The organism is Paenibacillus pasadenensis (genome assembly GCF_023715725.1).
In the GTDB taxonomy this organism is placed as follows: Bacteria; Bacillota; Bacilli; order Paenibacillales; family Paenibacillaceae; genus Paenibacillus_O; species Paenibacillus_O pasadenensis_A.
This window is the reverse complement of the sequence record NZ_JAMBOT010000005.1, coordinates 287,830-345,500: the sequence shown is the minus strand read 5'-3', so window position 1 is coordinate 345,500 and position 57,671 is coordinate 287,830. Positions and strand designations below refer to the sequence as shown.

45 protein-coding genes and 1 pseudogene (2 of these 46 only partly in view) are annotated in these 57,671 nt (G+C 51.9%); 9 read left to right on the top strand and 37 right to left on the bottom strand.

Features of this window, described 5'->3' with window-relative positions; all coding sequences use genetic code 11:
• On the top strand, nucleotides 1-335 hold the final stretch of the coding sequence (locus tag M3223_RS15205) for a WYL domain-containing protein (RefSeq protein WP_251562917.1). Its footprint begins 481 nt before the window's first position; only the last 335 of its 816 coding nucleotides appear in the window; its start codon lies beyond the left edge, outside the window; its stop codon occupies nucleotides 333-335.
• A 63-nt stretch (nucleotides 336-398) separates the two neighbouring features.
• On the opposite strand, the gene M3223_RS15200 is transcribed toward M3223_RS15205, so the two are convergent.
• The 6 genes from M3223_RS15200 to M3223_RS15175 form a co-directional block, all read right to left on the bottom strand.
• Nucleotides 399-884 (bottom strand): LA_3659 family protein, encoded by a 486-nt coding sequence (locus M3223_RS15200; protein ID WP_251562915.1) that lies wholly within the window; start codon nucleotides 882-884, stop codon nucleotides 399-401.
• A 566-nt stretch (nucleotides 885-1,450) separates the two neighbouring features.
• Nucleotides 1,451-2,464, bottom strand: coding sequence for a zinc-binding alcohol dehydrogenase family protein (locus M3223_RS15195; protein WP_251562913.1), 1,014 nt, complete (start codon nucleotides 2,462-2,464; stop codon nucleotides 1,451-1,453).
• 4 nt (nucleotides 2,465-2,468) lie between these two features.
• Nucleotides 2,469-3,428: an aldo/keto reductase gene (locus tag M3223_RS15190; RefSeq protein WP_251562911.1), complete on the bottom strand. Its 960-nt coding sequence runs from the start codon at nucleotides 3,426-3,428 to the stop codon at nucleotides 2,469-2,471.
• Nucleotide 3,429: 1 nt separating this feature from the next.
• Nucleotides 3,430-4,926 carry a UxaA family hydrolase gene (locus M3223_RS15185; protein ID WP_251562909.1) on the bottom strand — a complete coding sequence of 499 codons (1,497 nt, stop codon included), beginning with the start codon at nucleotides 4,924-4,926 and terminating at the stop codon, nucleotides 3,430-3,432.
• A complete protein-coding gene (locus M3223_RS15180) occupies nucleotides 4,919-6,415 on the bottom strand; it encodes a tagaturonate reductase (protein ID WP_251562907.1) in 1,497 nt (498 codons plus the stop codon). Before M3223_RS15180 ends, M3223_RS15185 begins: the two co-directional genes overlap by 8 nt.
• Complete coding sequence (locus tag M3223_RS15175) at nucleotides 6,412-7,245, bottom strand: amidohydrolase family protein (RefSeq protein WP_251562905.1); 834 nt, start codon at nucleotides 7,243-7,245, stop codon at nucleotides 6,412-6,414. The genes M3223_RS15180 and M3223_RS15175 overlap by 4 nt, the downstream gene beginning before the upstream one ends.
• Before the next feature lie 129 nt (nucleotides 7,246-7,374).
• On the opposite strand from M3223_RS15175, the gene M3223_RS15170 reads away from it, so the two are divergent.
• Entirely contained in the window at nucleotides 7,375-8,244 is an 870-nt protein-coding gene (locus M3223_RS15170; protein WP_251562903.1) for a helix-turn-helix transcriptional regulator, read from the top strand.
• An 8-nt stretch (nucleotides 8,245-8,252) separates the two neighbouring features.
• Here M3223_RS15170 and M3223_RS15165 read toward each other — a convergent pair whose 3' ends face one another.
• The 4 genes from M3223_RS15165 to M3223_RS15150 form a co-directional block, all read right to left on the bottom strand.
• Nucleotides 8,253-9,467 (bottom strand): MFS transporter, encoded by a 1,215-nt coding sequence (locus tag M3223_RS15165; RefSeq protein WP_251562901.1) that lies wholly within the window; start codon nucleotides 9,465-9,467, stop codon nucleotides 8,253-8,255.
• Between the two features lie 71 nt (nucleotides 9,468-9,538).
• The gene (locus M3223_RS15160; protein ID WP_251562899.1) at nucleotides 9,539-10,138 is read right to left on the bottom strand and encodes a TetR/AcrR family transcriptional regulator; all 600 of its coding nucleotides are present in this window, start codon (nucleotides 10,136-10,138) and stop codon (nucleotides 9,539-9,541) included.
• 171 nt (nucleotides 10,139-10,309) lie between these two features.
• On the bottom strand, nucleotides 10,310-11,224 hold the full coding sequence (locus M3223_RS15155) for a hypothetical protein (RefSeq protein ID WP_251562897.1): 915 nt from the start codon (nucleotides 11,222-11,224) through the stop codon (nucleotides 10,310-10,312).
• A gap of 215 nt (nucleotides 11,225-11,439) precedes the next feature.
• Nucleotides 11,440-12,237, bottom strand: a complete 798-nt coding sequence (locus M3223_RS15150) for a phytanoyl-CoA dioxygenase family protein (protein WP_251562895.1) — start codon at nucleotides 12,235-12,237, stop codon at nucleotides 11,440-11,442.
• A gap of 179 nt (nucleotides 12,238-12,416) precedes the next feature.
• Here M3223_RS15150 and M3223_RS15145 point away from each other — a divergent pair, with 179 nt between their 5' ends.
• Nucleotides 12,417-13,334 carry a helix-turn-helix domain-containing protein gene (locus M3223_RS15145; protein ID WP_251562893.1) on the top strand — a complete coding sequence of 306 codons (918 nt, stop codon included), beginning with the start codon at nucleotides 12,417-12,419 and terminating at the stop codon, nucleotides 13,332-13,334.
• An 87-nt stretch (nucleotides 13,335-13,421) separates the two neighbouring features.
• On the opposite strand, the gene M3223_RS15140 is transcribed toward M3223_RS15145, so the two are convergent.
• The 7 genes from M3223_RS15140 to M3223_RS15110 all read right to left on the bottom strand — a co-directional run bounded on the left by M3223_RS15140 (nucleotide 13,422) and on the right by M3223_RS15110 (nucleotide 24,499).
• Entirely contained in the window at nucleotides 13,422-15,425 is a 2,004-nt protein-coding gene (locus M3223_RS15140) for an RICIN domain-containing protein (RefSeq protein ID WP_251562891.1), read from the bottom strand.
• Nucleotides 15,426-15,629: 204 nt separating this feature from the next.
• Nucleotides 15,630-17,744 (bottom strand): hypothetical protein, encoded by a 2,115-nt coding sequence (locus tag M3223_RS15135; protein ID WP_251562889.1) that lies wholly within the window; start codon nucleotides 17,742-17,744, stop codon nucleotides 15,630-15,632.
• A 15-nt stretch (nucleotides 17,745-17,759) separates the two neighbouring features.
• Nucleotides 17,760-19,280 (bottom strand): extracellular solute-binding protein, encoded by a 1,521-nt coding sequence (locus tag M3223_RS15130; protein ID WP_251562887.1) that lies wholly within the window; start codon nucleotides 19,278-19,280, stop codon nucleotides 17,760-17,762.
• A gap of 58 nt (nucleotides 19,281-19,338) precedes the next feature.
• Entirely contained in the window at nucleotides 19,339-20,199 is an 861-nt protein-coding gene (locus tag M3223_RS15125) for a carbohydrate ABC transporter permease (RefSeq protein WP_251562885.1), read from the bottom strand.
• Nucleotides 20,193-21,122 carry an ABC transporter permease gene (locus M3223_RS15120; protein WP_251562884.1) on the bottom strand — a complete coding sequence of 310 codons (930 nt, stop codon included), beginning with the start codon at nucleotides 21,120-21,122 and terminating at the stop codon, nucleotides 20,193-20,195. Before M3223_RS15120 ends, M3223_RS15125 begins: the two co-directional genes overlap by 7 nt.
• Before the next feature lie 157 nt (nucleotides 21,123-21,279).
• Nucleotides 21,280-22,728, bottom strand: a complete 1,449-nt coding sequence (locus M3223_RS15115; protein WP_251562882.1) for a response regulator transcription factor — start codon at nucleotides 22,726-22,728, stop codon at nucleotides 21,280-21,282.
• A complete protein-coding gene (locus tag M3223_RS15110; protein ID WP_251562880.1) occupies nucleotides 22,706-24,499 on the bottom strand; it encodes a sensor histidine kinase in 1,794 nt (597 codons plus the stop codon). The genes M3223_RS15115 and M3223_RS15110 overlap by 23 nt, the downstream gene beginning before the upstream one ends.
• Nucleotides 24,500-24,918: 419 nt before the next feature.
• Here M3223_RS15110 and M3223_RS15105 point away from each other — a divergent pair, with 419 nt between their 5' ends.
• Nucleotides 24,919-27,699, top strand: coding sequence for an immunoglobulin-like domain-containing protein (locus M3223_RS15105; RefSeq protein ID WP_251562878.1), 2,781 nt, complete (start codon nucleotides 24,919-24,921; stop codon nucleotides 27,697-27,699).
• Nucleotides 27,700-27,816: 117 nt separating this feature from the next.
• Here the strand turns inward: M3223_RS15105 and M3223_RS15100 are convergent, their stop codons facing one another.
• The 7 genes from M3223_RS15100 to M3223_RS15070 form a co-directional block, all read right to left on the bottom strand.
• Nucleotides 27,817-29,313 (bottom strand): MDR family MFS transporter, encoded by a 1,497-nt coding sequence (locus M3223_RS15100; protein ID WP_251562876.1) that lies wholly within the window; start codon nucleotides 29,311-29,313, stop codon nucleotides 27,817-27,819.
• Nucleotides 29,314-29,750: 437 nt separating this feature from the next.
• Nucleotides 29,751-31,556 (bottom strand): glycerol-3-phosphate dehydrogenase/oxidase, encoded by a 1,806-nt coding sequence (locus tag M3223_RS15095; RefSeq protein ID WP_251562874.1) that lies wholly within the window; start codon nucleotides 31,554-31,556, stop codon nucleotides 29,751-29,753.
• Nucleotides 31,557-31,724: 168 nt separating this feature from the next.
• Nucleotides 31,725-33,233 carry a glycerol kinase GlpK gene (gene glpK / locus M3223_RS15090; protein WP_251562872.1) on the bottom strand — a complete coding sequence of 503 codons (1,509 nt, stop codon included), beginning with the start codon at nucleotides 33,231-33,233 and terminating at the stop codon, nucleotides 31,725-31,727.
• Between the two features lie 24 nt (nucleotides 33,234-33,257).
• The gene (locus M3223_RS15085) at nucleotides 33,258-33,812 is read right to left on the bottom strand and encodes a glycerol-3-phosphate responsive antiterminator (protein ID WP_285891287.1); all 555 of its coding nucleotides are present in this window, start codon (nucleotides 33,810-33,812) and stop codon (nucleotides 33,258-33,260) included.
• A gap of 161 nt (nucleotides 33,813-33,973) precedes the next feature.
• Complete coding sequence (locus M3223_RS15080; RefSeq protein ID WP_251562871.1) at nucleotides 33,974-34,615, bottom strand: bifunctional 4-hydroxy-2-oxoglutarate aldolase/2-dehydro-3-deoxy-phosphogluconate aldolase; 642 nt, start codon at nucleotides 34,613-34,615, stop codon at nucleotides 33,974-33,976.
• Nucleotides 34,616-34,618: 3 nt separating this feature from the next.
• Nucleotides 34,619-35,920 (bottom strand): A/G-specific adenine glycosylase, encoded by a 1,302-nt coding sequence (gene mutY, locus M3223_RS15075; RefSeq protein WP_251562868.1) that lies wholly within the window; start codon nucleotides 35,918-35,920, stop codon nucleotides 34,619-34,621.
• Nucleotides 35,921-36,040: 120 nt separating this feature from the next.
• On the bottom strand, nucleotides 36,041-37,027 hold the full coding sequence (locus tag M3223_RS15070) for an AraC family transcriptional regulator (RefSeq protein WP_251562866.1): 987 nt from the start codon (nucleotides 37,025-37,027) through the stop codon (nucleotides 36,041-36,043).
• A gap of 126 nt (nucleotides 37,028-37,153) precedes the next feature.
• On the opposite strand from M3223_RS15070, the gene M3223_RS15065 reads away from it, so the two are divergent.
• A complete protein-coding gene (locus tag M3223_RS15065; protein WP_251562864.1) occupies nucleotides 37,154-37,510 on the top strand; it encodes a c-type cytochrome in 357 nt (118 codons plus the stop codon).
• 106 nt (nucleotides 37,511-37,616) lie between these two features.
• Here the strand turns inward: M3223_RS15065 and acpS are convergent, their stop codons facing one another.
• The 7 genes from acpS to M3223_RS15030 form a co-directional block, all read right to left on the bottom strand.
• The gene (acpS, locus tag M3223_RS15060; RefSeq protein ID WP_251562862.1) at nucleotides 37,617-38,012 is read right to left on the bottom strand and encodes a holo-ACP synthase; all 396 of its coding nucleotides are present in this window, start codon (nucleotides 38,010-38,012) and stop codon (nucleotides 37,617-37,619) included.
• Nucleotides 38,012-38,821, bottom strand: coding sequence for an ammonia-dependent NAD(+) synthetase (nadE, locus tag M3223_RS15055; protein WP_251562859.1), 810 nt, complete (start codon nucleotides 38,819-38,821; stop codon nucleotides 38,012-38,014). Before nadE ends, acpS begins: the two co-directional genes overlap by 1 nt.
• A gap of 219 nt (nucleotides 38,822-39,040) precedes the next feature.
• Nucleotides 39,041-39,475, bottom strand: coding sequence for a BrxA/BrxB family bacilliredoxin (locus tag M3223_RS15050; protein ID WP_251562857.1), 435 nt, complete (start codon nucleotides 39,473-39,475; stop codon nucleotides 39,041-39,043).
• A gap of 174 nt (nucleotides 39,476-39,649) precedes the next feature.
• Nucleotides 39,650-39,988, bottom strand: coding sequence for a DUF3905 domain-containing protein (locus M3223_RS15045; RefSeq protein ID WP_251562855.1), 339 nt, complete (start codon nucleotides 39,986-39,988; stop codon nucleotides 39,650-39,652).
• A gap of 3 nt (nucleotides 39,989-39,991) precedes the next feature.
• Entirely contained in the window at nucleotides 39,992-40,114 is a 123-nt protein-coding gene (locus M3223_RS15040) for a spore protein (RefSeq protein WP_251562853.1), read from the bottom strand.
• 76 nt (nucleotides 40,115-40,190) lie between these two features.
• Nucleotides 40,191-41,876 (bottom strand): two-component system sensor histidine kinase NtrB, encoded by a 1,686-nt coding sequence (locus M3223_RS15035; protein ID WP_251562851.1) that lies wholly within the window; start codon nucleotides 41,874-41,876, stop codon nucleotides 40,191-40,193.
• 47 nt (nucleotides 41,877-41,923) lie between these two features.
• Nucleotides 41,924-42,790: an alpha/beta hydrolase gene (locus M3223_RS15030; protein WP_251562850.1), complete on the bottom strand. Its 867-nt coding sequence runs from the start codon at nucleotides 42,788-42,790 to the stop codon at nucleotides 41,924-41,926.
• A gap of 110 nt (nucleotides 42,791-42,900) precedes the next feature.
• Here M3223_RS15030 and M3223_RS15025 point away from each other — a divergent pair, with 110 nt between their 5' ends.
• Nucleotides 42,901-44,199, top strand: coding sequence for an NAD(P)/FAD-dependent oxidoreductase (locus M3223_RS15025; protein ID WP_251562848.1), 1,299 nt, complete (start codon nucleotides 42,901-42,903; stop codon nucleotides 44,197-44,199).
• A 420-nt stretch (nucleotides 44,200-44,619) separates the two neighbouring features.
• On the opposite strand, the gene M3223_RS15020 is transcribed toward M3223_RS15025, so the two are convergent.
• Nucleotides 44,620-45,003, bottom strand: a complete 384-nt coding sequence (locus M3223_RS15020) for a hypothetical protein (protein ID WP_251562846.1) — start codon at nucleotides 45,001-45,003, stop codon at nucleotides 44,620-44,622.
• A gap of 175 nt (nucleotides 45,004-45,178) precedes the next feature.
• The gene (locus M3223_RS15015) at nucleotides 45,179-46,534 is read right to left on the bottom strand and encodes a sodium-dependent transporter (RefSeq protein ID WP_251562844.1); all 1,356 of its coding nucleotides are present in this window, start codon (nucleotides 46,532-46,534) and stop codon (nucleotides 45,179-45,181) included.
• 199 nt (nucleotides 46,535-46,733) lie between these two features.
• Here M3223_RS15015 and M3223_RS15010 point away from each other — a divergent pair.
• Nucleotides 46,734-48,281 (top strand): annotated as a pseudogene (locus tag M3223_RS15010) (catalase); the annotation flags it as partial.
• A 59-nt stretch (nucleotides 48,282-48,340) separates the two neighbouring features.
• Here the strand turns inward: M3223_RS15010 and M3223_RS15005 are convergent.
• Nucleotides 48,341-49,912 carry a methyl-accepting chemotaxis protein gene (locus tag M3223_RS15005; RefSeq protein ID WP_251562842.1) on the bottom strand — a complete coding sequence of 524 codons (1,572 nt, stop codon included), beginning with the start codon at nucleotides 49,910-49,912 and terminating at the stop codon, nucleotides 48,341-48,343.
• Between the two features lie 132 nt (nucleotides 49,913-50,044).
• Nucleotides 50,045-50,806, bottom strand: a complete 762-nt coding sequence (locus M3223_RS15000) for a ThuA domain-containing protein (protein ID WP_251562840.1) — start codon at nucleotides 50,804-50,806, stop codon at nucleotides 50,045-50,047.
• Nucleotides 50,807-51,230: 424 nt separating this feature from the next.
• Here M3223_RS15000 and M3223_RS14995 point away from each other — a divergent pair, with 424 nt between their 5' ends.
• A complete protein-coding gene (locus tag M3223_RS14995; protein WP_251562838.1) occupies nucleotides 51,231-51,851 on the top strand; it encodes an NUDIX hydrolase in 621 nt (206 codons plus the stop codon).
• A 464-nt stretch (nucleotides 51,852-52,315) separates the two neighbouring features.
• Nucleotides 52,316-53,557 carry an MFS transporter gene (locus M3223_RS14990; protein ID WP_251562836.1) on the top strand — a complete coding sequence of 414 codons (1,242 nt, stop codon included), beginning with the start codon at nucleotides 52,316-52,318 and terminating at the stop codon, nucleotides 53,555-53,557.
• 201 nt (nucleotides 53,558-53,758) lie between these two features.
• Here the strand turns inward: M3223_RS14990 and M3223_RS14985 are convergent, their stop codons facing one another.
• Entirely contained in the window at nucleotides 53,759-54,631 is an 873-nt protein-coding gene (locus M3223_RS14985) for a copper amine oxidase N-terminal domain-containing protein (RefSeq protein WP_251562834.1), read from the bottom strand.
• Nucleotides 54,632-54,764: 133 nt separating this feature from the next.
• Nucleotides 54,765-57,671 carry the 3' portion of a glycoside hydrolase family 2 TIM barrel-domain containing protein gene (locus M3223_RS14980; RefSeq protein ID WP_251563018.1) on the bottom strand. The gene runs 216 nt beyond the window's last position, so the window shows 2,907 of its 3,123 coding nt (coding positions 217-3,123); its start codon lies off the right edge, out of view — the gene reads right to left on this strand; the stop codon is at nucleotides 54,765-54,767.

Genomic DNA, 57,671 nt, shown 5'->3' with positions numbered 1-57,671 from the left:
CGGACAGGCTTGATGCCCGCATTGCTTCTTTAACGGCCAAGCGCCGGACGACCGCGCTTCTTGAATTGCTGCCTCGTTATAACCGGGAGCTTTCCCGTATTTTATACGCGCTTTCTTGTTTTGGGCAGGAGGTGCAGTACGATTCCGAGAGCGGGATGTACCGCATTGAGATTACTTATTCCAAGGACGAATCCGGATATTTGCTGCAAAAGCTTCGTTTTCTCGGCAAGCGGGTGCGGATTATTGCAGGAGCCGGGCTGCAAAATGAACTACGAGCCAGCGCCATGAAGGCGCTGGCCCGGTATGGGATCGCGATAGAAGAGAAAGCTGAATGAAATGGATGAGTTAACCTACAACATTATCTCGACGGATTCCTCTGGTCTGATTACAGGTCTTGACTAGCGTCCAGCCGCACGTAGATGGATTTTCAAATCGGTTACATCCTCCGTTGTGGCTGTAACCTGGTCGAATGTCAGATCAAGGCGCTTTTCAATCCGATCCAATCTTTCATTCGTCTGGCGGAAGCCTTCCTCTTGATTCGTTTCCAGAGTTGCAAGGCGGCCTTCCACAACTTCAAACCGCTTGTCCATATTGTCCAAGCGTCTGTCTACATTGTCCAGGCGCTTGTCTACATCCTCCAGACGTTTGTCTACATTGTCCAGTCGTTTGTCTACATCCTCCAGGCGCTTGTCTACATCCTCCAGGCGTTTGTCTACATTGTCCAGTCGTTTGTCTACATCCTCCAGGCGCTTGTCTACATCCTCCAGGCGTTTGTCTACATTGTCCAGGCGTTTGTCTACGGTGTCAAACCGACGGTCCATTTCATCAAAACGGCCATTCATGCCTTTGACAACACCAATGAGCTCTCTTAACATCTCTTCCATCGACGCAGCCCCCCCTTGTGTCTCCTTCCAATAGTATAATAAATAAACTCATAAGTTTCAATGAACTTATGAGTTTATTTATGTGCATGGCCGCAGCACTAATAGCTCGTTCCTAAAGCGGAACCCGCCTCTCCCTATAACTGCCGCCAAAGCCCTTTGCTATCGTTCACGAACTTCCCACGGGCGGGGAATCCATAAACGATACTATTACCAAAACCTAACACAACTGAGAAGCGGTATTCGTCTCTTTTGGCCACTTTTGAAAACCTAACGCAACTTAGAAGCGTTATAGCGCGACTTTTGAGGCAATAAGGCACTTAAATGCCCCAATAAGACGGCTCAGTTGCGTTACATTCCAAAAAGGGCTTAAATCTCTCGAATAAGCCTTTCCAGTTGCGTTAGAAGCAAGCCAGCAGCTGCGGGCTGCAAAAAAAGCCAAAAGCCGCGCCCCATAAACGTCCGCATTTAACCATCGGATTCTACCGTTATCAAACGGTACGAATCAATTAATCAATAGCGAGCGACCGGAGGGCCGACCTTTGGCGAGCAAATCTTTCACTAGCTCATTAGAGCTCTACAACGGCCTTAATTACCTTTGAAGCCGGGTTAAGCCAGGTGTCGAACTGGCCGGCCATCTGTTCAAACGAAGAGCGATGCGTCACATAACGCCCGATATCGATGCTTCCGCTTTTCAGCACCTCAAGCACATGGTCAAAATCAGCCTTGGTTGCGTTCCGGCTGCCCATCAGCGTCATTTCCCGCTTATGAAACTCGGTGTCGCTGAACGAAAGATCGTTTTTCACGAGGCCGACGTATACGAGCGTTCCGCCGTGAGCGACGTAACGGAAAGCCGCTTCCATCGACTTGGCGTTGCCTGTCGCGTCAAACACAATCGTCGGATAGTCGCCGCTCGTCAGCTGCTCCAGCTGCTCGACAGCCCCTTCCAGCGCATTGACCGTGCCGTCAACGGCAGCCCAAGAGCGGCAAAACGCCAGCCGCTCCTCATTAACGTCCATTGCGATAACCCGTGCCCCCGCATATTTAGCAAAAGCCATAACGCCAAGTCCGATCGGACCTGCGCCAATGACAAGCACGGTCTCGCCTTTTGTCACACGGGAGCGGCGCACGGCATGAGCGCCGATCGCCAGCGGCTCCAGCATGGCCGATTCGTCAAGCGATAGGCCCGCCGTACGGATCAGATGCGTAGCCGGAACGGCAATCCGCTCCCGCATTCCGCCATCCACATGAACGCCGAGCACCTTCATCGACGTGCAGCAGTTCGTTTTGCCGCTCCGGCAAGCAATACATTCGCCGCAGTGCAAGTATGGAATGACCGCTACCTGGTCTCCAGCCTGCAGGCCGGTTCCGTCCGCTGCCTGCACAACAGTGCCCGACAGCTCATGCCCCAGAACGCGAGGATAAGAAAAGAAAGGCTGATTGCCTTTAAACGCATGCAAGTCCGTACCGCAAATACCAACTCTGCGAATTTGCACGATCGCTTCTCCTGCTCCAAGCTCCGGCTCCGGCAAATCATCGCGGTACTTGAACGATTCAACCGCTTCGCATACAATGCCCTTCATTGATTTAACGCCCGCTTTCGTTCGGATTAATTTTAGTGTTGTACTCCGGTCTGCCGCTTGTCCAGGTCTCGTTCATAACCGGCGCAAGCTTTTCCTGAACGGCTGCGAGCAGCCTTTTGTCCATCGGCTCGTCGACCCACAGCGCGTTTTTCACGATGTTGGACGGGTTAGCCGTGCTGACGAGCGTTGTCGGAATGCGCTCATTCGACGTCGAGAACTGAACAGCAAGCTTGGCAATGTCCTCGCCGGCAGCTTCGCAGAGCTTGGCTGCCTCCAGGCAAGCCGCCTTCAGCCGGCCGCTGGCCGGATGCCAGTCGGGCGCCCCTCTTGTACCCAACAGTCCCATAGACAACGGGGATGCATTAACCAGACCCGTGCCTTTGGACTCCAGCAGCGGAAGCAGATTCAGCAGCGAAGTATCGTTCAAGGAATAATGGCAGTACGAAATAATCGCGTCGACATCAACCTTAGGCAGCATAAATTCAAACAGCTCCAGCGGCAGTCCGCAAATCCCCGTAAAGCGGATTTTGCCTTCCTGCTGCAGCTTGTGCAGCGTTGGAACAGCTTCCTCAATGATGATCTGCGCCGGAACAAACTCAATATCATGCAGGAAAAGAATGTCCAAATAATCCGTATGCAGACGCGCCAGGCTTTCCTCAACGCTGCTGCGGATTTTTTGCGCCGAGAAGTCGAAGTCATCCGCCCCGTAACGTCCTGCCTTGGTCGAAAGCAGGAACTTGTCGCGCGGAATTTCCTGAAGCGCTTTGCCTAGCACCGTCTCCGCCTTCGTTAAACCGTAATAAGGGGAAACGTCGATCAGATTGATACCGGAATCCACTGCCGCATGTACGGTCATAATGGCTTCCTTGTCATCCGTCTGGCGAAATACAGAGCCGAGCGACGACGCGCCGAAGCTAAGCACAGATACGTCGAGGCCGGTGCGGCCTAATTTGCGATACTTCATATTAAAGGATCACTCCGTCCTTAAAGATTGCAATTTCCCTGAAACCGTTCCGTTCGTTGTTCGTTTCCAGCTCGCCCGAAGCCAGCCGGATCAGGTAAGCCATCAGATCCCGGCTCATCTCCGGCATTGACATGCCCTCCAGCAGCTGTCCGGCGTTGTAATCGATCCAGTTTTTCTTATGGCGGGCCAAATCGGAGTTGGTCGAAATTTTGACCGTTGGCACCGGTCCTCCAAACGGCGTTCCCCGGCCGGTCGTAAACAGCACGATATGTGCGCCCGCAGCCGACAAAGCCGTAACGGAAACAAGATCGTTTCCTGGCGCTTCCAGCAGGTTGAGGCCGGTTTTGCTGACGCGCTCGCCGTATTTGACGACGTCGGTCACAAGCGATTTGCCGCCCTTTTGCGTGCAGCCGAGCGACTTCTCCTCCAGCGTGCTGATGCCGCCGTCTTTGTTGCCGGGAGACGGGTTTTCGTAGATTTCCTGTCCATGGCGGATAAAATATTGCTTAAAATCGTTGACGAGCGAAACGATGTCTCCAAACACGGCTTCGTTAACGGCGCGCTCCATCAAAATCGTTTCCGCCCCGAACATTTCCGGCACCTCGGTCAAAATAGCCGTTCCTCCGGCAGCAACAAGCGTATCGGAAATCGTGCCGACGAGCGGATTGGCCGTGATACCGGAAAAGCCGTCGGAGCCGCCGCATTTCAGGCCGATTTTCAGCTTGGACAGCGGAACCGGCTCGCGCTTGAAGCTTTCCGCGTACTCGGTCAGCTCCTCGATCAGCTGAAGGCCTTTTTCCAGCTCATCCTCCTCGGACTGGGCGCTCATGAACTTCACGCGGCGCTCGTCGTAGGGGCCGATCGCTCCTTTAAAGGGCTCGATGCCGTTGTTTTCACAGCCGAGACCGACAACAAGCACGCCGGCGGCGTTTGGATGATTAACAAGCGAGCCGAGCAGCTTTTGCGTAAATTGCAGATCGTCGCCGAGCTGGGAGCAGCCAAACGGATGAGCGAAATGAACGACGCTGTCCACTCGTCCGCCCGCCTGAGAGCTGCCGCGTTTGGCCAAAATCTCGCAGGTTTTGTTAATGCAGCCGACCGTGTTAATAATCCAAATTTCATTGCGGATGCCAACCTCGCCGTTTGGCCGAACGAAGCCTTGAAATGTCGGAACATCGTCGCCGGATGTCTCCTGGCGGCGCTCTGCGGAAGAATCGTAGCTGTAGTCCAAAATAGCGCCGAGGCCCGTCCGCAAATTATGAGTATGCACCCAAACGCCGGGCTCAAGATCGGTTTTGGCTTTACCGATGGAGTAGCCGAACTTTAAAACGTCCTCTCCCGCCGCGACAGGTTCAGTCAATATTTTATGGCCTTTTGGAACGTCATCCCGGACCGTCAGCTCCCGCCCGTCCTCAAGCGAGATTTTTTCACCCAAGGAGACAGCGCGCAAAGCGATGACGACTCCGTCCTCAGCAGACAGCCGAATCCAATCATTCATTTACCGCACCTCTTTCCAACGCTTCCATCTGTAATGCAACGGTTGCGGCTAACCGGCCCCAGCGGGTCAAATCCGCGCTCCATAGCTCCGTATCGGATAAAATTCGCTCCACGGTATCGGCCAAGCTTTCCTTCGCCGATTCGGCTTTTGCCCAGTGCGCCCTCATCCGCTCCAGCGCGGCAGGATCATCCCGAACCTCATAACGCGCTCCTGCCAGCGTTACACCTGCGAATTGCCCATCGTTGACAACCTTGTAATAACGAAGCAGAGCGGCCAAGCCCAACGTTAAGCTTGACGGTACTTCCCGGTCCGATTCGGCGTAAAAAGCAAGCGAAGGCAGCAAGCGTACTTTGAACTTGCTAATGGAGTTCATCGCGATATCCGCGAGACGATGGTTAATGTAAGGATTGCCGAAGCGGTCAAACACGCTTTCCGCATAGACCTGCAGCTCCCGCTCCTCATAAGGCAGCGTCGGCAAAATATCGTTCATCACGGTCTTGCGTACCATTACGCCAAGCCCGGGATGCTGGAGCAATCCTCTTACATGCTCAACGCCATGCAGAATTCCAAGCGGTGCCATCCACGTATGCGCTCCGTTTAAAATCCGTACCTTCCGCTGCTGAAACGGCTTTAAATCATCCGTCCAAAACACGTTCAGCCCCGCGCTGCGCAGCGGCAAAAGCTGCTCCAGCTCCGGCTCGGCCTCAATCGCCCACAGATGATAAGGCTCTGCAGTCACGAGCATAGCGTCACGGTAGCCCCATTCGTCGAACCAGGCCTCCGCCTGCGACTCCGCCGGGTATCCGGTCACAATGCGGTCGACGAGGGAGTTGAGAAACCGGTTATGCTGCTTGACCCATTCCATAAAAGCAGCCGGAAAAGACCAGTCCTTGGCGTATTGCAGCACGGCGCTGCGCAGCGTGTCGCCGTTCCGTTCCAGCAGCTCGCATGGCAGCAAAATCAGCCCTTTTTCGGAGTCGCCTTGGAACGTTTTATAACGCTCGTACAATAAATAAGCGACTTTTCCGGGATAGGACTGGACCGGTTCTGCTGCAGTCAGTTTTTCCGGACGGTAAACGAGCCCCGCCTCGGTTGTATTGGAGATAATAAAGCGCAGCTCCGGGCTTACCGCAAGATCAATGAGGCGCTGCCACTCGGAGTAAGGATCAAACGCCTCGGCAAACACCGCGATCGTCTCCCTCCGGCTGACCGGAGTCCCATTTTCCAGTCCTTGCGTGACCAGCGTATACAGACCGTCCTGAGCTGCAAGACGTTCGATTTTACTCCTGCCGGACGGCCGCGGCTGCGTCACTGCGATGCTTCCCGCAAACAGTCCCTGATCGCGGCAGGTCTGAATCATCCAGTCCGCGAAGCCGCGCAGAAAATTGCCTTCGCCGATCTGCAGCATCGTCACCGGCGCCGCTTTTGCCGCATCCAGTCTGCTTCTGCCCTGCTCATCCAGCGCCGAGCGGTTAAGCGAAGTACTCATAACTTATAGAACTCCTTTGCATTTAAGCCAAAAAGCTTGGCCCGCTCGGCTTCGCCCCAACCGTCCGGCAGCGATTCCAGCAGCACCGACATCACTTCATCGTATTCTGCCGCCAGCAGACATACGGGCCAATCGCTGCCGAACATGACGCGGTCCGGACCGAACAGCTCCAGCACATGGCGGATATAAGGCGCAAAATCTTCCCTATTCCAACTGGCGTGATCGCCTTCCGTCACCATGCCGGACAGCTTGCAGTAGATGTTCGGATGTTTGGCAATTTGCGTCATAGATTGAAGCCAAGCGTCCATTTCACCGTTTTTGACATCCGGCTTGGCAATATGATCAATAACGCCGCGCAGACCCGGCGTCTGCTCCAGCAGTTGAACGGTATGCGTCAGCTGGCGGGAGACGAGCAGCAGGTCAACGGGAACGTCCTCTTCCGCGTAACCTTTCAGCGCTTCCACAAAATCAGGAGCCAGTATCCGCGAGGAATCCGGCATTTCCTGAATCATAATCCGGAAGCCTTTAAACTTGGGATGCCGTTTAAAGCGCTCAAAATGCGTTTTATGTTCGGGATCGGCCAGATCGAGCCAGCCGACAACACCAAGAATGCGGGAATCAGGCTGATCCGCGAGCGTAAACAAATATTCCGTTTCTTCTAATGTAGGGGCAGCCTGTACGGCGATTGTGCCGTCCAGCTCATGTTTTATTAAATAAGGCGCCAGATCCTCCGGCAGGAAGTCCCGGTACAGGACGGGGATCTCCGGCGTAATCCAGCCGTAGTCGCCTCGTTCGATTCGCCAGTAATGCTGATGAGAGTCGATGCGCATGTCGATTCCTCCTTTGCTTTCCTTTATTATAAATAATCAAAATCGACAATGATATGATCCATATCTTCATTTATGTACTGTATTTTGATATCATGAAACTAAAGCACTTAACTATTGGAGGCCAATCGAATGAAGCCTTTCCGCAAACCTTTTCTGGGAGACCCGCTGTTCCCATTCCATATTCATCATCAGCATGTCAAACATCCCGAGGACGAGCTGCCCGACCATCTTCACGAGCATTATGAGCTGGTCTACATCCATCAAGGGGCAGGCCGTTTTTTTATCGACAACTCCGTGTATGAGAAAAAAAGCGGCGATCTGTTTATCATTCCCGGAAATACGGTTCATCGCTCCCTGCCTGACGAGCTGAATCCGATTATTTCCACGGCGGTGTTTTTTGCTCCGGCCTTTGCTTCAGCGGATCTTTACGATGATTCTTACTCTCCCCTGCAATGTTTTGACAGCGCTCGCAGACAGAAGCATTACAAATTTGAGCTGCCGCCAATTGAACATTCCGTCATAGAAGCTGCTCTTGCTCTTATGAATGAGGAACAGAACAAACGGCCCGACGGCTACCGGACCTCCATCCGGCTTGAGCTGGGCAAGCTGCTGTTATATTTGAACCGTTATCTTGCCCTGCATTTTGCAAGCGGTAAGGCGGATAAACGAATAGGGCCCTCCTGGATCAAGAGAGCCCTGCACGATATTGACGCCCAGCCTTGGCTGCCTCACAGCCTGGCCGATTTTGCCGGAGACGCATCGGTTTCGCCTTCGCATTTTTCGCGTGTGTTTAAGCAATTTACCGGAATGAATGTAACAGATTACGTAAATGCTAAACGGATTATTCAAGCCAAATCCATGCTGCTGGAATCCGACGAGAGCATTGCCGGAATCGCCGAGGCTTGCGGGTTTTCGAGCATTCCGCATTTTCACCGGATTTTCAAAAGCTTGACGGGCTCAACCCCTGCTGCTTACCGGAGGGAAGAATCCGATAGTTAGACAATAGTTTATGAAGCTGTCCGCGCTCCCTGATGGCTGCGCTTGTTCTCCCGCAGAGTTAACACAAAGCTCAGCAGCAATACAACAGCCGCCAGCGCGTACGGGTAATTGATATTATAATCAAACAGGAATCCCGCAATAATTGGTCCTGCAATATTGCCAAGACTGGTGAAGGCTGAATTCAATCCCGCAACGTACCCTTGCTGATCCTTCGCCACCATCGACATTTGCGTACCGATTGCCGGACGCAAAATATCGATCGCAAGGAACACAATAAATGTGACGGCAAACACCATCCAGAACTGATGGACAAACAGCGTCAGGAAAATGAACACTCCGGCAACAAGCAGGCAGGCCGAGATGACGCGCCGCTCTCCAAACTGCTGCAAAATCCAGCTAAACACCGTTACTTGGACAACCGCGCCGGCAATCGAGCCGAACGTAATAATAAAAGCAATATCCTTAGGCTCGTAACCGAACTTATGATCCACGAACAGCCCGAATACCGTTTCAAAATTAGCAAGTCCAAAGGATAGCACAAATACAATGATCAGGCTTAGGAAATAAGGCTCGCGATAAGAATGCTTCAGTTGGCTGAGAATGCCGCTTTGCCCCTTCTTTGAAACCGGAGCAGCCACAAACTCCTCCTCTTCCTCTACCGGTTTAGACTCCTTCAGACTGACTAGATTAATGAGAGCTGCAACAAGTCCCGCTACGGCCGCAGCGTAAAACGGCACCCGAATCCCGAATTCGGCAATATAGCCGCCAATGCCTGGACCGATAATAAAACCGGTTGTAATTGCCGCGTTTATAAAACCCATCCCTTTTGCGCGCTCTGCTTTTGTCGTGACGTCCGCCGCATAAGCCATTACCGCCGGCATAATCATGGCAGCGCTAATACCTCCCAGCAACCTCGCCACAAACAGCAGAGTGGACGATGTAGCGACCCCAAACAGCGCTTCGGATCCGGCAAATACGACCATGCCTATAACGATCATCTTTTTTCTGCCGAATTTATCCGACAGACGTCCGGCAAGGGGCGAGAACAGAAGCTGCGTCAGAGAGAAAGCAGCGACAAGCAGACCGACAATCCCGCCTGTAATTCCAAGCGTTTCCATAAACCTCGGCATGATGGGGATAATAAGCCCTATCCCCGTAAAAACTAGCAATAAATTAAACATCAGGATAAGCAAAGCTCCCCGATTTTTTAGCAGTAACGCCATTTTTGTGTTCCTCCGATTCCCATGCTGTCTAATACTGAATATTCGTTCTAGATTATTGCGAAAAAAAAGGCCTAGCGGCCCGTCTTTGCAATACCGTGCAGAAACACATCCATTGCCAGCCGGTAAGCGGCCAGCGCTTCATCCCGTTCCATTCTGCGAGTATGCTGATTAAGTCCATACATCAGGCTATCCAAAATAATCGCGAGTCCGGTAACATTCGTGGTTTCGAATTCGCCGTTATCAATCCCCCGCTGCAGAAGGTCCCGGTTAAAATCAATATAACCTTTGACCATTTCATTAATGCGCCCTTCGACCTCCGGATTTTTCTCCGCATTATGGAAGAATTCATCAACAGCCTTGGTAAACGGATGATTAAGCTGCTCGTAAGCCAGATGCTCAGCCATGCCATACAGCTTGTCGATTGTGGTCGGGTACAGCGGTTCCTTGACCAGCCAGGTCTCTTCCCACTCCTTATTCCAGACCTCGATTAAATGCAGGAACAATCCTTCCTTGCTCTTGAAGTGATAATAGATGTTGCCGGCACTGCAGCCGGTCGCTTTCACCATATCTTCAATCGAAGTCGCCTTGTAGCCCTTCTGCACAAATAATGCCCGGACGGCATCGGCGATTTTTTTCCTCGTCTGCTCGGTTTGCTGCTGTTTTTTATTCAATAAGTCTTCACCTCTATTCGATTTCAAACCGGTGCACGCAATAACACTGAACATTTATTCAGTATTGTAATTGATCGAGTGACTCAAGGCAACTCGGACATGCTAAGCGATACAAAAAAAGGCTGTCCTGATGCCGCTTGGCATACGGGACAGCCCTTGCTTTCCTATCCGTTATTTCCCGCTTACTTCCCACTTCGTAATGCGGCCCTGCTGAACCCATTCCGCGACAAATACCTGATTGCCGTGCACGCACAAGCCGTGCGGGGAGTTAAACTTCCCGTCCACCAGCTCTTGCGGCGGCAGATTCGGCCATCTCGAATCCTCCCAAATATTCGGATTGTCTCCGATATGCGCAATGCTTTGGAAGTTTGAGTCCGTAATCGTAATCCGTCCGTTCAGATCCGGGAAAATAAAACCGTTCTCGCCAAACGGAACGACGTCGCAAGGCAGACGATAATCCCCTTCATAAGTCGCGATAAATTCGCCGTCCAGACGATAGGCGACAAAACGCTGATGGCGGCGGTCCGCCACATACAGTACAGGCTCCCCGGACCGGCTATCGATGCCGATGCCATGCGGCTCGTGGAATTTCAGCCCTGCTTCATTTTTGCCGCCCCAGCATTGAAGCCATTTTCCCGTCCGGTCAAACCGGTGTACGGCGTACTGTCCGTAACCGTCCGCAACATAGATATCGCCGTTTGGCGCAACGTCTACATCCGTCGGCATATAGCTTTCCGGGTTTGGATACAGCTCGGGAACTGGCGGCACTCCGATCGTTAATACTTCTTGACCGTCCAGCGTATATTTTGCAACCAGATGGCGGGCGTAGTCCGTCAGATACAGAAACTCCTGCCCATCCTCCTCTTGACGGAGATGCAGACCGTGAGCCCCCGCCGCGAACTCGCTACCCCAAGAATGGAGGAACTGTCCCGATGGATCAAAAAAGGCTACGGCGTGACGGCTCATGTTGAACACAATAAGGCGATTCTGGGAGTCTACGGCGACTCCATGCGTATATCCAAGCTCAACGTTCTCGGGCAGCTTAGCCCAGCCGGGCACGAGCTGCAAATCAATTGTATTAGGCATAGTGCTTCACCAGCAGCGGGAACATATAATCGTTCTCCGGCTGCCCCTTCTCTAAATTTTGATCAGCAGTCGCCGGGCGGGGCTTGGCGCTGCATGGGCATGAGCTGCAATTTCTTAGGCAATGAGCAGCAGGAACATCAGCTGTTCCAGTTATTAAATATTCGTCACCTTTCGGCTCTTTCCTTTCTGCAGGCACGAGCTGCAGGTTATCGGAATTAGGCATGACGCTTCGCCAGCAGCGGGAACAAAGGCCCTTTCACCGGCTGTCCCTTCTCCAGCTTTTGTCCCTCCGTAACCGTGTGGGGTTTTCCGCTAAACGTAATTCCGTCCGGCATGTAGATAATGGCCAGCGCCCGTCTTGGCCGGTCCGTTGAATTCGCATGGGCATAATGGAAGGTCAGGCCGTTATGAAACGTGCAGCTGCCCGCTTTGAGCGGCACAATAACCGGTTTGCTGTCTTCCAGCTTTCCATCCTCTAAAGCGTCGAAAATATTTTGCGGATTCACCAGGTCAATCGGGTTTAATTTGCCGATTCGGTGCGACTTGGGAACAAAGGCCATACAGCCGTTCTTTTCATCTACATCATCCAATGCAATCCAGATCGACAGCATGCCCTTCTCCGGCTCATTAACCGGCCAATACGGCGTATCCTGATGCCAAGGAGTCGGCTTGGAATCCCCCGGCATTTTCCATAATCCATGATCGTGGAAAAAGCGGATTTCATTCGAACCGGTCAGCTCCAATGCTGCTTTAGCAAACTTTTCATGAAAGCTGAACTTGGCCATACCGCCGTGATCCCGCCATGTGTTCACTTTCTGGTTCAGCACCCGGTAATAGGTTCCATCCTTTTGGTCCGTTTTGACCGAACGGCTGCCCTCCTCCTGCATGGCCTCCTCCAGGTATTCACGCAGCTGCTCCAGCTCTTCCCCGGTAAGCATATTTTCCAATTTAACGAATCCATTTTCACGGTAAAAGTTGATTTGCTCTTCCGTCACCTGATTGGCTGCAGTCATTGTTCAGCATCCTCCTTGGCTTTGATGTCCCCATCATACATGGATAGCCGAAGGTGAGGGATGGATAGAAATCGGAAGTTATTGTAATTTGGTCGAATTGAAAAGATCGCGGTTGAATCCAAAAGAAAACGGTGTTTTAATTTTAATAGAGAAAAGTCGAAGTCTCGGGAGGTTGTCGAATGGCGAGCACCTATCGGGTTGATTTTAAAAGGCTTTCCCCGTATGTCCGGTACATTCATGAGGTTCTCGTACCTCCGGGAAGCCATCTGGGCGAGCGGTATATTTACGATCATGAATTTATTTATATCGTTTCCGGCACCGGCTGGTTAAGGATTGAAAGCGTTACCTACACGATGGAGCCAGGAGTGCTGCTGTACATTCGCCCGCATCATCTAAATGAGATGTTCGTTTCCGAGGACGGGCCGATGCACTGTTTTGCCGTTCACTTTGACTATATGTTTATGGGCGAGGCGACGGACTTTTCCCCTTCAGTTTATTTGGGCAGAAAACAAGGAGAAACACTTCCGGACGTGAACTGGCTGCGTGCCAGACCTACCGCCGAAGTGCAGGACTGGGATATCCCCGAGTTCATGCGGCCGAGCCGCACAACCGCTTTTCACGAAACGTTTAAAGAGCTGACCGAACACTATCAGGAATCTCGGGCCGACTCGCATCTATGGCTTAAATCGTCCATGCTGCGGCTGCTCGGCCTCGTATATATTGAACTGACTACTAAAGAAGGGATTCGCATCGAGAGCCCTCATGCAGGTTTAATGACGGAAGCCGTGCAGTTTATGAGGCAAAATTACAAGGATAAACTTGACGTTCCGCTGCTCGCCGCGCGTGCGAATCTGTCTCCTAAATATTTCGGCACCTTGTTCAAACAGGCGACCGGGCAAACTGTTACGCATTATTTGCTTTTGTTAAGAATGGAGGAGGCGAAGCGGCTGCTCCGCTCCAATGAACGAACGGTAAAAGACATTGCGGATGAGGTCGGTATTCCGGATCTGTTCTATTTCAGCAAGCTGTTCAAAAAATCGGAAGGGTTATCTCCCAAAAAATACGCCCAGTCGATTATTCCGCGTGAAATCAAATGAACTCCCGAATAATTCCCTGTGTAACAAAAGCACGAAAAGAACCTTCAATCCATTAAAATGGAAATGAAGGCTCTTCATAACTTGAGCTTATGATGTAATTTCAGCGAAACTCCAGTTTTGGTTAACCGAACCCGTTACTGACCACTGAATGCTATACCCGCCATCCGCCGTTGTGCCATTATTCATGCAAAGAACTTTTCCGCTATTGCGGTTTTTAACAACAAAGTAGCCGCCTCCAGCGTCAGAAAGCTCCCATTGCTGGCTTGTACTTGTACTTTCAGCCGCTTGGATAATTTGTGCGCCGTCTGCTGCAGATGCGTTTTTAACCTCCATAAATAAACCGCTGTTCACATTTTTGATTTTGTAATAGCCTGTTGAGAGGTCACGGACAAATTTCCAGGATTGGCTTACAGCTCCAGTGTAGCTTTGCTGTTCAATGTTGATGCCGCTTGCCGTTGAATTACCTACCGTGCCCAGCGATTTGCCGCTATTACGATTGGTAAGCGCATACGTTTTAGTTGTATCAACAGCTGCTGGAGGAAGTATGCTTAATTGAATCGTCCATTTCTGACTTACGCTTGCTGTTTGAACATTTTGAACAAGCTGCGCCCCGGCAGTCAGAGACTGACCTTGCACATCCAAATAACTTTTGGTCTTACGATTGATTAATGTGTACGTTCCATTGCCATGTTTATTGATTTGCCATTGTTGACTTGTTGAATCAGTACCCTTTGCCGCCATTGTATACGGTCTGTCATTAGCTAAAGTAGCAGCGGCGTCGTATGATCCGTCCGGTTTTAACATTAAGCTCATCGTTAAATACTTGCCATTTGCCTGGTTAACAATATAGTGATAGGTTATGCCTTTATCTGTTAAAGGAACAATTTTCCACAATTGAGATCCGGTTCCTAGCGCATCTTGCTTAACGTTATTACTCGTCCCTTGTACAGACATGGCTAGTCCGCTGTTGTTGTTTGTGAATGTATAAACGGCATTTGCATCAAACACATTATTGTTTCCGGTAATCGTGCCGGCTTCAGTATCAATGACGAGATTATCGTAGTATTGGAAAGTAAAGTCGGTATTGGATGTGAACACGATTGGAGCCCATACGTATTGGGACTGATATGTTTTTCCGCCCCAAGAAGCACCCCAACGGTCTCCCATGTACATATAGCTGACTACATTATTGCTGGAATCCTGTATTGGCATTACAAAGCCTGTTTGTGAATCAAAACAGGTAGCATCTCCTACATTTTTCAGTGAAGACCATGTTCCAGCAATGTTCGTTGTTGTGGCATATTTTTGCTGCGTTGGATTCCATCCGTCAGTTGTTGAGGTTAACAGGAAATACACGCCATTACGCTTAAATACGGCCGGTGCCTCACGGTATTGCTCCTTGAATATCGTACTGACCTTACTGGCAACGTTCATATAATCTGCTGTAAGCTTAAAAATGTTCATGGTTGAATTCCAGCTGTTTACTCGATCTGGATTAGAGGCGGAAGAAAAGAGGTAGGCATCCCCGTTATCATCCTGAAACACTGTCATGTCGCGGGAATCATAGGAGATACCGCCCACCGTTGGCTGAAAGCTTCCCGTATAGGTATAATTACCGTCGATCGTATCGGAATAAGCTACCGCTACTCTTCCTTCTGAATAATTAATTCCATTTTCTTTGTGCATCCACATCACGTACTTATCCGTTGTGCTATTATAAATAACTTTAGGACGTTCTATATAAGCTTGTGCCAGCTCTGGATCCGAGTTTTGAGTAAGCACATTGTTTCTAAACTCCCAATTTTTCAAATCTGTCGAGCGATAGACAGCTACTGCATAAAATAGGCCCCCATTATTTATCCGGCTTTCTCCAAACCAATAGTAATAGCCTCCCTCTTTCATTACTGAACCGGCATGCGCCTGAACAATATTATGGTCCGTGTCTGTAAATTGAATCGCGTTGGGTACGGAAACGGGCGAAGCGGATACAGCTTTTGTTGCGCCAAAAAGACAAATGACAGCAAATACGGATAACCAGAATAGCTGACTAACCTTGTACCTTAACCATCCTTTGTTCGTTCTAGATTCCATCACTGCTACTTCCTCTCCATTTTGTTTTCCTTTCAGATATATGATAACGCTTTCAAAAGATTAATATCATTCACAAATCTCTGCATCTTGTAGCATAAAATTAGTGCATAATTTAGCGTTATCAACGGCAAAAGCCGCCCAAAAGGACGGCTTTCATTCAAGGTTTGGCCCGTACATAATTTTTAGCACGGCTTGCACGCAGCTTCATTGCTTCGGATTAACATAAACCTTGTCATATTGCGCATAATTATAGCCGCTTGCCAAAGCTGCCAAGCCTGATGCATACGTGCTATCGTTAACTGATGCAACGAGAATACCGTCGATTGATGCCTTTATATTCGTACCGCAAAAGCTCATCTTTAATTGATGCCAGCTTTGTAGTGAAAACGGTACAGTTCCCGCAGCGAGTACAGCATCCGAATTGACGAGCGGGTTTGTAATCCGTAAGCTCCAACTGCCATTCTGATCTACCTGCAGCTTATAACCGGTAATCAATGTGTCATTGATTCTTTGCCGAGGCTGTGTGCCCACACGTCCTACAATGGCTGCCGTACCTGGCGTTTCATTTCCGTACATATCTTTACCGGAACTTTCAATTAAAACATCCGCGCCCAAATCATAATCCGTCCAACCCGGTTCGCCGAATTGGGTATGCGTCCCATATCGGATGCGAGGCGTCATCCATGCATCCCACTGCTTCATCGGTCCTGCAACAACCTGCCGTAAAGCTTTGCCCCCGCCGCCAAACCTATCCGCAATCTCGAATACGCCCTCCACATCGGAAGTATATTTCGGCGTTTCACCTGCAGCGTAATCTTTATAATCTTCATAGTAAGGGATAGGGAAAGCTTGAGCTGCCGGAACCGGATGAGCAGCCGCGCCTTTCTGCTGCCCCGTCGTTGTTGTCAACGAGTAAATGGAATTCGGCTCCAAGGTAATGGAAAAGGAATGATTGATCGTTTGAATATCCGGCTGTTGAATGAATTGTTGTGCAGCATCCGACTTCCAGACATGAACGGCATGCGCCAATAAGCCGCCTGTCAGCTTGAAGGTCATTGTCTCCCTAGAGTCTCCGGTGACCGCTATAACGCTGTAATGGCCGCTCTCATCCGGCTTTTTCAAGGTTACATAAGATGTCCCGCCCGCCGTGAGCCCGCAGCCGCTGTCAAGGTATTGCCATCCCGGCTGAGCAAATTGATTGGTATGAGCGGCAACCCAGATTGCAGGCGTCACGGAATAATTCCCTGACCAGGGTTCGTCAGCGATCATCAGTCCTGTTCTCGGAAACGATAAATTGGGATAGGACGACCCGATAAGATGCCAAACATTAGTTTTGGTAACCTTCGCATGAATGTAATTGTTATTCATAATTCGGGCTAAACTGAATGCGCCCTTCTGGCCGTTAACGTCTTCCCAAGTGCCGCTCCCCGTCCAGCCCTCGCTCTCCCATAACGTCAACCCGGAGTTTTGGACGGTTTCCGAAGAATGGCTCTTCACGTAATGATACCCAATGACAGAAACAGCATTGTGAAGCTGAGGGTCTGCTAGAACTTCATCCGCAAAAGCCCATGGCGATCTCGGGTTATAGGGCTCGAGTTCCCTGCCGCCAATGTCAGGAGCAACGATTTGAACATGCTGTAACCCATTTTGATCCAGTGCAGGTCTTAAAATATGGACAATATAGTGATTCAAATAAGAAGGACTATCGGGGTCACTAGGGTCCATTAAGTCAAGTCCAACAAAACTTTCATTCTGATTGGCCCCCACATAGTCAATGTCTAAGCCCCACTCCCTTTTGGCGCCTAGTATATAACTGACCAAATAATCCGCATTATCCTGTGAATACATGGCATACTTCGCTTTATCATTGCGGTAATAAGTTTCGTTGCTGATGCCGACGCTGGTGCTGAAGCCGTTTATCCATCCCGGGGCGCCCCATTGCAAAATATCCAGCTTGATCTCCGGATTCCGCTTCTTCGCTTCACTCATTAACCAAAGCTCGTAGCCGCGGCGCATATTCGGGTTTGCGAGTTCCTCCCTCGTTCGTGCATGGGTTGGCTCCGTTCCCGTCGTAGAAAAGACATCTCCGCCGACTTCGACTTTTAAATGAGTATATCCTGCACCGTAATTAGGCTTGAAGAGGTAATCCAGAATGTCACTGCGATAAGGTTCGGGATAATCAATTAACAGACGTGTATTTCCGCCTCCGCCGCTAACCACACCTTCTCCTTCAAAAGTCCTTCCGGTTCCCTTGCCGTCAATGACGACGGATGTCGCAGACGCGGAAGCCGGTGCAGCCCCTCCAAAATTAAAAGCCATATAAATTAAATCCTCTCATTGGTAATACCCGAGTTCTTTTAGCTGCTTGGCCGCTTGATCTAGATAAGCTTCAAAACCAAACTTGCTGTTCAGATCCGCTGCTATTTTGTCTGCATGTTCAAGCGGTGTTTTTCCATAAATAATTTGCATCGCTTGTTCAAATAAGTACCGTTGCGCATCTGCCATATTGACACTGCTTGGCGGATCGATAAAACCATTGTAAGCTTGAATGCGATTACGCTTAGCGCCTTCTTCAATATAAGCTGATGCATAATTAAATTTTATCGATAAATACTCTCTTTCGGGGCGGCCTGTAAACTGGTATACCCAAATATATCCGGTTTCCTTTGTGCCTTGATCTGTCAGCTTAACCGCGTTGTTGTCAAGGGTAAAGTGCATATCTTTAAGCCCGAATTGAACGAGCTGCGCACCCTCTGGCGTAGATACATAATTCAGCAGATCGATAATTTTTTGAAGCTTCTCTTTGTCCTTCTCAACTGATTTGGGAATTGCAATGAGACCCGAAGAGGCACCAAGATCAACCGCATTCTCGAATTGACCTGCAGGCCCTTTAATCGTAGGCATAATCTCCCATTTTGCATTCGGATTAGCTGCTTTCACTTTATCTGCAGTGTCTTGCTTAAACAGACCGAAGTCAGTGAACAGAATACCTACCATGCCTTTTATGGCTTTATCAGTGGCTGCTGCACCTTTATTGCTAAATACCTCGGGATCCACTACTCCCGCTTCTATGAAACGTTTTACATCAGTCAGGGCTGCTTTAAAATTCGGATCCTGCGCTGCAGTGATCACTTTCCCATCCTTGATATACGTACTGAAATCGCTTAAAGCGACGCCATAAGAACCAAAGATAGGTGCAAAAGCTCTCCAATCGGCGCCTGTAATGCCGTAGGTATCTTTCACTCCGTTTCCGTCCGGATCATTTTCAGTAAATGCTTTTGCTACTTTCAAAAGCTCGTCGCTTGTCGTTGGCACACTAAGCCCTAATTGATCCAGCCAATCCTTGCGGAAATAATACGCGTTTGAACTGAGATACGGCGTTTTGGCAATGGCATAGGTTTTGCCGTTCATGATGCCTTTCTTAAACCCGTCATCGCCAATAAACCTCTTTGCATCACTCAATTTGTCCAGATATGGCGTCAGATCCAGGAGTACCCCCATATTGGCTAATTGCTGCAAGGATTGGCGGTTATCCAATTCAATTACATCTGGAAAGTCACCGGATGCAATTCGTGTATTCAGTTGAGTTTTGAAGTCATCTCCAGATGCCGGCAACGTTAGGTTGAGGTCAATATTCAGCTTCTCATCCAAAGTCTTTTTAACGAAATCGTCTTCAGGCAGCTTCGCTCCAAAACCTACTTTCATCACTTCCAGCTTTACTGGGTTTGACGGCGTCTTTGATGATTCAGCGACTGGATCATTCTCTGATCCGCTGCCTCCGCTGCAGCCTGTTAACAACAAAGATGCGGAAAGCACCGATACTATTGCACCATTCAACCTGTTACGTTTGTTCATAACTTGTCCCCTCTTTTCGTGTTCATTATCTATTGAAAATCGGATACCCGATGATCAATCAACCCTTAATTGCTCCTACAAGAACACCTTTTGTAAAATGTTTTTGAATAAAAGGATACACAGCAAGAATGGGTAAACTAGCGCTAACAACAGCAGCCATTTGGAGCGTTACAGTCGGCAATATAACATCGCTTTGGTTGTTCATATTCTGGCTTTCCAGCAATAAATTGCGAACCAGCACTTGTAGCGGATGCAGGTCCGTATTCGTAATGTATAAAATAGCCTGAAAGAAATCGTTCCAATGTCCTACGGTATAGAACAAACCGACGGTTAACATCGCAGGAACGGATAGCGGCAAAACTATTCCCGCCAACACACGCCATTCACCTGCCCCGTCAATCCGTGCCGATTCGAACAAATCCTCTGGCAAACTCTCATAAAAGCTTTTCAAAATCAACACATTAAAGGTCCATATAGCGGAAGGAACGATCATCGCCCATAACGTGTTGGTCATACCCGTCGCTTTCACTACTAGATATGTGGGGATTAACCCGCCGCTAAACAACATTGTAAAAACGATCACCATTAGAAAAATGGAGCGTCCACGCAGTTTTTTCCGGCTGAGAGGGTACGCCATTAATACGGTCAGAATGATATTAATCGCTGTTCCAACTACAGTAATGAAGATCGTTACAAAGAGAGCTCTTGGAATTTGATTGTTTGAAAACAGCTGGCGGTACGCCTCGAATGTAATTGATTTTGGGAATAAGATGAACCCCCCATTCTTCAGCACTTCTGTGTAGGGAGTTAACGAAATCGATACGACATAAACCATAGGAATGACGGATAAAAGCGCAACCGCAGTTAGAATCGCATATAAAAAAATATCAAAAATACGATCGCTCAAGCCTCTTACCATATGGATTCTCCCCATTTCTTGGCAAGACTATTTGAGACAAGCACAAGCACAAGACCAAAAAGAGATTTGAACAAACCAACTGCCGAAGCAAGGCTGAAATTCATTTGCTGCAAGCCTGTGCGATACACCCAGGTATCAATGATGTCGGCGACTTCATACACCTGAATGTTATACATGATATAAATTTGCTCAAAGCCTGCATCCAGAATGTGGCCGACCTTCAGAATAAACATCAGCACAATTACGCTTCGGATTCCAGGTAATGTAATATTCCAGATCATTCGGAAGCGGCCGCCGCCATCTACCCGACAAGCTTCATAAAGGGATGGATCTATACTGGAGATCGCAGCGAGATAAATAATGGCCCCCCACCCCAAGTTTTGCCAAACATCGCTAGCTACGAGTACACTTCGAAACCAATCCGTAGATGTGAGAAATGGAATTGCCTTGCTGCCGTTTTCCACGATAAACCGATTCACAACACCCGACGTCTCGGAGAAAAACGCAATCACGATGCCGTAAATAATAACCCACGACAAAAAGTGAGGCATAAAGCTGAGCGTTTGTACCCATTTTTTCATCACTAACGACCGGCATTCATGGATAAGAATGGCGAGCACAATAGGAGGCGCAATGCCAAAAATCAGCTTATAAAAACTAATGAGTAACGTATTCGTAAGAAGCTGGCTGAAATACGGCGAATGAAAAAATTGCGTGAAATACTTATGCCAAGGATCCGCCCATGGGCTAGCTGCAACGCCTTCTACGATGTTATAGTCCTTAAATGCAATGACCAAGCCAATCATCGGCACGTATTTGTAGATGATGTACCACAGTAATCCGGGGGTAAGCATGAGATACAAAGCTCTCATCTTCCACACATCATTCCAAAGAGCGGTTCCTTTGATCGTTTTAGAATCCATAGCTGCACTTCCTTCCCATCTCTTTTCTCTGTTTATGTATCGTAGCGTTTTCACGAAAGGAAGGGCATTCACAAAACTGTGCATCTTGTAGCATAAAATTAGTAAAAATCGATAAAAAAAAGATTCCTCGTATAGAAGGAACCTCGGGATCATGTGTTTATTGTCCTTTTTTAACTTTTCGATATTCGTTTGGCGTCAGGCCGCTGACCTTTTTGAATACCTTGATAAAATAATGGTCATGACCGAAACCAACGCTGGCCGCTATGTCGCTCACCGTTAATTCCGTATTTTCTAAATAACGCATCGCTTGTTCAATTCGAACCTTCTGCAAATAGTGAATGAGCGTGTAGCTTGTTTTTCTCTTGAATAAACCGCTTAAATAGTTTTCATCCATATTGACGTAAGCAGCAGCGGTTTTTAATCCAATATTAGCTTCATAATTCTCGTGTACGTAGCGCACAATTCGATTGATTTCAGGATGATCGGTAACGGGCGCGCTTTTTTCTCTTCTTATCTCCATATCTTCCGTTAAGGTAAGTATAAGTGCTTGCAGCAGTTCAGCATGCTGCTTGGATTCGGCCACGATTTGTTTATTGGACAAATCTCCTTGTATATTTTGCGTACGCTTATATTGATCCAAAAGATGAATCGCATACCGCTTAACTTGTACGACTGGTATATGATGGTCGGACATATGAGTCCATATCGCATGTAAACCATGCTTCATTTCCTCGATTAGTCCCAATTCCCAGGCTGAAATGAGCTTGCGTTCTTGTTCCCAAGGGATTTGCCATGGCTCTTGGAGCTTCTCCATGTCTTCGATCTCAGCTTGTGCCAGGTTGTACCAGACCGGCAACAGTCTATTTAATAACTCCCTCCATACTTGAGGCAGTTTTTCCAAGGAAGCTGCAGAGGCAGTAAAAGTCGGTTGATCTTGAAGCCTTTGAAACGCAGCGCCATCTCCGCCGGACCAATCGATTAGAGTTGTGATCCCCAAGCTTTCTGATCTATGAATGTGAATGTTTTCGTTCCATTGGTCAGGTTCGATAGACTGTAAAACAACAGCTATTCGAGAAGGCGCAATTCCTGCTGCTTCTAAGCTTTTCGCCAGTTCATGAAGTCCTGTAACTTGGCCTCTCCCGGTTGCAGAAGCACTTATCATGGACCATATCTGTTCATACATAGGGGGCAGCTTTGCCAGCAATTTCTGACGGTCATGATTGGAATGTTTCGTTAACTCTAAAGCAACCTTCCTCAACGATTCCTTTAACTTATCTATATCCATGGATAATTTTAATATATAACTTGTCGCTCCCAGCTCCAATGCAGTGCGGGCATATTCAAAATCACTCATACAGGTTAACATGATGAACTTCGTTTCCATGCCTAACTCACGCACCGCTTTCAGCAACATGACACCATCCATCTCGGGCATTACAATATCCGAAATAACAAGGTCAGGCTTCTGCTGCATGATGATGTCGAGAGCGGCAGTTCCGTCTCCAGCCTCACCTGCTAGTGTAAAACCAAGCTCCTCCCAAGGTACCAATTGCTTAATCGAATCACGTACAAACAGCTCATCCTCAACAAGGATCACTTTCCACATCATCCATTCCTCCCTCTTTGTATGGATTAGATATAAGCAAAGGTATTTCTACACGCGCAAGCGTCCCTTGCTCCATTGCCTCCAAAGAAAAAGACGCATTCATTTTGAAAAGCAGGCGAAGCCTCTCTTTGAGATTGGTTAAACCAATGCCATTGCGCTTGCGCAATGTCTGCTGTTTTGCTGCGTGCTCCACGCCAACGCCGTTATCTTCAACGATCATCGTTAATACTTGATTAGCCGATGAAATCCGAATATAAATCTGTCCATCGTAATCAATCTTAGAAAAGCCATGATGAATTGCATTTTCCAGCAGCAGCTGCAGACTTAATTTCGGTACAAGTGAATAACTCAGCCCTTCTTCGACTACGTAATGTACCGTGAAAGGATACTGCCATCTCCGTTGCATAATGTAGACGTATGCCCGAGCCAATTCCAGCTCATCTTTGAGAAAAATAAGATCAAGCTCCATGTTTAAGCTTGTCTCAAGCAATTTCCCTAAATTCAAACAAACCTCAGCAATATCTTTATTATCGCTGCGCATCGCTTGCCATTTGATCATATTGAGCGTATTGAGTAAAAAGTGAGGATTCATTTGAGACAGAAGCATCTGGAAATGCATCGCTTCCTTCTGTTTCTCCTCCATCCGCAGTTTTTCAAATAACTGATGGATGTCATCAATCATATGATTAAAGCTCTGAGCAACTGCCAGAACTTCTCCATCGAGTTTCTCCTCGATTAATCGCCCGCGAAAATGATTGCGCACTATGGCATACATTTTGTGCTGAATCAGCCTTAACGGCCTTGTAAGTCCAGATAAAATAACAAACGTGACCAAAACAAACAACACAACAAGAAGAGCGAATGAAATGAAGTATTGCCGCTTCATCCCATTGATGTCGCCAATATAAGATTCCAATGGAAACTGGCTCACAAGGGACCAGTTCGTATCTGATAAATATTGTGTATTCATTAATGTCGTGTTTTTGCGATCATAATAAACCTGGCTGCCTTTTGAAGACAGCAGCAATTGGTCTACCCAAGCTTGATCAAGTTCTGCGGTGCCTCGGGTCCGGGTCAGGATCTGCCCTTTATCGTCCAGGATGAAGTAATTTTGCAGGACAGGGAAGCTGCGGATGATCGATCGAAGCCAGCTGTCATAATCAAAGCTGATTCGCAAGTAACCGAATGGAGGCTCCTTGCCTTTCTGGAGAACACTCATCAGGACAAGTCTTCGATCCCCGGCCGAGGAAACTCCAATATCGCCCATTTCCTCTTCTACCCAAATTAAAGAAGCATTTGCTTCCTGCATGCGGGTAAATGCCTGATCTGTAGTAATTGAGCTTGCTAGAATATTGTTTGTTGGCGTATACGAGTTATAGACTCTACCCTGCATATCCAACAAATTATAGTAAATAAAAGCACTGCTCGGCAGCGATCTGGCATTTACACGAATCAACAGATTTTCTAGCTCTTGGGCATTATCTTTGATAGATGGTTCAGCTTGCGTAAGCATGGCATAAATAGCGGAATCACTTTCTAATTCCAATGCTGTCCGAAGCATCGTGTAACGAATGTCATTAAAATTTTCTTTCACTTGTTGAATTTGCAGCGTCGTTTGCCGGTTAATTCGATCTTTAATCATAGTTTCAATTTGAGAATAATTTCGAATTTGCAGAAAGAACAAGGGAACAAATACAAACAATAATAATGTCCAAAATAGTTTGTACTTAATGGATGAAGGCTTCCACTTCCACTTTCTCATTCTGCCCATTTCCTTACACCGCCTTATCATTTTTACTTATTGTAATGATTTTGTAATCTTCCATTCAGCTTGACTTCATTTTAGCGATATATACTTAATTCCAGACCCCCCTTATTCATAGATTCTCTCTGGGCCCGCCGCGTGCGGGCCCCTTTTTTATGCCTCCCCTTTACGAAATCTTAAAAAAACAAACCTAAATTATCCCCCTTGAACAACTTCTCTATCAGGAATATAGTTTACTTCTGAACTTTGAAAGCCAAATTTTACTATTCTTTAATAAAGGAGGTTACTTTCTTAAATTTATTACCGCTACATAACCTTGAGAAAAGCGGCTTGGCTAATGCTAGAAACCGGTTTCATTTTTGTGCCGTATCCGGCCCTTTTCTTAATCAATGAGCGCAACTTGAATTAATAGTGGAGGAATTAACTTGAAGAAATCGGCAACCGCAAAATTAATCCTGATCGCAACACTGCTCTTTTCCGTCATTACGCCCAGCTTAACCGCTTCTGCAGCCGAAAATGAGAGTAACCAAGACCTCGGATTTCTCGACTATATCTATTATATCGTAAAGGACAGGAATGAAGGGAATCGCGGGGGCATTATTGCTTATGCCGCAGGGGATAGCCAAGACTCCTTAACGGAAGCATCAACCCTGTTTAGAAAAGGCCCTAATGGAGCCACGATCAGCTGGACTTCAAGCAATCCAAATGTCATTTCCGAAGATGGGAAAATCACCCCCTCACTTACAGCAAACTCGGAAGTTGTTACCATACATCCTTTAGCGTTATCATCGATTAACCCTGGCGGCTACTTCTCCTTGTGGCAATTCAATGTCACCGTCAACAACAAGCTCACCCGGGTAAAAGCCGATAAAGAGAACCTGCAGCTCGGCTTTGCAAACGGCGACAGCTCCGCAAGCGTGGCAAATGACTTAATGCTGCCGACAAATGGCGCCTATCAGACTAAGATTAGCTGGACCTCCAGCAATCCCGGCATTATTTCCGCCAATGGCAAAATTACGCAGCCGGGAGCGGGCAAAGGAGACGCAAAGGTGCTCCTAACCGCGACCGTTCAGGACGCGCTTGATTCGGCCACTCCGGCAGCTGTAAAAACGTTCGAGGTGAACGTGACGGCGGGGAGCTCCGCCCTTGCGGACATGAATGAGCTGCGCATCGGATTTCAAGGCTCCGACAATTCCAGCATGGTCACTCAGGATCTCATTTTGCCAACTAAAGGGAAGTACGGCTCCGCTATAAGCTGGACATCCAATAAGCCGAACGAGGTTTCTCCTCAAGGGAAGGTGACCTTGATCCCGGTCAGCTCCAGCAAAGCCGCGCCTCCCGTTGACGTATTGCTTTATAGCGAAGCGTTGAACAAGGACGTTGTGGTGCAGGTTAGCCCGGACTATACGGCAGCCCTGACGGCCACAGTCAACGATGGAAAGTCGACTTATACCAAAACGTTTAACGTAGTGCTCGCCAATACGGCTTTATATGTGGATGCGCGCGACCTAGCCATCGGCTACCAAGGCTCGGACAATGCTTCCAGCGTCACGCAAAATGTTACTTTGCCTGCAAAAGGAAACAGCGGAACTTTAATCAGCTGGAGATCGTCCCGCCCGGACGTCATCTCGAACAACGGGATTGTGACCCGTCCCAAAGAAGGAGATGCAAAAGTTACGCTGGAAGCCGATCTTAGCGACGGCGATTGGCATGACATCAAAACGTTTACCGTTACCGTCATCGACAATTCGCTTGCCGCAGCGGAGCAGCTCGTTGCGATCGGCTATCAATCAGGAGACAGCGCCTCCAGTGTCACCCAGAATCTCATTCTTTCGGCAAACGGCCCTTACGGAACCTCGGTTCGCTGGCAATCGGACAACGAGGCCCTAATTGCCGCAGACGGCAAAGTAACACGTCCGGTTAGCGGTGACGCTAACGTTACGCTAACCGCCGTCATTAGCAAAAACGGCCGATCCGTGTCCAAAACGTTTACGGTGACGGTCATCGACAATTCGCTTAATCTGGACAAGGAAGCATTGCAGATCGGTTATGCCGGTATGGACAACGCCTCCCGCGTCACGCAAAATCTGTCGCTTCCAGCCTCAGGCAAATACGGCTCCTCCATCAGCTGGACGTCCAGCAAGCCGGAAGCAATCTCTTCAACTGGCGTCGTAACTCAGCTCTACAGCGGGAATATCTCCGTAAAGCTGACCGCCACAATCCGCAAGGGAGACCGTACGGCGATGAAAGAATTCGTTGTTACTGCAGTTGACCGTTCCGTGGAGCTTGATCTGGAATCCTTGAGTATTGGCTACAAAGGCTCCGACAGCGCATCCGGCGTTACGCAAAATATTACCCTGCCTGCTTCCGGAGCTCATGGAACAACGATTCAATGGACTTCCGATAAACCGGGCTTCATATCTAATTCCGGTATTGTCACCCGCCCGCCAACTCCGCTTACCCCGGATGAAACGGTTACTTTGACGGCTAAAATCAGTAAGGGCAGCTCATCTGCGACTAAATCATTTACGCTCACCGTACTGAAAGACAACGCCGTCATTTTGGACAAAGCGGCGCTCGACGTTATTTTTGCCGAGGGCAACCAAACCGCCGTTGTGACGCAGGACGTGACGCTGAAAACTTCTGGAGCTCATGGAACAAAAATCAGCTGGACTTCGAATTCGCCTGAGATTATTTCCTCCACGGGCAAGGTAACGCGTCCAGCGGATATGAACCGCACCGTCACTTTGACGGCTACGATTAGCAAAAACGGCTACTCTGAAACAAAATCGCTGATGGTAACTGTGCTGTTTGAAGTGACGGGCCAGGCCGAGGATGGCGGTTTCAGCATCGGCTTCAACGCTTGGAAGGGCTCGGGCTGGAAAGGCTCCGGTTACATGAACTTCGACAACGCAGAGGGATATATCAAATGGACGTTTACCGTTCTGCAGGACGGCCTGTACGATCTCGGCATCACTTATGCCAACGGCGGAAATACGGACCGTCCGATGTATGTCGCCATCGATAACGTCGCCGTCAACACTGCGCTTTCCTTCAAGCCGACAGGCAGCTGGAACACCTCGTGGAAAACCGTTGTGCAGCCGGTTCAATTGACCAAAGGCCAGCATATTTTGCGCCTGCAGACAAAAGGTTTCAGCGGCCCGAACCTGGACCAGTTCAGCATTATGCAGCACAAGGTTTGGTAGATTAAGTTTGCTGCCTCTGCTCACCGCATGAGTTTGTGCAAGCTGACATGTAAAAAAGCCTTGGCCGATATTCGGCCAAGGCTCTTTTCATAGGTGCGGTTCAGAGCTGATTCCAGGTTAATGACCCGCCATCATCGCCGGATCCGGAGTGTTACCGTTGGCGCTTTCGTCTGCCGGTTGCTGCTTCGGCTTACGCAGTATAAGCGTTAACGCAGCGCCCGCGCTCACGATACAGGCGGACAGAAAAAACGTGTCCCCGTAACCCGCAACCGTGGCGCTGAGCGGATTCGCATTCGCTCCCGCGTTTGCGGCGTGAGATGCGATATGCGATGTCAGGTAACCCGTCAGACCCGCAACTGCAAAGGAAACGACGACCTGCTGAGCGGCCGTGGTCAGCGGAGTGACGCGGCTCACCAGATGGCGCGGCGCGGAGTTCAAAACATGCGTGTTAAGCGGCATCATGGAGAAGCCCATGCCAAGGCCGATCATGCAGATAGACAGGATGATGACCCACAGCGCAGTATCCACCGTGATGCGGGACAGCATAAAGAGGGAAACGGATATGACCGTAAGGCCGCAAAACGCGAGCGGACGCGCGCCGATTTTATCGAATAAACGCCCGCTGAACGGCATCGCCAGTCCTGCACATAACGCCTGCGGCATCAGAATCCATCCCGTTTCAAGCGCGGAATATTTCATGACGCCTTGCAGGTACAGAGGCACGATGAGCATAGCGCCAAACAGCGCAAGCTGAACAATCCACGTCAGGATAATACTGCGCGTAAAGTCCGAGGACTTAAATACCTTTAGCTCCAGCAGCGGCTGCTTCTGTCTCAGCTCCACAAAAATAAAGAGGATGAGCGCAACGCCCCCGACGGTTAAACCCGTTATCGTTGAAGTTGAGGACCAGCTGGTGCCGCCTTCGCTGACGCCGAACGCCAGCATGGAGAAGGCAATCGGCGCAAGGCACATGCCGATGACATCCAGATGCGGAGCGGCATGGCGCCCGGAGCTCGGCAAATACTTGGAGCCGAGAATCAGGGCAATAATGCCAATCGGCAAATTGATGATAAAAATCCAATGCCAGCTGACGGAGTCAACCAGCCAGCCGGATAACACCGGTCCGAACGCCGGAGCCATCAACATAGGGATGCCTAACATGCCCATAATTGATCCGCGGCGCTCCGGAGGAGCAAGCTTGAACACCATGGCCATCCCGATCGGGGCCACCATGCCGCCGCCGAGGCCTTGAAGAACGCGGAAAATAATGAGCTGTTCCGGCGTTTGGGCGATGCCGCATAGCACGGAGCCGATTGTGAACAGCGCAATCGTGATCAGGAAAATCTGCTTGGAGCCGAATCGGTCGGTCATCCATCCCGCGAGCGGAATAACGGCGGATAAAGCCAGCGTATAACCGGTGACAGTCCATTGAATCGTCTTTAAGTCGGTGTCGAAGTAATCAACAAGCTTTGGAATGGCATTATTAACGACAGTGCTGTCGAGAATAACCATGATCATGCCAACAATAATGGCCATGAGCGGCGGCAGAATGGCTTTAAGCGAGAAGTTATCTCCGCCGGCTCCCGTCGGGTTTGTTTGCGTAGCTGCTGACATAGGTCCCTGCTTTCTGCTCTTTGAGCGGTGTATGGATTGAAATAGATTGATACCTCAATTGGCCTTTACTTCCATCTCCCCATGAACACACTCCTTTTTCTGATTATCGGCATAAAAAGAGCATTGACAAATGAAACGGTCCGGATGTACAATTAAAGTGGAGATAAAATTGAATACGATTCGTTTCTAATTTGTTATGGCGCTAATGATTGTATCATAGCGTTATTTTGCGTTCAATGTTTATTTATCTCATCACTTTAATATTTAATTGTAATCGATCTGTAATATTAAATTCAGGGAGCGCTCAGCTAACCTTTATATACTTATTACAGACCCCCTTTTCTCATATAAAATGCTTTGGGCCCGCGCATTAGCGCGGGCCGCTTTTTTTGTTTCTGACAGCTGTAGACAGCAGGCAGGGCGGGCATAAATACTCGTCATGAGGGCTCGGGTTGAACCGCTGCCGCAAGCTCAGCTTCCAGCTCCAGCAGAACCCCTTTTTGCTGCGCCTCCGTCCAGCCCTGTTCCATAGCCATAATCTGTGTGACGGCTCCTTTCCACTTCAACGCCGACGCCCGGTCAAAATAAAGCATTCCCGTCCGGCGGATAAGGAAATCCGCCGGTTTGACCGCCATCTCCTGACGGATGGCGTACAGCAGCTCCGCATGCACCATACGCGGCAGCTTTTCTGCAGGTGAAGTCTGCCCTGTACCGGTGATGCCGGGAGAGCTTTGCGGCAGAGGGATTCCCGCGCCGGCCTCGCCAATACTCGTGACAAGCGGAAGCAGCTTCAGCACTTTCCCGGCATTGCTGCCGTAACGCGCCGCCAGCCGCTCGGCTTCCGGCCTGCTCCAGCCGAGCCGGACGCCAAGCTCTGCCGCCTCCGCCGCAGCCTTGGCCAACCCTGCCGAGCCGCCTACTTCTCCGCCGGATATCGGCAGCGTGCGGGTCACGCAGCGCCGATACGGCCCGCGGCCGTCGGCCTCCAGCTCGCGGGCAATCCGGTCGGTAACGGTTTCGGCCATTTTACGGTAGCCGGTCAGCTTTCCGCCGGCAATTGTGATCAGCCCCGTATCCGAATGGAACACCTCATCCCGCCGCGACACCTCCGAGGGGCTTTTTCCCTCCTCGTACAATAGCGGTCTCAGCCCGGCCCAGCTTGATTCCACATCGGATTCAGTGAGCCTCAGGTCCGGGAACATCGCCGCCGCCGCGTCAACGATATACCTTCGATCCCTTGCGGTCATTCTCGGATTCGCCGTATCGCCGCTGTAATCCGTATCCGTCGTGCCGACATATGTTTTGCCGTCGCGCGGAATGGCGAACATCATTCTCCCGTCCGGCGTATCAAAATAAATCGCCTGCCGGAGCGGGAACCTTGCCCCGTCAAAAACGAGATGAATGCCCTTTGTCAGCCGCAGCGTTTTTCCCTGCTTGGAGCCGTCCAGCTCGCGAATCTCGTCGACCCACGGGCCGGCTGCGTTGACGATGCGGCGCGCCCGCACCGTCAGGCTGCGACCCGTAAGGGCATCAACCGCTCGAATGCCGCACAGCCGTTTACCCGTTCCGCCTTCTTTCCGTTGTTCGTATAATAGCTGCTCCGCCTTAACGTAGTTGGCCGCAGCCGCGCCGAGCTCCGCCGCTTTTTTGAGCACCTCAATCGTCAGCCTGGCGTCGTCGGTTCGGTACTCCACATAATATCCGCCGCCCTTCAGCCCTTCGCGGCGAAGCAGCGGCTCGCGCGCTGCGGCGGCTGCCGCGCCGAGCATGCGTCTCCGCTCCCGCAGCTTAACTCCAGCGAGCCGGTCATACAGCGCCAGCCCAAGGGAAGTCGACCATTTGCCAAACGTCCCGCCTTTATAAATCGGCAGCAGCATCCATTCCGGCACCGTCACATGCGGCCCGTTTTCGTATACGACGGCGCGTTCGCGCCCCACCTCGGCAACCATGCGAACCTCCAGCTGTTTCAGGTAACGCAAGCCGCCGTGCACAAGCTTTGTGGAACGGCTCGACGTTCCGGACGCAAAGTCCTGCATTTCAATTAGCGCCGTACGCATTCCCCGCGACTGGGCGTCCAGCGCGATGCCCGCGCCGGTAATGCCGCCTCCGATGACAAGCAGATCCCATTCCTCGGCCTCCAGCTTGTGCAGCAGCTTCCCCCGTCCTCCTGCCGAAAATTCGGCCGGCTGCTGACCGCCAAGCTCGTTACGCGCCTCTGTTGCGCCATTTATCCGTTGCGCCATCTGTATCTCTCCTCGCTTCCGCAACCGGCAAAAACAAAAGAACGCCGCAAACCGCCAGTCATCCGAATTAACTTCAGACAACAGGCGACTGCGGCGTTCTCCAACATCTCCAGCCGGGCATATTAACTTGTTGCTTTCAGCTTACCAGATGACGCCGCCGCAGGCAATCTAAAATGCTCTCGCCGCTGCAACCGCTCTCCTCCAGCCGCCGTAACAGATGTCCGCCTGCTCCTTGGGCATTGCCGGAATAAACTGGCGCTCAACGCGCCGGATCGACTCCAGCTCCTCCCTGCTGCTCCAGTACCCGCTAGCAAGACCAGCCAGACAGGCCGCTCCAAACACGGTTGTTTCATTCGTGGCCGGTCGCTCCACAGGAACGCCAAGAATATCGCTCTGGAACTGCATCAGAAAGCTGTTTTTCACAACTCCTCCGTCCACGCGAAGCGTCGAGAGGCTCATGCCGGAGTCCTGCTCCATGACGTTCAGCACATCCTTTGTTTGATACGCCAGCGATTCCAGCACGGCACGGATAAAATGCTCCTTCTCCGCACCGCTCGTTAAGCCGAACACAGCGCCTCTAGTTTCGCTGTCCCAATATGGAGTCCCCAGGCCGACAAAGGCAGGCACCACGTAAACCCCTTGCGTGGAGTCAACCCGCGAGGCGTACAGCTCGCTATCGGCGGCGGATTGAATCATGCGCAGCCCGTCGCGCAGCCATTGAATCGCAGAACCAGCGACGAACACGCTGCCCTCCAGAGCATATTCCGCAGGCTGGCCCTCTGCGCTGCAGGCGATCGTCGTGAGCAGCCCGTGCGCGGAGCGGACAGGCTTGAAGCCGGTATGCATCAGCATGAAACAACCGGTTCCGTATGTGTTTTTTGCCATCCCTTCGGCAAAACACGCCTGGCCGAACAGAGCGGCCTGCTGATCGCCGGCGACGCCGGTAATGGGCACCCGGCAGCCAAAAAAATGCGCTTCCGACGTCACGCCGAAATCGCCCGACGAAGGCCTCGCCTCCGGCAGCATGGAAGAAGGCACGCCTAAGATGCCCAGCAGCTCCGCATCCCATTTCAGCTCATGGATATTGAACAGCAGCGTGCGGGAGGCATTTGTATAATCGGTTGCATGCACCTTGCCTCCAGTCAGCTGCCAGATCAGCCACGTATCAATGGTGCCGAACAGCAGCTCGCCGTTCTCGGCCCGCTCGCGCGCACCGTCAACATGATCGAGAATCCACTTGATTTTGGTGCCGGAAAAATACGGATCGATCAGCAGCCCCGTTTTGTCGCGGAACAGCTCCTCATGCCCCCGCTCCTTCAGCTCCTGGCAAATGCCGGCCGTCTGCCGCGACTGCCAGACGACGGCCCTGTGAATCGGATAACCGGTATTCCGGTCCCAAACAACGGCGGTTTCGCGCTGGTTTGTAATGCCGATTGCCTCAATCTGGCCGGCATGCAGTTGCGCCTTAGATAGCGCTGCGGCAATAACTCCGAGCACGGAAACCCAGATTTCGCTGGCGTCATGCTCCACCCAGCCGGGCTGCGGATAATATTGCCGGATTTCTTCCTGCGCCGATGCGACGAATTCGCCGCTGCGGTTCACGATGACCGCGCGCGTGCTCGTCGTGCCCTGGTCGATGGACAGAATAAACGTTTCTCCTGCGGATGATGCGCTCATGAACGTTCCCTCCCGTTGATCCGTTTATAAACCTTGAAAGTGCTTCCAAAGCGCCTCGCGCGAAGTTGTCACTGCCGCAGCCCCCGCCGCCAATGCCAGCTCGGCGTCCTCCACGGTACGAATCAGCCCTCCGGCGAATATCGGAACGCCGGTGCGCTCCTTCACCTCGCTGATGATAGACGGAATGACGCCGGGCAGCACCTCGATGTAATCCGGGCGGGAGCGCTCCAGCAGCGCGTAACCTTTATCGAGCGCGCCGCTGTCCAGCAGAAACATGCGCTGGATGGCGAGCAGCCGGTTCTGCTTCGTCTTGGCAATGACGCTTGCCCGCGTCGACAGAATTCCCGCCGGTTGTATGACCTGGCATAAAAACTCGGCCGCATGCTCGTCGTTTTTGAGCCCCTCGACGAGATCGGCGTGAATGAGCAGCCTTTTCCCGTTTGCGCGGGCCAGCTCGGCAAGCGGCTTCAGGCGGCTGATATGGCTGTCCAACAGTACGATATAGCTGTAGCTCATGCCCATAAGCTTTTCCAGATCCTTCATGCTGCGCGCTGCGGGCAACAAAAGCTGATTCAGCAACTAAGCTACGCCCCCCTTGTCCATTCCATCCGGACTCCGATAATTGGGACTATTATAGCCAGCGCCAGAAAGCGCTGTCAACCAATGCCTTTCCAGGTTCAACCCGCTGCGCATAGCAAAAAAACCGGGAGAATCCCGGTTTTGCCGCATCTAAATATGCTCTATACGCGCTGCAAGTCCCGTACCGCATCAGCGAACTGGCGCGCACGCTGCTCCATCTGCTCGAAGCGGCCCTCGCGGGCCCATTGCAGATTAACTAGCTTGCTGCCAAGTCCAACCGCATCCGCTCCGGCGCGGAAATAATCGCCGATGTTGTCCAGGTCAACTCCGCCCGTAGCCATCATCGGGATATGATCCAGCGGACCTTTCAGCTCCTGCAAATACCGGTGGCCGAGCGACGCCATCGGGAATATTTTGACCGCTTCCGCACCTGCCTTCCAGGCGCGCACCACCTCGGTCGGCGTCATCACTCCCGGCCATACGGATACGCCTTGCGAAGCGCCGTAAGCGATGACAGCCTCGTCCAGATTGGGCGAAATGAGGAATTGCGCCCCGGCGGAGACTGCCTCTCTCGCCTGCCGCTCATCCAGCACCGTGCCCGCTCCAACGTAAGCAGCGCCATCCAGCTGCTCTCGCCAACGCGACAGAATCGGCAGCGCTCCGTCCGTATTCATCGTCACTTCCATAAGCCGGATGCCGCCGTCCGCTAGCGCTCTGGCGGCCCGATCCGCTTCAGCCGGTCCGATACCGCGAAAAATCGCTACGATCTTTTCTTGTTTCAACGTGTCCAGCAATGAGCTCATTCCCTAGTCTCCCCCTTCTTCCTCCACGGCTTTGTCCCAATAGTCGTACAGAATTTTGCCGAACAGATTTGGAAAAGCATGCTCCCGCATGTCCTTCCGCCCGATCCAGCGATAAGCCGGAGGAAGCATCGGGCCGCCGCCCGCATCATAACCAGCCGGTGATTCCGCAGCCGCCATCGGCAGCTCCCCGTCATGAGAAGCCGGGGCAGCAGAGGACGGGCTGAAAGCGTTGCGGCGCGCGCGGCTTTCCGCATTGTTGTCCAGCTCGGCTGCGTAAACCCGCATCAGCCAGTGCAAATGGCTGAACGTATGCTCCTCCGTAGCATGCCAGCGGCGCGCAACCGCGCGCAAGCCGCTTTCCTCCTGAAGCCGCTGCAGCAGCTCGGCCGCATCCGCAGCCTGCCGTTCCACCGGCGGCTCCGCAGTTGCGGCCAGCTTGGCTGCCCGGCCCCGCGGCTTCGCCGCCGCCTCATCAAGCAGCACATGCGGCAGCTCCCACAGGCTGGCTAACAGCCCGCTGTCCGGCCGCTGGCGGATCAGCACTTTTCCCGCCTGCTCGCCGGTGCCTTCAATAATCGCCGCTATCCGCAGCTGCGGCTTCGGCGGTTTTGCCTTCGCTTTTACCGGCAGCTCCGTTTCGCGTCCGGCCAGCCTTCCCGCACAATGCTGCATGACCGGACAGGTCAGACAGCCTGGCGTGCGCGGCGTGCAAACCATGGCGCCAAGCTCCATGAGCGCCTGATTAAAATCTCCTGCCGCTCCCTCGGGAATAAGGGAGACAGCCAGCTTTTCCATACCGATTCTGGTGCTCGGCTTGGCGATGTCCTCGTCCCGGTTGAAATAACGGGAAAGCACCCGCATCACATTGCCGTCAACGGCCGGCTCAGGCCGGTTAAAAGCGATGCTCATAATCGCTCCTGACGTGTACGGCCCAACACCTTTTAAAGCGGATACCGCCGTTTTGTCATCGGGAACCTGGCCGCCGTAACGTTCCACTACCTCTCGCGCTCCCGCTTGGAGATTGCGCGCCCGTGAGTAGTAGCCAAGCCCTTCCCAATGCTTCAGCACATCGGGCTCAGGCGCCTCGGCGAGCGCTTGCAGCGTCGGAAATCGGTTCATAAACCTTTCGTAATACGGAATAACGGTATCGACCCGGGTCTGCTGAAGCATGATTTCAGACACCCATACGCGGTAAGCGTCCCGGTTTTGCCGCCACGGGAGTACGCGTTTGTTCTGCCGGTACCATAGTAGCAGCTCACGGCTGAAATACGCTTCTGCCGTGTCGGCGTTTGCTGTTGCATTCATTCGTCTTACTCCTTTTCTGAACCATCCCTGCAAGCCGGCGGAGCAGGTTCTCGGCCACGCAGTTTTATGCTGGCGCTTCCTTAGGCTCGAGTTTTGGCTCGACTCGCTTGTGCCCGCCTTCTAGTTCCCGTGCGGCTTGCAGGCTATGCTGCGTATTCTGCGGGCTGACATGCCCTGAGCCGAAATCGCGTCCTCCAGCCATCCGAATTCGTCCAGCCAGCGCGGCAAAGTGAACTCGGGGCTTTCCGGCGGATGCTGCCGGGTTCTCTTGCGGTTAGCCATCATCTGCCGATAGCGCCGCGGAGTCAGGCCGATTTGCTGCTTGAACAGCCGCGAAAAGTACGGGTTATTGAACCCGACTGCCTGCGCCGCATCCTGAACGGAAATTCCGCCTCTGTCCAGCAGCTCGCGGGCGTGTTCAATTTTGCGTTGATTGACATATTGAATCGGCGTAAGCCCTGTAAGGCTGCGGAAATAAGTGATAAAGTAATTGGGATGGAGAAAAACCTGCTTGGCAAGCTCCTCCACCGTCGTATTTTCGGAAAGATGTTCTTCAATGTAACGGAGCACGCTGGATAAACCCTGCAGCTCCGGGTGTTTAATCGTTTCATCATGTTTCAGCGGTCCGCCGTCAATGTAAAAGGCTACTAGCTCCATGACGTTTGCGCGCGCTCTCAGCTCATCGGATATGGTGAGATCACCCTTCAAATCTACCAGCTGCAGGAACAGCTGCTCCACCCGTCCCGGGTTTCCGATCCGCGAATTGAGCTGCAAATCCAGCATGCGAATGAATTCCGAGCTGGCCGCATCCAGATGAAAACAAATCCAGTAGAAACAAAAGCTTTCCTCGTCGGCAACTTTGCAGCCTGCTGTAGCGCCTTGAGGAATATAGTACATTTCGCCTGGCTGGAGAGTAACGCGCTTCGCAGTCTGGCTTAATTGAACCTCGCAGCGTCCGGACAAAGGCAGCACGAGGCAATGCTGCTCATGCAGCAAGGCCTGTTCCGTGCGAAAACCCGACTCCAGCTCGCTGTACGAAGCAAGCGTAAACGTTGCGTGCAGCTGTCTAAGCCGTTGTCTGATGACGACGGATTCGTTCTGGTCCATTGGCGAAGCCCCCTGCTTTGGGTAGAACTTGCGAGTCTATCATCCCGCTCCCCGGTCTATTATACGAAATATAATCTAAAATTGAAATTATTCTAAATACAAAAAGTAAAAGGGGCCTTGCGACTGATGAAAAAATCTAAACTAATGCTCATATTCCCGCTGCTTGCTGCAATTGCTCTGCCCGCCTGCGGCACAGCCGGAAAAGACGCTGCGCCGGGCAGCTCCTCAGCCTCCAAGCTGCCGGATGGCCCGGCCGAAACGATTGCCCTGTACAAAGCTAGCTGTCTGAACTGCCATGGCACCGATTTGAAAGGCCGAATGGGACCAAACACAAACCTTACCGAGGTCGGCTCGCGCATGACAGCGGAAGAGATTTTGCAGCAAATCAGCCATGGAGGAGAGCTGATGCCCGCCTTCAAGGACAAGCTGTCCAATGACGATATCCAGGCGCTGACCGATTGGCTGTCCGGTTTAAAAGGATAGGCCTTGGTGCTCGCCTCATGATCGCATACAAAAAGGGTACCGCTGACGCCGGAACAAATCCGTCGACATACGGTACCCTTATTTAGCTTGCGGAAGCTGGCATGCCTCAGCCCGGCATGCGCTCCACAACAGAAAATGCCGAAGCAAGACCTCGCTCATGCGTAATCGTCACATGAATAACGAGCTGTGCCTGCAGACCCAATGCCCGATGGGAGCGCTCGGACAGCCGGCAGACCGGCCGCCCCTCGTCGCCGCGCAGCACGGCTATGTCGCGAAATCCCGCCTTCGCGCCGATTCCGCAGCCAAGCGCCTTGACGACGGCTTCCTTAGCGGCAAACCGCCCTGCGACAAACTCCGCCAGCCTGCTCCCTTGCAGCTGGGCGGCCAGCTGCTGCTCTTCTTCCGTCAGCACCCGTTCGCAAAAACGTTTGCCGGCGGCTCCGGCAAGCAGCTGCTCCACCCTGCCGATATCACATAAATCATGACCGATTCCAGCAATCACTAGATACCCGGAATCGGAGAACGTTTATGCTGGGTTTTGCGGAATTGCTTCTCCAGCAGCTCTCTTGCCTCCGCCGGAATTTCCTTGCCTTCGAGATAGGCGCTGTTGTCATCATATTTGATGCCCAGCTCGTTCTCGTCCGTTTGGCCCTCCCACAGGCCGGCTGTAGGAGCTTTCTCCTGAACGCTGAGAGGAACTCCCAACACAGCGGCAAGCTGCCGCACCTGGCGTTTGTTCAGCGTGCTGAGCGGCGTAATGTCCACGGCGCCGTCTCCCCACTTCGTGTAAAAGCCGGTGATTGCCTCGGAAGCGTGATCCGTGCCGACGACGAGCAGGTTAAGCTCTCCAGCAAGCGCGTATTGGGCGACCATGCGCGTTCTCGCTTTGATGTTGCCCTTAACGCCGCGCCCAAGATGGCGGGAAATGCCGATTCCTTTAAGGCTGTGCTCAACCTCCAGCGCAAGCTCGTCCACCGCTTCGGCGATATTCGTCTCGACACGATGGGTCAGCTGGAACGCTTCCGCCACTTCGTAGCTGTGCGAAATGTCGGACTGCTCCGCGTAAGGCTGGAACACGCCAAGCGTAATGTATTCCTGCCCTTTTTCCTGCGTAAGCTCGTCGGTTGCGCGTTTGCACAGACCTGCGGCCACGGCGCTGTCGATGCCGCCGCTGATCGCAATCAGAAGTCCGGATGCGCCTGCGCCGACAACGTATTCCTTCAGAAAATCAACCCGGCGGCGGATCTCCTGCTCCGGATCGATGCTCGGTTTGACGCCGAGCGCAGCGATAATTTCTTGCTGAAGACTCAAGGCTTTCTCCTCCTTCGGGTTGAAGATGCGGCCGATTCGGCCAAACTTGCGGTGAAACAGGTCCGCTGCGCCAAAGGTCGGCCCTCCGATCGCTGTTGACCTCAGATTTCTTTGAATTACGCGCACCGCTATTGCGGTAGAAATCTGACGTCAAAGGCGAACGCTGTCGCTTCTCCGAGCTCGACCTTTGGCTACGCTCCTCTGTCACCGAACCTCAACTTAGCGGCAGAAACGGTCAAACGCGCTTTTCAGATCCGCTGCAATATCGTCTGCGGAGCGGTTTTCGATCTGATGGCGCTCGATGAAGTGCACCAGCTCTCCGTCCTTCATCAAAGCGATGGATGGGGAAGATGGCGGGTACGGAGCGAAGTACTCGCGCGCTTTGGCCGTAGCTTCCTTATCTTGGCCCGCAAACACGGTGTACAGATGGTCTGGTGTCAGGTCATGCTCAAGCGCCTGAGCTACGCCCGGACGGCATTGTCCTGCCGCGCAGCCGCATACGGAGTTAACTACGACAAGCGCTGTGCCTTTGGCGGAAGGCAGCTTCTCTTCCACTTCCTCCGGCGTACGCAGCTCCTGAATACCAAGACGAGTCAGATCGTCACGCATCGGCTGCACCATATCAAACATGTATCGTTCAAAAGACATCGACATTTATTACCACACCTTTCGGGGATTTAACATTTCCCCGTTATTATACCCGATCTGCCAGCGATGGGAAATAATCCGCCTAAGCTCCCTGTCAGGAAAGACGGCAGCTCGGACATCCCTTACCCGCGCAAGGCCCAAAAAGCCGCCCTTTCCCGTACGGGAAGAGCGGCTAAAGTCTCAGGCATCTTCCTCCGGCGGCTCGATGCCGCTCTCGGAGGAATGCTCCGGGTGAGCCAACGGTCCCGGCGGAATCTCCGTCCCCTGCTCGAAATAAGCGCGGTTCTCTCCGGTAAGAAATCCGATATCCTTGTAAGGATGAACCCACTCGTCTCCCGCCATAATGGCCGGATCGGTATCGGCCGACCACTGCTCAAGCGGTGATTCGGGGGAGGCATAGCTGTGGTCGCCGATCAGCACGCCATGCTGATTGACAAACGGCTCTCGCGGACCGCTTCCGCTGCGGAAGCGGGGAAGAAACTCAAGCTCAAACGGGTCAAGGTTGGGATCGTCGGCCATTGTTTAGACCGACGGGCGGTTAGGGCCATCCAGCTTTTTGTCAAAGCCTGCTTGCTCCGGCGCCTTGCCCTTGCCCTCCGTTTGCTGCTGTTGCTGCTGTTCTTTGGAAGAGTTGTTTTTGGCCATGGATTGGTTCAGCTCCTATCTGGATGGACACGGCCTGACGGCCGCTTCCCAGCTAGTATGCCGCAGCCGGGGCGAACTATGCCGTAACTGTGCTTTCTCTCGCCTCGGGCAGATTAAAAATGACCTTAAACACCGTTCCTTCTCCCTGAGCGGTCTGAACGTCAATCCGTCCGTTATGCCGCTCCACGATGCTTAAGCAGAGCGGAAGTCCGAGGCCGGTGCCGCGCGCCTTCGTTGTATAAAAAGGCTCAAAAAGCCTCGCCAGCTTGTCCGCCGAAATACCTTCGCCGGTATCTTCCACACGCAGCTCTAAATTGCCGTCCCCGACGCTGGTGGCAAGCTTTAAAATGCCTTTGTCGCCCATTGCCTCCATGCCGTTGCGCGCCAAATTAAGAATCATCTGCTTGATTTCTTTATCGTTCAGCTCCAGCATCGGAATATCTTCTGCTAGATCAAGCTCAATCGACTGCCCCCGCAAATTGGCGTCGGCCCACAGCAGCGGCACCAGCTCTTGAATGATATGATGCAGCGAGCACTGCTCCTTGGCGATGACGCGGTTCTGGGCCAGCGACAGAAAATCATTGATGATTGTATTTGCCCGGTCCAGCTCTTCAATGACGATGCGGAAATACTCCTGCTGGTTATCGGGACTTCGTTCCCGCATCAGCTGCACAAATCCCCGGATTACTGCCATCGGATTACGAATCTCATGCGTAATGCTGGCAGCCATCTGCCCAACGAGGCTGAGCCGCTCCATCCTGCCCAGCTCGTCTCTCAGCTGGCTCATCTCGGTAATATCCTGAATAACCATTGCCGCTCCCGTAACGACACCAGCCTGCAAATTGCGGATCGGAAAGGCGGTTTTCATTAAGGTGCGCTCGGCATCGTTTACAATTCGGGACGGAGACATACTGCCCCTCATCGCATCGTCCAGCAGCTCCCGGCAATGCTCATGCTTGCGGAAAAACAAATCGTACGGCATGCCCGTAAACTCAAGCCGGCTTCGCCCTTTAAGCGTTTGCCCGCTGAGCCGGATCGCGGCATCGTTCAGATGCGAAATTCTGCCATCGACATCTACAATGACGGTTCCCATAGTGCCCATCGCCATTTGGTCGATGAACTGTTGAAGCTTATGTACTTCGTTCATGAAATTGGACGACATGCGCCGCAATTGATGTTGAAGCTGATAGTGCTGCAAAACCTGATTGATCGTATACATCGTAAGCGCTGCCGTTCCGTAGCTGAGCAAAGTAACCGCAGTGATTAAAAGCACTCCGTCGCCCATTCGCTCCGGTTCGTGCTGGTGCAAATAGCCTAGATACATAAGAGCGTAATAGGCTGCCTCAGCCGTCAGCAGGAAAAAGACGATTCTGAACTTGTCGACCGTTCGAGCCAGCTGAAATGGACGAATCGTGAGCAGCAGCAGCGGCACAAGCACGAGCATAAATCCGCCGAAGCCGAACAACTCCCACTGGTCATTGATTTGCGGCAGCCTCATAACGACATAGATGACCGTCATCGTGGCGAGACCAGGAATTCCTCCATATAGCGAACCCATTAAAAAAGGAATATAACGAAGATTAACATCGAAGCCGTAGGCCATCGTATCGGTAAGTAGAAAACAAGCTGTAAGAGAGATGCCGTAGGCTACGCAAAAAAAGGGTATCGAGCTGCGCCCCTGATTGATCCGGTACATCCACAGCTGATAGAGGAACACGGGCAATAAGGAAACAAAAGCCTGCAAAATCAATTTCTCCCACATTGATGCAGAAATTCCCCCCCTTGCCAAACCGTCTAGCATACCTCCGATTAAAGCACAGGTGGCGATTTTTTACAATCCAGGTTTGCATAAATCCACATCTTCAACCTGTTCATGAGCGCCTCTCGTTCCAGGTCGTGATGCAGTTCATGATAACCGCCTTCCTGAGGCGCAAACGTGCAGTTGGAACCAATCGCATCGGCCAGCCGTTCGCTCGCCGCAAAGGACGTAATGCGGTCCGAGGTTCCGTGAACGAGCAGCACCGGAAAAGCGAGGTCTTTTGCGCGCAAAATAGACTTCTCCCCGGAGGTTGATATGGAACGGTACATTTTCGCCGTAATTCGCTTATGACAGTATTCGTCCATCACGCTGCAAGCTCCAGCCTGCGCTCCTGGACGGAACAAGTCCTCCTGTTTGATGCCGGTCGGCTGCGAAAAGGTCGGCCACAATTTTGCCAGCAAGCCGACAGCAGCCTCTGCAATTCGCGGCGGCGGAGCAACGAGACTCAGCCACGGGCTGGATAAAATCAGACCGTTTACAGGAAGCGGTACGGTGAGAGCGGCATGCAGCGCCACTCCTCCACCCATGCTATGACCATATAAAAACAACGGAGCTCCGGGATAAAGCTTGGCTGCTTCGCGGACCGCGGCTGCGGCATCCTCCGCAAGCTGGTCCATGCCATCGGCATGGCCGCGCGGGCCTGCCGTCCGCCCATGGCCCCGCTGATCGTAGGCGATAGATGCGATTCCCCCGGCTGCCAGCGAACGGGCAAAGGCATCGTAACGTCCGCTGTATTCCCCCATGCCGTGCACAAGACAGAGCACAGCCCGCACATCGCTGCCGTCCTCCAGCTTCGGCTGCCATTCCCGTGCAAACAGCTCAGCCCCATCCTTCCCGGCGAAGCTCCATTCCTTCATCCGGACCCGCTCCTTTTCCGCTTTGGGTTCAGTTCTGATACACTGATTGTAGTATGTATCGGTGAGAATACAAGACCGTTTTTATAAACAAAGGGAGCGATTAGGGAAACATGGCAAGCCGCGAAAAATTCGACGTCATTATTATCGGGGGAGGGCCTTCCGGGCTCATGGCCGCAGCAGCCGCCGGCAAAGGCGGCGCCAAGACGCTGCTGCTGGATAAGGGAAGCAAGCTTGGCCGCAAGCTCGGCATATCCGGCGGGGGCAGATGTAATGTGACGAACAATAAAGAGCCCCAGGAGATGATTCGCTACATTCCCGGAAACGGCAAATTCCTTTACAGCGCTTTGTCGGAATTCGGAAGCCGCGAAATCATCGCTTTTTTTGAATCGCTGGGCATCGCGCTCAAGGAAGAGGACCGCGGCCGGATGTTCCCGGTCTCGGATAAAGCCAAATCCGTCGTTGACGCATTGGTCGCCACGGTTAGGGATAGCGGCGTCACGATCCGCATCAACGAAAAGGCAGCCGGCCTGCTGCATAAGGACGGACGCATAACAGGCGTCAAGCTTAGCGACGGCCGAGAGCTTGGGGCGCGGGCCGTTATCGTCGCTACCGGCGGCAAATCGGTGCCCCACACCGGTTCCACCGGAGACGCCTACCCTTGGGCGGAGGACGCCGGCCATACGGTGACGGAGCTTTACCCGACAGAGGTGCCGCTCACCTCCGCCGAGCCGTTCATTCGCAGCCGCAGCCTGCAGGGCTTGTCGCTGCGCGGAATCGTGTTAAGCGTATGGAATGCCAAGGGCAAACGGCTGACGGAGCAAGAGGGCGATATGATTTTCACGCACCTCGGCCTGTCGGGACCCGCGGCTCTGCGCTGCAGCCAGTTCGTCGTTAAGGAGCGCAAAAAAACCGGCGGAGGAGACGTGTTGCTTACCGCCGACCTGTACCCCGATCGAACTGCAGACGAGCTTTACGGCGAGCTGCTTCGTCTTGCCGAGGCGGAACCGCGCAAAGCGTTCAAAAATGTGCTGACCGCTCTGATGCAAGATCGTATGATCGATTTATCGCTGGAGCTGGCAGGAATGAATCCGCTTGTTACCTTCGACAACCTGAACCGCGCTGCGCTGCTGGATTATGCGCGGCTGCTCAAGGCTTTGCCCGTCCGCATTAACGGCACGCTGTCGATTGAAGAGGCGTTTGTAACCGGCGGGGGCGTCCATCTGAAGGAAATCAACCCAAAAACGATGGAGTCAAAGCTCATCCGCGGCTTGTATTTCTGCGGCGAGGTGCTTGATCTGCACGGATATACGGGTGGCTACAATATATCGGCGGCATTTACAACCGGCCGCCATGCCGGAGCCAGCGCCGCGCTCCAGGTGCAGGAAGAACGCAGCGGAGACGCTCGTTGACCCGCGTTGCTGGACTTCGTTTATTCGCAGAATATATACCCTTATTTCTTGGTTTTTGCTCGTTTTTTCCTTAAATAAGGGCGTTTGACGACGTTATTTCTTGGCTTTTGTTCATTTAGCCCTCAAATAAAGGCGTTTGATGCCCTTATTTCTGTACTATCGCTCGTTTCCCCCTTAAATAAGGGCGTTTAACGCCCTTATTTGTGGGATTTTCTTTGCATCAATACACATAAGCAGTAACGATTAACTTCCAAATGAGCGATATTTCTGAGGCCCTTCCGTTATTCCATTTTGAGCGTATTCAATCATTATAAAACATTCTCTTCGTCACTTTGCAGACGAACCATCAATAATCCGGGCATCTCCCACGGAAGCAAATGAAATAAAAACCGGCTGACCTGTGAGGGCCAGCCGGTTTTTTTACGCTCTTACATCTCCCGAAAAAAAGCTCAATGTGCCATCCTGCTCGGGAAACGGCTCTCCGTCCGCATCGTCGTCGCGGTTGCGGAGGCCTTCACTTTCTTCATGGACATCCGTCAGGCCAAAGCCTTCCTCCCAGGCGACCAAATCCTCATTCACCATATGGGCCGGAATCGGAATATAATCTTCCTCCTGCACATCCAGCTCGCCGCCGTGGGCAAAAGCAATTTCCAAGGCGGAAGTCAGATCGCTGCCATGCAGAGACAGGCCGATCTCATGCGCTCCCTGCGGAGCAGCATCATAACCAAGCTCCATCAGAGTGGCGACGGCTACGGAAGCTGAATCGGCATCTTGGAAGCGGAACAGCAGACGGCGGTCGGTCATGTTCATTCTCCTTTTGAATTCCGGTGGATTTAAAGGCTGGCTTGTTGTGACACTGTTACCATTTCCCGAGAAGAAGCCGATTATGAGCCTCGGCATAGTTATTTGTTCCATGAAAAAAGCCGCTCTGCACACCTGCGGATGGCAGGCTGCAAAGCAGCTTATTTTGATTCAACCCTTACACCGGCTTAACGAACAGCGAGTACAGCAGCACCGCCAGAATGAGCACCGGAGCCAGGTAGCGCAGGCTGAACATCCAAGCCTTGTACCAGAAGCCGGTCAAGCCCGCTTCTTCTCCAGCGCGTTTCCAAGCGTAGCCTGTGAACAGCGTGACGATCAGTCCGCCGAGCGGCATCAGCAGGTATGACGTCAGAAAATCAAACCAGTCGAACACCGATTTGCCAAACGGGAGCCAGGAGCTGAGCACGCCTGTCACCGAAAGGCCCGCTGGAATGCCAAGCACATAAGCGGCCGTCGAGATGATGGCTGCCGCTTTTTTGCGCGACCATTTCCATGTGTTCATTGCGTAGGCAACGGGAACCTCCAGAATCGAAACGGCGGAAGTGAGAGCCGCGATCGCAAGCAGCAGGAAGAACAGGCCGCCGAACAGGGCTCCAAGCGGCATTTGCGAAAATGCGGCCGGCAGCGCCATAAACGCCAAGCCTACGCCTTTTTGCGGCTCCAGGCCGTACGAAAAGACGGTTGGGAAAATAATCAGACCGGCGATGAACGCATACCCAAGGTCGCCGACACCAATCGCTACCGTCGCTTTGCCAAGCGACTGCTCCTTTTCCACGTAAGCGCCGTACGTTAACATACAGCCCATACCAAGGGAAAGCGAGAAGAAGGCATGTCCTAGCGCAACGAGCGCGGACTCACCGGTAAGCGCGGAGAAATCCGGCTTCAGGAAAAACTCGACGCCTTCAGCCGCTCCCGGCAGCGTCAAAGAACGGAACATCAGAACAAGCAGAATGACCAGGAAGCCAGGAATGAGATATTTGTTGAATTTCTCGATCCCGCCTGAGATTCCTTTACCAACAACGATGCCGACCAGCACCATAACGATTAGATGCCAGAACAGCGGCCAGTAGCCGCCTGCAAAATCCACAAACTGCTTCTCAAAGTCCATTCCCGGCTTCGAAAGCGCTCCGGTTAAGGAATCTACCGTATATTGCAGCGTCCATCCGGCAACAACCCCATAATAAGACATAATGAGGAAGGCCGTCAGAACCATCAAAAATCCAAGCCACTTCCAATTTTTGTTATGAACGAGATTGGAGAGCGAGCTGGCCGCATTGCCGCGTCCGCCGCGTCCAATAGTCATTTCGGCAAGCAAAATCGGCAAACCGACCAAAATCAAGCAGATAATAAAGAGCAGGAAAAATGCCGCTCCGCCGTACATTCCCGTAATATACGGAAACTTCCACATGTTGCCAAGGCCTACAGAGCTTCCAATCGCGGCCAAAATAAAGCCGGACGAAGTAAAACGATCCGCTTTCCCTTGGCCAAGGGGCGTCTCGGGTAACTTCTTCATATTAATCCTCCACATCGCTAAAGTTTACAGATTTTAAATTTATCGAAAAACCGAAGTGATGTCTACAATATTCTGTATACTTTATCCGAATTTCCGACTTAGACCGCATATTTCAGCTTCATTTTGCCAAAATAAGCCTGATTCGTGACAAGAAAGGGTGTATCTATTGAATAACCGGGACCAACAAGCTGCAAACGAGGAAATGACATTGACGAACCGTCAGGGTCATCCTATTACGGATAATCAAAATATCCGTACAGTTGGCAATCGCGGCCCTTCCACGCTGGAAAACTACCATTTCATCGAGAAAATATCCCACTTCGACCGCGAACGGGTGCCGGAGCGGGTCGTACATGCCCGCGGCGCCGGTGCTTACGGCGTGTTCGAAGCCTATGGCGATGTAGGCGGCGAGCCGGTATCAGCCTATACTCGTGCAAAGCTGTTTCAGGAAAAAGGCAAAACAACACCCGTTTTTGTCCGTTTCTCTACGGTCGTACATGGCGCGCACTCGCCAGAGACGCTGCGCGATCCGCGCGGATTTGCCGTGAAATTTTACACCGAGGACGGCAACTGGGATCTAGTCGGCAACAATTTGAAAATTTTCTTCATCCGCGATCCGCTGAAATTTCCGGACATGGTGCATTCCTTCAAGCCCGACCCGGTCACGAACTTAAACGATCCCGAGCGGATGTTCGACTTCCTGTCCCGCACGCCGGAAGCGACGCATATGGTAACGTTCCTCTTTTCCCCATGGGGTATTCCCGCGAATTACCGCCAGATGCAGGGCTCCGGGGTCAATACGTACAAATGGGTTAATAGCGAGGGCAAAGGTGTGCTCGTGAAATATCATTGGGAGCCTCTCAATCAAGGCATTAAAAATCTCGTTCAAGACGAAGCGGAGGCGATTCAGGGCAAAAATACGAGCCATGCGACCCAGGACCTATACGAGGCAATCGAGCGCGGCGAGTACCCCGAATGGGAGCTAAACGTGCAAATTTTGAGCGATGACGAGCATCCTGAGCTGGACTTCGATCCGCTGGACCCGACCAAGCTGTGGGACCAGGAGAAGATTCCGTTTCGGCCTGTCGGTAAAATGACGCTCAACCGCAATCCCGAGAACTATTTCGCGGAGGTAGAGCAGGCTGCGTTCGGCACAGGCGTGCTTGTGGACGGACTGGACTTTTCGGACGACAAGCTGCTGCAGGGCCGCACTTTCTCTTATTCGGATACGCAGCGCCATCGCGTCGGCACGAACTACCTTCAGCTGCCTGTTAATGCTCCCAGGTCTAGAGTCGCTACCAATCAGCGTGACGGTCAAATGGTCTATCAGGTGGATTCCGCACCAGGCCAAAATCCCCATGTCAACTACGAGCCGTCCAACCTTGGCGGTCTTCACGAGGCTAAGCCTTCGGGAGCCGAGCACGAGCCTTCTTATGAGGCGAAGCTGGTGCGCGCCAAGCTGGACCGCACGAACGATTTTGGACAGGCTGGCGATACATACCGTAAATTCGAACCGTGGGAACAGGACGAACTAATCAAAAATCTCGTTGACGCGCTCAAAATATGCCATCCGGTCATTCGGGAGCAGATGATTTCCCATTTCACTCAAGCGGATGCCGATTACGGCCGCCGCGTTGCCGAAGGGCTCGCCTCAGCCGATGCCGCCGCACCTCATCTCGGCAACGAATCGATGCGAGAAGGGCAAAAGCTTGCCGACCGCTCCGGCCGCGAGACGGACGGATATTAATCGTAGAAGCCCCTCCGGGAACCCGGAGGGGCTTGTTGTATGCGGCTGGCTGGCAGCTATTATTCCGCGCTATCCGACGTTATGCGTTTTAACGCCGCTTCCGATTCCTCAATCCGTCCGTGCAAAATGGAGTTTTGACGAACTAAAGTCTCGACGGTAGCAAGCAGCTCCTCAAGCGTCGCCGACGATTGCTGCACAACAGCGGCAAAATCGCTGACTCTCTCCTCAACTTCACGGCTGGAGGAGCTGACACTGTCCATCTCTCCGGCGATATGTCCGGCATCGGCATGCAGCACCTCTACCGAATGCTGAATGCCGAGAAACGCTGAGCTCGTCCTTGCTACATGCCCCAAGCTCTCTTCCATTTTGCGCGCGTTCTCATTCATTGCTTCCGCAGATTGCTCTGTCTGGACAGCGGCCAAATTCAGGCTGTCCGTCATACGCTCTGCCGTATCGCCCGCCGTAAGCGCAAGCTTGCGGATTTCGGTCGCGACGACGCCAAAGCCTGAGCCGTGCTCGCCTGCTCTAGCCGCCTCAATGCTGGCGTTAAGTGAAAGCAGATTCGTGCGGCGGGCAATATCTTGAATCGACGCCGTAAAGGGCAGTATGCTGCGGATTGTATCCGTCAGGCCCTCAAACCGGGATTTCATACCGTCGAGGCTTGCCTGAAACTGCTGAATGGTGAGGCTTAGCTCTTCGACGACTCTGCTGCCTTCAGAGGAAGCTTCGCTCGTCTGTTGAATCCGCTCCACCATGCCGCCGAGCGTTTGCATCATTCGTTCCATCTGGACAGCCGAGTCGCTGACCTGGGATGAAATTTGCGCCATTGCCTCAGCCTGGCTTGTCACGCCGGAGGACATTTCTTGAAAAGCCGTATTCATCTCCTGGAAGGATGCTTCGTTCTCCTGGCCGTTCATCCGGATTTCGCTCATGCTTTGGGAAAGCGTTTGAACCGATTGAAGCGTCATCCGCTCCCGTTCCTGTTCTTTTAAGAGCTGCGCCTCCGCTTCAACCTGAAGCCGGACCGTGCGGCGGAAAATCGTACGGCCGAGTTCGGATTGGCAGATCAACAGGGTAGCTGCAAGCACGAAGTAAAAAAAGAAAAACGTAAGATGATTGTAATCCGTCACGCCGGGCACGGCCGGGACAGCAAAATATTTATAAATAATAATGCCCGCTCCGCTTAATGCCCCATATGCCAGAGACAGCCTGTTATTGTACATGACGCCCAGAGCCAGCAGGTAAAAAGCGCCTAAAGTGTTCATTTCGTTCGATGGATCGTTCTGAATGTTAAGTACGGTCAAGTATCCGATCAGCATGATGATGGCATAAGGTATAACCTGTTCTAACCGGCGGCTCAGATGCAGCCCCCACATCACAATAGCTCCTGCGATGCACGGAATACCGATTTTCATCGCAAAGGATGGGACCGTATTAAACTGCAATAACATGGCGCCAATTAACAGCATATTAAATGAAAAGACGATCAGCACCATCTTATTTCGATTGCGCAAATCCTGGTAGGCATGATCGTTCATCCCAGCCCCCCGCGCCAGCTTTTTTGCGCTGTCTGATCTCCCGTCCGCCGCTTCGCCCGTAATGCCGCTGCCGCCGTTTAGTATCGACGCCATCGTAACGCCACCGCCTTCATGAAGTGTATTGGTAACGAATCTATCGACCGACGGCGGACTTCTAATAATAGGAAAATTAAAAAAAGCTCTGGAGTTGGCGGACTTCCGCTCTCCAAAGCTTTGGACATTACTTTAAATTCTCCCGGATGCCCATAACGAGCAGCTGCGAAGCAGGCGGCTGACCTGAGGATGCCGCAGCGTTTCGCGGGTATGGCCTGGCAGGAGCACCACAATTCTGCCTCTGCCCGCACGATGCGCCCATGCAGCCGGATAACGCTGTCCGTCCAGCATATATTCCATAATAACCTCGCGGTCCGGGGAAGGCAGGAAGGAATAGCGATACGGCTCCTCGGCCAGCTCGAACGGCTGAATATCCTGCACGGCCGGATGAATGCCGCCCTTACCGATAACCGCTTGAAAGCTCAATCGGCGGTTCGCAGGCCGCTCAACACAGCTCGCTCCGACCAGATTTTTCAAAACGGGATGGGAGGCGATGGAAATTCCGCCATGCAGCAGAACAAGACCGCCGCCGCTTTCGACAAAATGCGCCAGTTTTATTGCTTGCGCATCCGTTAAAGGCTCATTCCAGCAGTCGTTATTCACGACGATCAGCGACTGATCCGCCGGCATATCCTCCTCCAATGCTTCGCAAGTTCCTGTCACGCGAAGATCAAAGTCGTCGTCCAGGACATCGTAAAGCGGCTCCTCCGTTCCGCCTTTTCCGCCCAGCACCAGCGCGCCAAACCCGCCAACCATGCGGATTCGGCCAGGCATGCCTTCCCACTCCGGCAGCAGCGCTTCCCGCCGAACTGTTCCGGAAGCTTGTCCCAAAGCCATCGGAGAGCCGCCTTCCGGCATGAATGCCATGCCCCCTCTGCCTACTTGGATTACCATTCAAGGAACCTCCCTGCACCCATTAGGATATTAGTAAAATAATCCAAATTAATCATCAAAATTTGACACAAATCGACATTACAGTATTAATTAATTGAAATATAGTTATTTTCATTGTAGATAATTCCACAATATTAATGAAACTCCTGCTCCAAGTAGCTGAATCGTTGCAATAAAGTTAAACAAACCGACAGCCGCCAGACACGCCTGCCTCAAGGCCGCATGTCTGGCTGTAAGCTGCCGGATCCGATAGAGAGAATGGCTGTCCGTCATGATTAATAAGAACTTTTACCCGTATTGGCGCGGACTGAATCTAGTAATTTCAGTGAGCGGAAGGATTTAATGCTCGTTGCGGGGAAAGCTTGAGCAGGCAGCGGCAGCAGAACAACCGCCCGCCTGATGGCTTGAAGAAGGAGTGGCAGCAATGACAGAACCGAAGTGGCTGAGCTGGGCGAGGGAAATGCAGGCAATCGCCCAAACGGGGCTGACCTACAGCCGCGATGTGTATGACAGCGAGCGGTATGAGCAGCTGCGCAGGCTGAGCATCGAAATTATGAGCTCTTATACGGGAGCAGGAGAAAAAGAAATCGAAATGAGCTTTGCCGCCGGGGAAGGTTACGCAACGCCCAAGGTCGATGTGCGCGGCGTCGTTTTTCGCAACGGCAAGCTGCTGCTTGTCCGCGAGAGGTCCGACGGATGCTGGTGTCTGCCGGGCGGCTGGGCCGAGACCGGTCTTTCGCCTCGCGAAAACGCCGTCAAGGAAATCCGCGAGGAGTCCGGCTTTGAAACGAGGGCAGTGCGGCTGTTGGCGGTGCTGGACAAGCTCAAGCACAGTCACCCGCCGGGAGCCAATCATATTTACAAGCTGTTTTTGCTCTGCGAGATTACAGGCGGCGAAGCCTCCGGCGGAGTGGAAACGAGCGAAGCCGCATTTTTCGCGGAGCATGAGCTGCCACCGCTCTCTCTCAGCCGCAATACGGCCGAGCAGCTGGCGCTAATGTTTGAATACATGCGCAATCCGAATAAGCCGGCGCTCATCGATTGATGAGCCCGGCTTTGTTGCAGGGATCGGACAACGGTTTCGGCTGCTTTATTTGAAGCGCCCGTTTTTTTCTCGTCGATATAAAGATCCAACGCTACCACTGCTCTTAACAGCACTTTAATAAGAAGATAGAGAGCATATACGCCGAGTAAAGCGGCAAGGCCTATGAAAATAAAATAAATCATGATGAAAATTTGAGGCATAAGCGCGCCTTCTCCTCCACTAAAATCCATTGACTCACCAATCTTTCATGCCTATTTTCTAGAAGTGTGATGAAAAGAGTTCACAAGCAGTCCCCCCATAACTTCTAGATATTCCCTCCATTATAAATTCAGCCCCATATTTTGTGAATGACAACTGTTCCCTACTATTTCAAGGCGAGAAATAGGACTATTCAATCGCTGAGAATCTGCTATACTGGCGAAAGCTTTAAATCTCAGACTCTGAAGGAAAGAAGGATATTCCATATGCAACAGGCAACCGAAACGCCGCTTGCCGCCCAAGGCAAAACGCGCTTCCCCTTGTCTATCTACTCGCTGACTGCCGGAGCGTTTGCCATCGGTATGACGGAGTTTGTCATTATGGGTCTGCTGCCTGAAGTGGCGGCGGATCTTGGCGTCACTGTGCCGAAGGCTGGCCACCTTATTACCGGTTATGCGCTCGGCGTCGGCGTCGGAGCGCCCGTGCTCGCATTGGCGACCGCCCGTTTCCCCAAAAAGCTGCTGCTCGTGCTGCTTATGGTGCTGTTCATTATCGGAAACGCTGCCGCCGCGCTTGCTCCGACCTACGGCTTTTTGCTGGCGGCGCGTGTGTTCACTTCGCTTGCTCACGGAACGTTTTTTGGAATCGGAGCGGTCTATGCATCCAGCCTCGTATCCGAGCAGCGCAAAGCCGGCGCCGTAGCGGCCATGATGGCCGGATTGACCATAGCCAACATACTAGGCGTGCCGTTTGGCACATTTATCGGCCAGGAGCTTGGCTGGAGGATGTCGTTCGCCGCCGTAGCGCTAATGGGCGTCATTACGCTTGTCGGACTCATCATACTTATCCCGTCTGTTCAACAGAAGGAAGAAACGAGCTCCGCCCGTCAAATACGCGCCGTCTTGCAGCCGAAGATCGGGATGGCGCTGCTTATCGGCACGATGGGCTGCATCAGCATGTTTTCGTTGTTCAGCTACATCAAACCGCTGCTTACCGAGGTGACCGGCTTTTCCGCAGGCAGCGTGCCTTGGGTGCTCGTGCTGATCGGCTGCGGCGTTACCGTCGGCAACATTCTGGGCGGCAAGCTCGCGGACCGCGCGCTCATGCCAACGGTCATCGGCTCCTTCGTGCTGCAGGCGCTGCTGCTGCTCACCCTCGGTTTGGCGGACGAGTCGGCTGTCCTCACGCTGATTATTTTATTCCTGTGGGGAGCGACCGCCTTTTCCCCAATGCCAGGTCTGCAGGTGCGAATTATGACGCTGGCTAAAGACGCACCGGCGCTCGCCTCCACCTCCAATCATGCCGTGCTGAACTTCGGCAACGCGTTTGGAGCCTTTTTCGGCGGATGGATTGTGGTGTTCTTCCAATTCTCTTCGGGCGACTACGCCTATAACGTGCTGCCTTGGACGGCTGCCGCGTTCTCGGCGCTTGGTGTCGTATTCTCCTTTGTCATGCTCTTCTGGGATCGGAGCGAAAAGGCTTCCGCGAATGAGGAAAAAGCTGCCTGAGCTGGGCCAACACAAAGTTCATGTCCAGCCAGCAGGCACCGCTCGTCGAGCGTTTACAATTGAAGCTGTATAGCATTAATGAAAAAGAGCTGCTCCTTAAAGGAGCAGCTCTTTTTCGGTCCACCGTCCGGCCTCCCGGGCTTCTTTCGCGATCGCTTCTTTACCTATAGTGACTATTGGTGTTATATGTACGCTGCTGCCTTAGGGATTTGTATCACTAATCGTTGTCAGAAAACCGTTCTGGCTAGCGGTATCCATGAACTGATAAATCGATTGAACTGCTGAATGGGGAAACAAATACCACTGATTTTCTGTAGCATCATATAACCTGACATCGGGATCGCCATCGGAATGGGATAAAGTATAAAGATCAAATTGTTGTATGCTTTTACCTGTTTTATCTACAAAATCAAACTGCCCTCGTTTGTAATAGGCCCCGGATGTAAGCTCGTGAATACTGGTGGTGTACTTGGATGGAGCAACCGCTTTACTGCCTTTGTTGTCTAAAAAAACGTTATAGATCTCTTCGTTGTAGGTACTTCCATTAATTTGTGTTACTATGCTGCCCATTGAAAAATAGACTTCGTGCTGTAATGCTTTCACTTTCACGCCATTTAGAACAAAAGGGGAAGGCTCGACTGATACTATTGAATTTTTAAAATCAATGCTGCAGTTAAAAGTCTCTGCAATGAAACGAAGCGGTACCAATATGCGATTATTGTTTAGATATGGTTTTACATCGAGCTGCATGGTTTTACCGTTTTTCACCACAGCATTGCTTTTTAAATTTAAAATTACCTGCATATCGCTTTTTGTGATCGTAATTTTCGAGCCGGACCATTTAACGTTAGCTCCTAAATTTTCACTGATTACTCGTAAAGGCACCATCATTCGGTTGTTCTTTATTTCAGGCTTCACATCAGGGGCTACAGCAACGCCTTCAACTTTTATTTGCATATCCGCCGCGTATGCAGGAGAAGCGGTCATCGTTAAAAATAAAGCAGTGAATATACCTGTAAAAACCTTTTTCAAAGCATTCCATCCCTTTCTTAACATATTTTGGTACAACGACATAATAGACGACGCCTAAGAAGTAATGTTGCGCTAATCTATCCGTTAGCTCAACGGTCAGCGTATGTATTTAAATTAAAAAGATGTCCCGGTCACAAACGTGACTTCCGGGACATCCTTCAATTCAAAAACTAGTTTAGTTTACCTTGCCCTGCAGCGTAAAGCTGAAGGAATAAGTCTTATTAGCAAGCAGCATATATTGCGGATGCGGCTTGGAACCCCAGCTGTCGTCACCGCCTACACCCATTTGGCGATAATTGATGCGGACGACTGTTTTGTCGCTAACCGGCAGTTTGTACGGATGATCATTGGCCTCAAGCTCAAATGGCGCATAAGGCAGCACATTCAGTTCAAAGGTAGGCTCGCCCGTAATATGCAGCGTAACACCGTTTTGATTGGAAAGCGCGGCACGACGGACGTCCATCTTATTTCCGCACTCCTGCGGTCTCAAGTGGGGCACAAACTGATCGGCAACTTTGCCTTGGTGCAGTCCGAGTTTTGCGCTAAACTGACGGTCCCAGTACGACTCATGCGGCCCTTTTCCATACCATTCCAGATCCTCAAACGATCCGTCCATACTAAACATGACGCCGACCTCAGGAATTTCCGGAAGATTTTTTCCTGGAGCGAACTGCAGCTGCACCTGGATAGCCCCATTGCCCAGAACCGTATACGTAATTGAACAAGCGGATTCCGTCGTTGTAGGCAACAGATAAGCGGAATGTACGATGACACGGTCGGCAAGCGACTCCCAACGCAGCGAGCGAAGGATGCGCTCCTCGCCTGCGCTTCTCCATGTTGCACAGCGCTCATGCTGTTTATTGCCGCGGTCGTTATCCGTATAGGCACGCCAGAAGTTTGGCATAAATGCATCCTTGATAAGCTCGCTTCCGCCGACTTTATAGGAAACCAGGCTGCCGTTAGCCGTATCAAATTGAGCTGTGAATGCCTCGCCGCTTACGGTCAACAAACCGGATTGAACCGCTGCACGAACCGGACTGTAGCTCTGTACGGGCTCAACAACAGCCGCAACCGGCTTCGCGGCAGGAAGCACAAACTGCTCAAACGCCACCTCATGGCCGGCCTCCGCCCACTTCTCCGCTTTTTTCGTTGCAAAGCTGATCGTAAGCACGGCTTCTCCGCTCTGTTCACGTTCTGGCAGCTCCAGCTTAATCTCCTTGCTTTCAAGCGGAGCAACCGATACGGTGAGATTGCCCTCAGCGCATACAACACCTTCCACGGCAATCGTCCACTGCAGCAAATACGATTCCAGATCCGTAAACAGGTTTTTATTGGTAACGTTATAGAGACCTTGCCAGGCATCTACTTCGGTAATGGTAATATTTTCATAACATTTCTTAGCTTCAATCAGCTTCGGTGAAATGGAACGGTCGGCAAAAATAAGGCCGTTGCCGCAGAAATTTCCGGAGTGCGGCGATTCTCCAAAATCCCCGCCGTACGCCAGGTACTTCGTGCCGTCCGCCTCCGTTTTCCAGAGACTTTGGTCCACCCAATCCCAAATAAAGCCGCCCTGAAGCACCGGATAAAGGTCAAACAGCTCCGTATACAGATGCAAGCCGCCGAGAGAGTTGCCCATCGCATGGCTGTACTCGCATAAAATAAACGGCTTTTTCGGCCCTGGCTTTCTCGCGTAATCAACCAAACCGCCCGGTCCTGTATACATATAACTTTCCACATCCGTCGCAGCGGCGGATTGTTTATAATTCACAACGCCTTCATAGTGAACAATCCGCGTCGGGTCCGCTTCGCGCAGGAAGTCATGCATTTTAATGAAATTATCGCCGCCGTAAGCCTCATTGCCAAGCGACCATATAACGATGGAAGGATGATTTTTGTCCCGCTGCATCATAGAGTTGGCACGGTCAATCACGTTTGCGGTCCATTCCGGATGGCTGCCGGGCACCGTCCTCGGAAGCAGCTCGGTCTGGCCGCCATTCCATGTGCCATGCGTCTCCAGATTGGTTTCGTCAATGACATACAGGCCGTATTCGTTGCAAAGCTCATACCAGAGCGGATGATTCGGATAGTGAGACGTACGCACAGAGTTAATATTGTACGATTTCATAAGCTTGATGTCCGTAATCATGTCTTCAATCTTTACGGTCCGTCCGGCTTCACAGCCAAACTCGTGGCGGTTGACACCTTTAAAGACGATTCGCTGTCCGTTAATCAGCATAAGTCCGTCTTTAATTTCAAAGGTGCGGAAGCCTGTCTGCGTGGCGATCGTCTCCAGCAGCTCTCCGTTCTCATCCTTCAGGCTGATAACAACCTTGTACAGATTCGGCTCTTCCGCGCTCCATTTCAGCGGATTGGCGATATGGGCCGAAACCTCGACCTGCGCCTCTGCAATACCGCTGCCCAGCGCAGCCGTTACCGTCATCGCATCCGTCAAAACGGGGTTATTCTGGGCGTCGTATAATTGCGCCTCAACCGTAACCACGCCAAGATCGTTTTCCCAGTAGTTCATCAGCGTCGCTTTAACGTTAAGCACGGCGTCTTGATACGCCTCGTCAAGCTCGCCTGTTACGAAAAAGTCATACACATGCGCCTTAGGCACCGTATATAAGTAGACATCGCGGAAAATTCCGCTCAGCCGCCAGAAATCCTGATCCTCCAGCCAGCTCGCATCGCACCAGCGGTATACCTCAACCGCAAGTTTATTTTCTCCGGCTCTCAAGTAGGGAGTCAGGTCGAATTCAGCCGGCGTAAACGTATCCTCGCTGTAGCCGACCAGCTCGCCGTTAACCCATACGTAAAAAGCCGACTCCACACCCTGGAAGCTGATAAAAACAGGCTGCCCCTGCCACTCGTCAGGCACCGTAAACGTACGCGCATACGAGCCGACAGGATTATACAGGGTGGGCGCAAACGGCGGCTCCAGCTCAGGCTCTGACGTAGCCCACGGGTAAACGACGTTTGTATACTGCGGGTAATCGTATCCTTGCAGCTGCCAATGTCCTGGCACCTGAATCTCATTCCAGTCCGTATGGTCAAAGCTGTCCTCGTAGAAATTTTGAATCCG

Excerpts from the sequence above, each read along its gene's own strand:
- M3223_RS15165 (WP_251562901.1), bottom strand. The coding sequence starts at position 9,467 with ATGGCGTTACTGCTAAAAAATCGGGGAGCTTTGCTTATCCTGATGTTT.
- M3223_RS15040 (WP_251562853.1), bottom strand. The coding sequence starts at position 40,114 with ATGGCCAAAAACAACTCTTCCAAAGAACAGCAGCAACAGCAGCAAACG.
- M3223_RS15185 (WP_251562909.1), bottom strand. The coding sequence starts at position 4,926 with ATGAATGATTGGATTCGGCTGTCTGCTGAGGACGGAGTCGTCATCGCT.
- M3223_RS15125 (WP_251562885.1), bottom strand. The coding sequence starts at position 20,199 with ATGGTAAGAGGCTTGAGCGATCGTATTTTTGATATTTTTTTATATGCG.
- mutY (WP_251562868.1), bottom strand. The coding sequence starts at position 35,920 with ATGAATGCAACAGCAAACGCCGACACGGCAGAAGCGTATTTCAGCCGT.
- M3223_RS14985 (WP_251562834.1), bottom strand. The coding sequence starts at position 54,631 with ATGTCGTTGTACCAAAATATGTTAAGAAAGGGATGGAATGCTTTGAAA.
- glpK (WP_251562872.1), bottom strand. The coding sequence starts at position 33,233 with ATGAGCGCATCATCCGCAGGAGAAACGTTTATTCTGTCCATCGACCAG.
- M3223_RS15100 (WP_251562876.1), bottom strand. The coding sequence starts at position 29,313 with ATGTCAGCAGCTACGCAAACAAACCCGACGGGAGCCGGCGGAGATAAC.
- M3223_RS15050 (WP_251562857.1), bottom strand. The coding sequence starts at position 39,475 with ATGTCGATGTCTTTTGAACGATACATGTTTGATATGGTGCAGCCGATG.
- M3223_RS15135 (WP_251562889.1), bottom strand. The coding sequence starts at position 17,744 with ATGGCTTTTAATTTTGGAGGGGCTGCACCGGCTTCCGCGTCTGCGACA.
- M3223_RS15015 (WP_251562844.1), bottom strand. The coding sequence starts at position 46,534 with ATGAAGAAGTTACCCGAGACGCCCCTTGGCCAAGGGAAAGCGGATCGT.
- M3223_RS15175 (WP_251562905.1), bottom strand. The coding sequence starts at position 7,245 with ATGCGCATCGACTCTCATCAGCATTACTGGCGAATCGAACGAGGCGAC.
- M3223_RS15020 (WP_251562846.1), bottom strand. The coding sequence starts at position 45,003 with ATGACCGACCGCCGTCTGCTGTTCCGCTTCCAAGATGCCGATTCAGCT.
- M3223_RS15130 (WP_251562887.1), bottom strand. The coding sequence starts at position 19,280 with ATGAACAAACGTAACAGGTTGAATGGTGCAATAGTATCGGTGCTTTCC.
- M3223_RS14995 (WP_251562838.1), top strand. The coding sequence starts at position 51,231 with ATGACAGAACCGAAGTGGCTGAGCTGGGCGAGGGAAATGCAGGCAATC.
- M3223_RS15145 (WP_251562893.1), top strand. The coding sequence starts at position 12,417 with ATGGCGAGCACCTATCGGGTTGATTTTAAAAGGCTTTCCCCGTATGTC.
- M3223_RS15025 (WP_251562848.1), top strand. The coding sequence starts at position 42,901 with ATGGCAAGCCGCGAAAAATTCGACGTCATTATTATCGGGGGAGGGCCT.
- M3223_RS14990 (WP_251562836.1), top strand. The coding sequence starts at position 52,316 with ATGCAACAGGCAACCGAAACGCCGCTTGCCGCCCAAGGCAAAACGCGC.
- M3223_RS15190 (WP_251562911.1), bottom strand. The coding sequence starts at position 3,428 with ATGAAGTATCGCAAATTAGGCCGCACCGGCCTCGACGTATCTGTGCTT.
- M3223_RS15110 (WP_251562880.1), bottom strand. The coding sequence starts at position 24,499 with ATGGGCAGAATGAGAAAGTGGAAGTGGAAGCCTTCATCCATTAAGTAC.
- M3223_RS15155 (WP_251562897.1), bottom strand. The coding sequence starts at position 11,224 with ATGCCTAATACAATTGATTTGCAGCTCGTGCCCGGCTGGGCTAAGCTG.
- M3223_RS15030 (WP_251562850.1), bottom strand. The coding sequence starts at position 42,790 with ATGAAGGAATGGAGCTTCGCCGGGAAGGATGGGGCTGAGCTGTTTGCA.
- M3223_RS15065 (WP_251562864.1), top strand. The coding sequence starts at position 37,154 with ATGAAAAAATCTAAACTAATGCTCATATTCCCGCTGCTTGCTGCAATT.
- M3223_RS15045 (WP_251562855.1), bottom strand. The coding sequence starts at position 39,988 with ATGGCCGACGATCCCAACCTTGACCCGTTTGAGCTTGAGTTTCTTCCC.
- M3223_RS15120 (WP_251562884.1), bottom strand. The coding sequence starts at position 21,122 with ATGGATTCTAAAACGATCAAAGGAACCGCTCTTTGGAATGATGTGTGG.
- M3223_RS15140 (WP_251562891.1), bottom strand. The coding sequence starts at position 15,425 with ATGGAATCTAGAACGAACAAAGGATGGTTAAGGTACAAGGTTAGTCAG.
- M3223_RS15195 (WP_251562913.1), bottom strand. The coding sequence starts at position 2,464 with ATGAAGGGCATTGTATGCGAAGCGGTTGAATCGTTCAAGTACCGCGAT.
- M3223_RS15070 (WP_251562866.1), bottom strand. The coding sequence starts at position 37,027 with ATGGACCAGAACGAATCCGTCGTCATCAGACAACGGCTTAGACAGCTG.
- M3223_RS15150 (WP_251562895.1), bottom strand. The coding sequence starts at position 12,237 with ATGACTGCAGCCAATCAGGTGACGGAAGAGCAAATCAACTTTTACCGT.
- M3223_RS15115 (WP_251562882.1), bottom strand. The coding sequence starts at position 22,728 with ATGTGGAAAGTGATCCTTGTTGAGGATGAGCTGTTTGTACGTGATTCG.
- M3223_RS15000 (WP_251562840.1), bottom strand. The coding sequence starts at position 50,806 with ATGGTAATCCAAGTAGGCAGAGGGGGCATGGCATTCATGCCGGAAGGC.
- M3223_RS15200 (WP_251562915.1), bottom strand. The coding sequence starts at position 884 with ATGGAAGAGATGTTAAGAGAGCTCATTGGTGTTGTCAAAGGCATGAAT.
- M3223_RS15080 (WP_251562871.1), bottom strand. The coding sequence starts at position 34,615 with ATGAGCTCATTGCTGGACACGTTGAAACAAGAAAAGATCGTAGCGATT.
- M3223_RS15095 (WP_251562874.1), bottom strand. The coding sequence starts at position 31,556 with ATGGCGCAACGGATAAATGGCGCAACAGAGGCGCGTAACGAGCTTGGC.
- M3223_RS15170 (WP_251562903.1), top strand. The coding sequence starts at position 7,375 with ATGAAGCCTTTCCGCAAACCTTTTCTGGGAGACCCGCTGTTCCCATTC.
- M3223_RS15180 (WP_251562907.1), bottom strand. The coding sequence starts at position 6,415 with ATGAGTACTTCGCTTAACCGCTCGGCGCTGGATGAGCAGGGCAGAAGC.
- M3223_RS15035 (WP_251562851.1), bottom strand. The coding sequence starts at position 41,876 with ATGTGGGAGAAATTGATTTTGCAGGCTTTTGTTTCCTTATTGCCCGTG.
- M3223_RS15005 (WP_251562842.1), bottom strand. The coding sequence starts at position 49,912 with ATGGCGTCGATACTAAACGGCGGCAGCGGCATTACGGGCGAAGCGGCG.